Below are 55882 nucleotides of genomic sequence, written 5' to 3'. Positions count from 1 at the left end.
GGCCTACCTGTGCGTGTTCGGCTCCATCGTCGCGTTCACCGCCTACGTGTGGCTGCTGCAGAACGTGCGCCCGGCGCTGGCTGGCAGCTATGCATACGTCAATCCGGTCATTGCGGTGCTGCTGGGCGCGCTGCTCAACGGTGAGCGCTTCGGCTGGCGCGACCTGCTGGCGATGGCGGTGATTCTCCTGGGTGTGGTGGTACTGACGATGGCAAGGACGCGCAAGAAATGAGCATGGACGAGAAAGAACAGCGCCGTGGCCTGCTGGTCACGGCTTCCACCTTCGTCATCTGGGGTCTGGTGCCGGTGTACTGGCACCTGCTCAATGAGGTGCCATCGTTCCAGATCATCGCCCACCGCATCATCTGGAGCACCGTGCTGGTGCTGGGCTGGCTGCTGCTCAGCGCACGCCTGGGCTGGTGGCGGAAGATCGCTGCGCAGCCGCGCGCGCTGCCGATTCTGCTGGTCTCGAGCCTGACCATCGCCTTCAACTGGGGCCTGTACATCTGGGCGGTCAACGCCGGCCATGTGATCGAGACCAGCCTGGGCTATTTCATCAACCCGCTGGTGAACGTGCTGCTGGGCGTGCTGGTGCTGAAGGAGCGGCTGCGCCGCCTGCAATGGGTGGCGGTGGCGATGGCGGCAGTGGGCGTGGCCTGGCTGACCATCGATGCCGGCACACCACCATGGATCGCGCTGGGCCTGGCCTGTTCGTTCGGCCTGTACGGCCTGCTGCGCAAGCTGGTTTCGGTCGACCCGGTGGCGGGCCTTGGCGTGGAGAGCATGTACCTGTTCCTGCCGGCGCTGGGCTTCGCGATCTGGGCCGAAAATGGTCATGGTGGCGCGTTCTTCCACGGCTGGGGCTGGCGCAACGACCTGCTGCTGATCTTCGGCGGTGTGGTGACGGCGGTACCGTTGATTGGCTTTGCCTACGGCGTGAAGCGCATTCCGTTGTCACTGGTCGGCATCCTGCAGTACATCGCGCCGAGCCTGCAGCTGCTGCTGGGCGTGTTCTTCTTCCACGAAGCCTTCGACGCCGGCAAGGCGATTGGCTTTGCCGCGATCTGGGCCGGCCTGATCCTGTTCGTCGGCGACAACATCCGCACGATGCGCGCCAAGCGGTAGCACCGGGCCGGATCGACTGGCACGCATGAAAAAAAGAGCGGCGCCCCGGGGGGCGCCGCCCTGCTTCCATCCACCGCCAGGAGAGAGATGGCGGTGGCGGGAACGCGGGTGCAGGCTCAGAAGCGCTGCTGGTACTTCATGTACATGAAACGACCGATGTCGAAGCCGCCGTAGTAGACGAAGCTGCTGTTGGGCTGGCTGTACATGATCGGACCCTGGTGGTCGAACACGTTGTTCAGGCCCAGCGAGACGGTGCCGTCCCACGGCAGGGCGTAACGCACCTGCAGGTCGTGGAAGGTGTTCGAACCCACCTTGTTGGTCGGCGAGGCATCGGTGTAGGCCGAGCTGAAGCCCGGCATGTTGCACTCGTCCATGTAGGAGCACTTCTCCTTCATGCTGGAGTAGTAGCGTGCAGTCCAGCCGATGCCCAGGTTGCCGTACTGCCAGTCCAGGTTGAGGGTAGAGCGCACACGGAAGTTGCCACCCCAGCTGGTCAGCTGTTCCACCGGCGTGGTCGCGGCGTTGTCGTTGCGCTGCTCCAGATAGTCGGTGTAGGTGGTGTTCCAGGTAACTGCGAACTTGCCGAACGCGGTTTCCGGCAGGCGGTAGCGCGCGCTGATGTCATAGCCGGCGGTTTCGCGGTAGCCGGCGTTGACCAGCGAACGGTCCAGTGCGTTGACCTGGCCGTTGCTGCCACGAGTGAAGCGGCCGCAGGCGGCGTCCGAGCCCTGCACGTAGCACTGTTCCAGGATGTTGGTGGCCGACTCGCCAACGATGGCGTTGTCGATGCGGATCTTCCACCAGTCCAGGCTGACGTCCAGGCCCTGCACGAAGTCGGGGCTGTAGACCAGGCCCACGGTCCAGGTCTTGGCGGTTTCAGGCTTCAGGTTCGGGTTGGAACCGGAGTTGAAATCGGTGGTGGCCTGCTGGCCCGGCTTGCTGGCCACGCTGCCGTCGCTGTTGAGCTGGCGGAAGTTGGCCGGCACCTTCAGGGCCTTGCAGCGTGCGGCAACGGCGGCGCTGGTGGCGGCAGTGCCGAACGAGGTATCGCACGGGTCGGTGAACGAGTCACGGCTGCTGACAGTGCCGCCGTACAGGTCGTCCACGGTCGGCGCACGGAAGCCGGTGCCGTAGGTGGCGCGCACCAGCAGGCTGTCGATCGGCTTCCACTTCACGCCGAACTTGCTGTTGGTGGTGGAACCGAAATTGTTGTAGTCCGAGTAGCGACCGGCAACGTCCAGCGAAAGCTCGCGGGCGAAGGCCATGTCGGCCAGCAGCGGCACCTGCATTTCCAGGTAGACCTCGTTGAGCGAGTAGTCACCCTGGGTCGGCTTGCCGCTGGTGCCGGCGATCTGGCCGTTCTGCACCATCAGGTCCGGGGTGTAGCGTGCTTCTTCGGTGCGGTGCTCGAAGCCCATCGCAGCCATGATGTCGCCGGCCGGCAGCGAGAACAGCGAACCGGAGATGTTGGCGCTGGCCACCTTGGTGGTGGTCTGGCTCTTGTCCACGTAGCGGGCGAACAGGTAGTCCTGCACGTCCTGGTTGCTCAGCGAGCCCGGGCCGGTGTAGCCCATCGGCGCGGCCGGGTTCCACGGCACGCAGCCGGCGATCACCGCATCGCGGGTACCGCAGTAGGCCACGCCGTTCTCGATGAAGGACGGGCCGACGGCCAGGTTGACGTTCGGCTGGTACATGCTGCCGGTGCCGACGCGCTCGCCTTCATTGCGGTTGTAGGTGTAGCTGACGTTCCAGTCCCAGTAGCGCGAGCCGGTTTCGAAGCTGCCTTCCAGGCCCAGGCTGCCGCGCTTGGTTTCCAGGGTGTTCTCGGTGCCGCGCAGCATCTCTTCGGTGCGATGCGAGAACAGCACGTCCTGGCCCCACAGGTTGAATGCGCTGTCCTTGGACAGGGCGGCGCGGCTGCCGTTGCGCGCCTGCGTGGCGGTGACCGAGTACGGGTAGCCAGCCAGGTGCTTGGTCGATTCGCGCTTGCTGTACATGGCATCGGCAACGATGCGCAGGTCATCGGTGATCGAGAAGCCGCCGTTGGCGAACACCGAGGTGCGCTCCAGGCCGGTCAGCAGGCTCATGTTGGTCTTGGTGTTGGCACCATCGGCCGGGTTCGGCGCGTGGAAGTTGCCGGCGCTGGTCGGGTCGCCGCCCGGACCGACGGTCAGCGGCTTGCCGCCGACGGTGACGCTGCCCCACGGCGTGGTGCCGTTGAGGCCATCGTTCGGATGGCGCGGACCGTTGACGTAGCGGCTGAACTCGCGCGCGCCGCCCATCACTTCGTCTTCCTTGGTGCGCTCGGCGCCAACGCTGAACCAACCGCGGTCGAAGGTCTTGCCGAAAGTGGCACTGTAGGAGCGCTTCTGCCCATCGCCTTCACCGTACTGGCCGACGTAGACGCTGGCTTCGCCACCATCGAAGTTCTTGCGGGTGATGATGTTGACCACACCGGCGATGGCATCGGAGCCGTACAACGCCGATGCGCCATCGGTCAGCACTTCAACGCGCTCCACGATGGCCGAGGGGATGGAGGCCAGGTCGGAGTAGCCGCCGGCGCTGACGCCCATGCGGCGGCCGTCGATCAGCACCAGGCTGCGCTCGGGGCCCAGGTTGCGCAGGCTGACATACATTCCGCCGAAATCGCGCGATGAGGTCAGCGACGACGCGCGGCTCATGCTTGGCGAGCCGGCAGCGGTCACATCCTGCAGGATGTCGGCGACGTTGACGTAGCCCTTCTTCTCGATCTCCGCGCGGTTGAGCGCGACCACCGGCTGAGCGGTTTCGACACTGGCCTGGCGGATGCGCGAGCCGGTGATTTCGATGCGGTCGAGGTTGGTGGTGTTGTCGCCCGCATCCTGTGCGAAGGCGGGGGTAGTGCAGCTGGCGGCCAGCGCGATGATGATCGCGTTGCGCAGCGGGGTGGTCTTCAGGGACATCCGTGAAATCTCGTGTTTCAGAAAAAACAAGCGTCCATTCTGTGGACGCGTGGGGTGCTGCAAACCAACGTGGGGGGCCGGATTCTAGAGTGTTTTCATTCGCAACTGTTTGTCGCGATGCTGCGGAACGTGCGTGAACATGAATCGCAACCAACAATCCACAGATGCGCTGTGCGCGGCGTCACGCGCGCTGCGTTTGCGATGGGCAGAGGCATCGATAGCGGCACGAAGCTGGCACGCTTGAGTAGTTGCGACAACGCGTCGCAGTACGCGCTTGTATGCAGGCGCGCAGTCGTTGTGATGCATCTGCCCGCATGAAATGCTCTTCGCCTCGTCATCGAAGGCAGGAGATGAAGGAATGATCCAGCTTGAAGAAGCACGCCGTCGCGTGGAGGCTGCACTTGCCAGCGACGATGAGCCGGTTGCCATCACGCATGAGCACGAAGTGGTCGAAGGCTGGCTGTTCTGCTTCCAGTCGCTGCGCTACCTGCAATCCGGCGAAATCTCGGATGCATTGGCCGGCAATGGGCCGATCTTCGTCGACCGGCACACAGGCGAGCAGCACGCTCTGGGCACGGCGTATCCGCCCGAGGAAGTCCTTCGCCAGCATCTGGCCGCGCGCGGCCCCGCCGTTTGATGCTGCGGCGGCGGATGTCTGAGTTCGGCAACCTGAAAGGGACGGAGCCTTCGCTCCGTCCCTGCAGGATGCGCGAAATGCCGCTGCGTGATGCTCAGGTTTCGCGCAGCGCCGTGGTGATCGGCAAACGTGCCGCGCGCAGCGCCGGGAACAGGCCGCCGACCAGGCCGATGCCCAGCGCCCATTTCAGTCCGGTCCACAGCAGTTCCGGCGATACATGGAACTTGAACACCACTGCGCTGAAGTTGCTGCCGATGGTGGACACGCTGTAGCCGTTGAACAGCAGCCACGCCACCGCACAGCCGAGCAGGCCACCCAGCAGCGCCAGCAGCATGGTTTCCAGCATCACCGCCGTCACCACCGGCAGGCCGCGGAAACCGATCGCGCGCATGGTGGCGATCTCGCGCGCACGGGTGGCCACTGCCGCATACATGGTGTTGAGTGCGCCGAACACTGCACCCACCGCCATGATCGTGCCGATCACCTTGCCGAGGATGTCGATCAGCTTGGTCAGCCCACCGCCCTGCTTGCTGTAGTAGACACGGGTGGTTTCCACGTCAAGCTTCAGGCGTGGGTCGGCGGCGACTGCTGCCTTGAACTGCTCGAAGCCGGCCTTGCCCTCGGTACGCACGCTGATCGACTGCCAGGCGCTGCGCTGGTAGGTGGTCGCCAGTGTATCGGCGTCGGTCCACAGCTCCGAATCGTGCGCATCGCCGGTGGCGAACACACCCACCACGGTCCAGGTCTGGTTGCCCAGGGTCAGCGTCCTGCCCACGTCCATGTCGCGGAACTGGCCCTTGGCACCCTGGCCGACCACGATCTCGCGCAGGCCGGTTGCGAACCTGCGGCCTTCGATGATCTTGACCTTGTCATGCACGGCCCAGGCCTGCGGACCGACGCCGCGGAACTGCGCGTTGACGTCGGTGCCGTCGGACTTGGACACCAGGTTGACCACCTGCGACAGTTCCGGTGACAGCAATGGCCGGCCCTGCGCATCGCGGCTGATGCCGGGCAGGGTGGACAGCATCGGTACCTGCTCGCGGGTGATCACCGAGTTGGTCTCGGCCTGCGAGCCACCGCGCAGCACGATGGCGGTGGTGTCATCGCCGGTGTTGTTGAGCGTGGCCTGGAAGCCTTCGCCCATCGCCAGCATCGCCACCAGCACGCCGACCACGCCGGCAATGCCGACCACGATCACCGACGATGCGCCCCAGCGTTGCGGCAGGCTGGCCACGCCGATGCGGGTGGCGGCCAACGCCAGCCGTCCGCCGCGGGTCAGCAGCAGCCACAGCGCCACCAGCACGGCCACGGTCAGCACGCCGATCCACGGCAGGCTGATCCACAGCACCAGGCCGATCGCAAGCAGCAGCACGGTTATGCCGTTGCCCAGCAACTTCTTGAGCTTGTTCATCTGCAATCCTCCTCAGCGGCCGGCCAGTGCATCGACGATTTTCAGGCGCTTGGCACGCAGCGCGGGCAGCAGCCCCACGATGATGCCGATCACCACGATCAGGCCCAGCCCCATCAGCCAGGTTGGCGTCGGCACGTGCGGCGGCAGCATGCCCATGCTCTTCGGGCCGATCGCCGGCAGGATCAGGGCGGCCAGGCCCATGCCGATCAGGCCGCCCAGGCCGATCAGCAGCACCGACTCCACCATCACCAGGGTCAGCACGGTGCCGTCCTTGAAGCCGAGTGTCTTCAGCGTGGCCAGCTCCGGCACGCGCTCGCGCACCGCCTGCGCCATGGTGTTGCCGGTCAACAGCAGCAGGGTGAAGAACACCGCACCCATGATCGAGGTGACGATCATGCCGATATCCGCGAATTGCTTGACGAAGGCCTGCTGGAACGCCGATTCGGTCTGGGTCTTGGTCTCGTGGTCGGAGTTGGCCGAGATCGCGTCGATCGCCTGCGCCACCCGCGAAGAGTGGTCCGGGTTGTCCAGCGTCACCGTGTACCAGCTCACCTGGTTCTTGATGTAGTCGTTGGATTCATCGAAGTACTTCCAGTTCATCATCAACTGGCGTTCTTCGTTGGCGGCCAGCGCACGGTCCTTGGAACGGTAGATGCCCTTGAGCACCAGCGGCCAGTCGTTGCTGCCGCCACGCGGGAAGATCGTGGCCTGCAGCGGGATGGTGTCGCCGATCTTCCAGCCGAACTGCTTGGCCAGGGTTTCGCCGACGATGGCGCCGGTACGGGTCTGCTTCCAGTCCTCCAGCTGTGCCGGGTCGATCTGCAGCTCGCGGTAGACATCGAAGTAGTTGGGGGACACCGAGAAGTTCGGGAAGAAGTTCTTCGGGTCCTGGTAGATGCCGCCGAACCACATGCCGTAGGCCACGTCGCGCACGCCGGCCACCTGGCGGACCTGGGTTTCCAGGCGGATCGGCAGCGACTGGGTGATCGACAGCCGCGATGCGACCACCAGGCGGTTGGCGCCTTCCACGCTGCCGCCGGAGGTGAATGCCACGCGCACCGAATCGAGCATGCCGAACAGCAGGAACGCGGCCACCACGGAGAGCAGGGTCAGCAACGTGCGGGTACGGCTGCGGAACAGCTGCGCCCACACCAACGAGAAGTATTTCATCGCCGTGGCCTCCGTCAGTGGGCCAGCGGCGCGTCGGCCAGCTCGCCTTTGTCCAGGTGCACCGTGTGCGTGGCGTACTCGGCGGCCTTCGGGTCATGGGTGACCATGATGATGGTCTTGCCGTGTTCGCGGTTGAGCTGCTGCAGCAGGCCGAGGATCTCCTCGGCCGACTGGCGGTCGAGGTCGCCGGTGGGTTCGTCGCAGATCAGGAAGGTCGGGTCGGAGACGATCGCCCGCGCGATCGCCACGCGCTGCTGCTGGCCGCCGGACAGTTCATTGGGGCGATGGCTGCGGCGGTCAGCCAGGCCGACCAGGGTCAGCGCGATCTCGGCATTGCGGCGGCGCTGCGCGGCATTGAGATGGGTCAGCAGCAGCGGCAGCTCCACGTTCTTCTGCGCGGTCAGCATCGGCATCAGGTTGTAGAACTGGAACACGAAGCCGACGTGGTGGCTGCGCCAGGTCGACAGCTGGCCGCCGCTCATCTGGTCGATGCGCTCGCCTTCGATGCTGATCTCGCCGCCGCTGGGGTTGTCCAGGCCGCCGATCAGGTTGAGCAGGGTGGTCTTGCCCGAGCCGGACGGGCCCATCAGTGCGACGAAATCGCCGCGGGCGATGTCCAGGTCGATGCCGTGCAGCACCTGCACTTTCTCGGGGCCACGCTGGTAGGTCTTGGTGATGTTGCGCAGTGAAACCAGGGTCGACATGGGTGGTTCTCCACGGAAGGCGGGAAACGGGGAAGCGCACCTGCGGTGACCGCAGGCGTGCGTCGAGCGGTGTTGCCGGCGGCGCCCATGGGCGCCAGGCCGTTACTGCGCTTGTTTCTGTTGCACCTTGGCGCCATCGCGCAGGGTGTCCGGCGGGTTCACCACCACCGATTCACCGGCGCTCACGCCCTTGAGGATCTGGCGGTCCTTGCCCATCGCCTGTCCGGCCTCGACCGTGCGCTGCTGCACGCGGTTCTCGTCACCCAGTACGAAGGCCACCGGGGCGCCCTCGCGCTGGACCACGGCGCCAGCCGGTACGCGCACGCCCTGCGGTTTGGTTGTGGCCTGCGGCTGTGCCTGTTCCAGGAAGCTGACCCGCACGCCCATTTCCGGCACGATGCGCGGGTCCTTCACCTTCAGCGCCACGCGCACCTTCACCGTGGCCTTGCCGCGGTCGGCGGTGGGGATGATGGCGATCACCTCGCCGGGAATCTTCCATTCGGGGTAGGCGTTGAGCGTGGCTTCCACCGGCATTTTCGGCTGCACGCGGCCGATGAAGGCCTCGCCGACCTCGACTTCGATCTCCAGCGAGTCCATGTCCACGATGGTGCCGATGCCGGTACGGGTGAAGCCACCACCGGCCGACAGCGGCGAGACGATCTCACCGGGCTGCGCGGCCTTGGCGGTGACCACGCCGGAGAAGGGCGCGCGCACGATGTTGTTGTCCACACCCAGGTCGGCAATCGCCAACTGGTCGTGGGCGACCTTGACGTTGCGCTGAGCCGTTTCCAGCTGCGCACGCAGGCTGTCGCGCTGGGCCACGGCCTGGTCGTACTGCGAACGTGACACCAGCTGCTGGCCGACCAGTGCCTGCAGGCGGCTGGCTTCGGCGGCGGCCTGCTTCTGCTGCGCCTCCAGCCCGGCCACCTGGCTGCGTGCGGCCTGCAGCTGCGAGGCATACAGGCTGCGCTGCGCATCGGCATCGATCGGGTCCAGCGTGGCCATCACCTGGCCGGCCTCGACCCGCATGCCTTCTTCGATCATCACCTCGCGCACCTTGCCGGTGATCTTGGCCGAGACCGTGGCCATGCGCCGGGCGACCACGTAGCCACTGGCGTCGAGCACCGAACTGCTGGCGCTACCCTGCTGGATGGCCACGGCCGGCGCGGTTTCCACCTCCACGGCCGGCGCACGGCCGAACAGGAACGCCACGGCAGCGGCGATCAGCAGCACGACCACGATGGTCGCGATCCACAACCAACGGCGACCACCGCCGTTGCTGCCACCACCGGAGGCGGGCGGCGGCGACTTGCGGTCGATACGGAGTTCCTTCAACAGCTCGGCAGAAGCGTTCATTCGTTCCATCACAGGCGTTCGGGCGGGTGTGGCCGGAAGCGCGGACGGCGGCGGTTCCGGCGGTGGAGCGTGCGGCACAGCATGAAGGCAGGCACAGCGATGACGGCAGTGACAGCTGTCACCCGATGACACTGACGGCGGCAACTGCGAAATGTGACCGCGGCGGCACAGGATGGCAACGTCCCCGCTGCCGGTACCGCTCATGGATCCGACCACCCCATCGCTGGCCCGCTGCAGCGGTACCGCCAAGCGTACCGTGATCTGCGGCGGGTTGCGCCGGTGCCGCCTTGCCGGCGGTGGCGCCTGCGCGCAGCCAGCCGAACTGGCATGATCGGCGGCGATCATCCCCGCCTGGAACCGCCTGTGCCGTCCACCTGGCTTGCCTCCCTGCTGCGCCCCGCGCCGGACTCGGCGGTGGCCGAGACGCTGCGCCGGGGAAAATCACCCTGGAGCGAGGCGATCCACCTGCTGTGGTCGGTGTGGATCTTCCTGACGCCCTTGCTCGGCCATGGCTTCACCTTGCGCTGGCTGCTGCTTACAGTGGCCAGCTATCCGGTGTTCCTGCTGCTGTACGCCAAGGTGATGGTGGCGCCACGCCATCACGCGCCGCGCTATGCCCTGGGCCTGATCGGGATGTCGCTGGTGCTGCTGCCGTGGTACCCGTCCGGGTTGACCTACTTCGTGTTCGGCTGCGTGCTGCTGCGGGTGAGCGGACGCGGCGGCTGGTGGCAGTACCTGCTGCAGCTCACTGGCCTGAACCTCCTGTTCTGCGGCCTCGCACTGCTGTTCCAGTACCCGTGGCAGAGCCTGGTCTGGATCCCCGCCGTGTCCTATATCGTCGGGCTGGTCGTGAACGTGGAGGCACTCAACCAGCAGAAGGATGCGGCACTGCAGCTGTCGCAGGACGAGGTGCGGCGGCTCGCAGCCACCGCCGAGCGCGAACGCATCGGCCGCGACCTGCACGACCTGCTCGGCCACACCCTGTCGTTGATCACGTTGAAGCTGGAACTGGCCCGCAAGCTGCACGATCGTGGCGACGCGCGGGCGCGGCAGGAAATCGGCGAAGCCGAGGACATTGCCCGCGAAGCGCTGGCGCAGGTGCGCAGCGCGGTCACCGGTATCCGCGCCAGTGACCTGGCCGGTGAGCTGGCGTCGGCGCGGCTGCTGCTGGAGTGCCAGCAGGTCCACCTTCAATACGCACCACCACCGGCGATGCCGGTGGATGTCGAACGCGGTCTGGCGCTGGTGCTGCGCGAGGCCGCGACCAACATCGTGCGCCATGCACAGGCGACACAGGCACGGGTGGAATTCATGCTGGAAGGACGCATGCTGGCGATGCAGATCCGCGATGATGGTCGTGGCGGCGTGCAGGCCGAGGGCAACGGGCTGAGCGGCATGCGCGAACGCGTGGCCGCCCTGGGGGGCAACCTTCAGGTTCAGTCCGCAAAGGGCGAGGGCACGCTGCTGACCGTGCGCGTGCCACTGGCCGCCGCGACCACACCGTTGCCGCCAGGCACGCCGTCGTCGCTGGTGCAGGACGGTGCCGCATGATCCGCATCCTGCTGGCCGAGGACCAGGCGATGGTGCGCGGCGCACTGTCGGCGCTGCTGGGCCTGGAACCGGATATCGAGGTGCTGGGCAGCGCCGCCGACGGCGAAACCGCGTGGCGCATGCTGCAGCAGCTGCAGCCTGACATCCTGGTCACCGACATCGAGATGCCGGGCCTGTCCGGGCTCGAGCTGGCGCAGCGCATCGCCCGCCATGAGCTGCCGATCAAGGTGGTGATCGTGACCACCTTCGCCCGCGCCGGTTTCCTGCGCCGCGCGCTGGAGGCGGGCGTGCTGGGCTACCTGCTGAAGGACGCACCGGCCGAGAACCTGGCCGATGCACTGCGCAAGGTGAAACAGGGCATCCGTGCGATCGACCCGCAGCTGGCGCTGGATGCGTGGTCGCAGGCCGATCCGCTGACCGACCGCGAGCGCCGCGTGCTGCGGCTGGCGGGCGAGGGCCGCACGGCCAGCGAGATCGCCGAGCAGCTGGGGTTGTCGCACGGTACGGTGCGCAATTACCTGTCCGAGTGCATCGGCAAGCTGGGCGTGGCCAACCGGATCGAGGCGTACCGGCTGGCGCGGCAGAAGGGGTGGTTGTAAGGGCGTCCTGCTGTTCCCGGTGATGTCGTTTCCGCGACCGCGGGTGGGTGTCACTTTCTTTGCTCGTGCACCACGCTGCAGGAGCAGCGTGGAACGGCGTAGCCGGCCCGTAGGGTGGCGCACATGGATGTGGGCCATCAAGAAAGTAACCAAAGAAACACGCTGCCAGAGCGCGAGCCGTCGCTACGCGACGATTCCCTGCGCTTCTCGGCGAATCAGGGGACGGCGCCGAACTCGCTGCGCTCAGACACCAGCGCCTCTGCGCCCCTGATTCCCCTGCGATGCTCGGCTCGCTCAAGGCGGACCCAAGGTCAAGAACCACAGCTGCACGACGATATTTGGTAGCGCCGGGCCGTGTCCGACGAGTGAAGCGGCCGCTTTCGCCTTTGATCTTGAGTCCGCCTTCAAGCGAGCCGAGCACCGCAGGACCGGCGAGGGCGAAGAGGCGCGGGTGTCTGAGCGTAGCGAGTTCCGCGCCGTCCCTCGGCGGGCCGAGGAGCGCAGGGCACCGGCGTGCGCAGCACGTCGGCTCGCGGCCGGCGGAGCGTTTCTTTGGTTACTTTCTTTGCGCGCAAAGAAAGTGACACCCCCAACGCGGTCGCGGAAACGATCCGCCGGGAATTCCCGGCGAACCGATCAATCCTTCCCGCGCGCCATCGCCTGGAACACCCCATCGCGCCGCACCCACAGGTGGAACAGCGCCGCACCCACGTGCATCAGCACCGTTGCGAACAGCACGTAGGCCAGCAGACTGTGCGCATTACGCAACGCGGCGTACAGCGCCGGTGTGTGTGGCACGATCGGCGGCAGGTGCAGGCCGCCCCACAGCACGATCGGGTAACCGCCTGCCGACAGCATCGCCCAGCCGATCAACGGCATCGCCAGCATCAGCGCATACAACATCCAGTGCGAGGCCTTCGCCGCCAGCACCTGCCAGGCGGGCAGGTCGGAAGGCAGCGGCGGCGGGCGATGGCGCAGCCGGTTGTACAGGCGCAGCAGCACCAGCACCAGGATGGCGATGCCCAGCGGGCGGTGCAGGTCGATCAGCATTGGCCGCAGGTGCAGTGAGGCGACCATGGTCACGCCGATGAACAGCATGGCGATGATCATCAGTGCCATGGACCAGTGCAGCACCCGCGCCAGCAGGTTGAAGTGGCCGTTGCCGATGCTCATCGTGCGGCCTCCTTCGGTTGTTCGACGTTGCCGGTGGCGCGCTCGCGTTCGCGGCGGTTGAAGGACTGCGAATACACCGCCGAGCGGGCGGCCAGGATCGGATCGTCACTGCCGCGCACGCCGCTGGGCAGGATCAGCGGATCGAAGTTGATCTGACCGCAGGCACCCTGTTCCTGCGACTGCATGCGGTCCACGCTGAGTACGCCCGCCACTACCTGGTCACGCGACTCGGGCCATGGCACCGACGGATCATCGATGGCATCGCCGGGCTCGGCGGTGGTCACGACCAGGTTCCAGCGCACCGGGCCGTTGGCCAGGCGCTGCTGCAGTTCCTGGCTGAGGAAATCGACGCTGGCCTGCTTGCGCGTTTCCGCATCCATCTCCACCACCGGCGCCTGCGGCTGCCAGCGCCAGCGCACCGCGCGCTTCTGGCCCTGCGCATTGGTGAACCAGAAGCTGTTGACGCTGTTGAAGGTGGTGTCGGCCCAGCTGCTGGTCCACGGCGCCGTCTTGGCCCACTGCTGGAAGGCCTGCGCACTGGGGTACTTCGCCAGCACCGCAGCCATCTTCTGCGGGTCGGGCTTGCCGGTGGCCGGGTCGGGAATGGAAGCGCGGGTCTGCTCGTAGAACGCCTCGGCGCTGGGCACCGCGAAGAACGGGAAGCTGTTCATCGCCATGCGCCATTCCTGCCCATCATCGCTGACCATCTGCACCGCGAGGCTGCGCACGCGTGCAGTGTTGTCGGCGCCGTACGGGTCGCCGCCGCCGATCGACAGGCGGCCCATCACCGGCACGCGGCGCTGCGAGAACACCCGTGCACTGGACAGGGTGCGGGCCTGCGCACTGGGTTCGAACCAGCCGCTCACGCAGATGCCCTTGCTGTGCGCGCGGCGGAAGCCCGGGTGGGCCGGGCCGGCGGCCTCGATGGTATCGGTGAAGCGCTGCGCGGTGAGGCGGTCGCCCATCCAGCCGGCCAGCCAGGCAAAGGCCAGCGCCACGGTACCCAGGATGAGCGCGATCAGCGCGATCCAGAGCAGGGGGGAATGCTTGCGCGGTGTGCCCGGCGTCTGGCCGGCACGGGTGTAGCCGAAGAGCGACATGGTCGGAGTCCTGCCTTCACGGAGCGTGTGGGTGGTCGACCCACACATCCTCGCAGAACCCTTCCAGGCCCGGTATTCAAATTTTCGTCAAGTTTGCCGGGGACGGCGTGCCGACCAAGGTCGGCACCCACCCGATCAGCTGTAGCGCGCCTTCAGCATCGCCCACGCCGAGCGCAACGCCAGCGCTTCGCCACCGGCCGGACGGCCCGGGCGTTCGCCGTCGTTCCAGGCGTACACGTCCAGATGCGCCCAGCGCTGGCCGTCTTCCAGGAAGCGCTCCAGGTACAGCGCGGCGGTCACCGAGCCGGCCATGCGCGAACCGGCGTTGGCCAGGTCGGCAATGCCGCTGCTCAGGTAGCGCAGGTAAGGGCGCCACAGCGGCATGCGCCAGACCGGGTCGCGGGTCGCGTCACCGGCCTGCAGCCACTGCTGGGCCACCGTGTCATCGTTGCTGAAGAGCGCTGGCAGATCCGGGCCCAGTGCGATGCGCGCGGCACCGGTGAGGGTGGCGAAGTCCAGCACCAGGTCCGGCTTCTGCTCACCGGCGAAGGTCAATGCGTCGCACAGGATCACGCGGCCTTCGGCGTCGGTGTTGTCGATCTCCACGCTCAGGCCCTTGCGGGTGGCGATCACTTCACCCGGGCGGAACGCCTCCGGACCGATCGCGTTTTCCACCGCCGGCACCAGCAGGGTCAAACGTACCGGCAGCCCGCGTGCCATCACCAGGCCGGCCAGGGCCAGCGCATGCGCGGCGCCGCCCATGTCCTTCTTCATGTTGCGCATGCCGTCGGCCGGCTTGATGTCCAGGCCGCCGGTGTCGAAGCAGACGCCCTTGCCGACCAGCACCAGCGACGGATCGGTGTCCTTGCCCCAGCGCAGCACCACCAGACGCGGCGCGCGGTGCGATGCGCGGCCCACGGCGTGGATGGCCGGGAAGTTCTGCTTCAGCAGTTCGTCACCGGTGATCGCCTCGACCTGCGCGCCGTGCGCAGCGGCCAGGGCGCGGGCAGCGTCTTCCAGCTGCTGCGGGCCCATATCTTCGGTGGGAGTGTTGACCCAGTCGCGCACGCGCAGGCTGGCGGTGATCAGGTCGGCCACCTCGCCGGTCGGCGCGGCTACCAGTTGCGCCGGTGCGCGGTGGCGCTTGCGGTAGCGGTCGAAGCGGTAGCTGCCCAAGCCCCAGCCCAGCTGCAGCAGCGCCTGTTCGGCGGCCGGCAGTTCGTTGGCCAGCTGCCACACGCTGCCTTCCGGCAGGGCATGCGGGGCATGCGAATAGCTGTAGGCATCGGCGCGATCACCCACACCGATCACCGCTCCGGACAGGCCATCGGCGCCGGGCAGCAACGCCGTGGTGAAGGCACCGGCGGTGAAGCCCTGCGATGCCAGCCAGGCCTGGGTGGCGGCCGGTTGGCCGTCCTTCCAGGCGGCGAACTGCTCGCGGTCCAGCACGTACAGCGGCAGCGCTGCGGCGGTGTCGGCAGTGAAACCAGTGATCTCGCTCATGCGTCAGGTACTCCGGAGTGCGGCGGCGTCGAGGTTGGCATCCAACCAGTCGGCCAGGCCGGTGAGGGTGTCGAACTGCAGGTCCGGCTGCAGCTGCGGATGGGTCCAGGTGGCTGCCTCGCGGTTGATCCAGCACCCGCGCAGGCCGGCGGCGATCGCCCCGGCCACGTCCATGTCGGCATGATCGCCGACGTGCAGTACCTGTGCCGGCGCGACACCCAGTCGGGTGCAGGCAGCGTGGAAGATGCTGGCTTCGGGCTTGGCCGCGCCGTGTTCGCGCGCACCCAGCTGGAAGGCGAAATGATGGGCCAGGCCGACCCGTTCCAGGTCGGCATTGCCGTTGCTCAGCGCCGCCACCGGAACCCGCGCGGCAACCCGTGCCAGTGCATCGATCGCATCGGGATAGCACTCCACCTGGTTGCGTGCGGCGTAGAACACTTCATACGCAGGCTCCAGCAGATCGAGGCTGGCACCGCTGGTGTGCAGTGCTTCGTGCAGGGTCAGCCGGCGCAGCGCACTCAGGTCGTGGTGGAGGTGCGGATGGGCGTGGTACAGCCGCTCGCGCAGTTCGCGCATCGCCTCCACCGGATACATCGCGGCGGTAGCGGGGCTGTGTTCGCACATCCAGGCGTGCAGGACCTGTTCGATGCGGGCGCCGATCGGAGCGAACGGCCACAGCGTGTCGTCAAGGTCGAGGGTGATGGCTTGGACGGGGAAATTCACCCCGCCATTCTACCCCTGCCCGCGCGGGCTTTCATGCGACGTGGCGGGCGGGGGCACTGTGGCTGGGCCGGGTCAGCGCAGGTTGTACGAGCAGGCGATGGTGGTCTGGCCGTCGAACTGCTGCACGTCCAGGTTGTGCCGGCCAACTTCCTTCGTGTAGGTGCCTGCTACCGGGTCGGACATCTTCGCCAGTGCCGCGACCTGTTCCACACTGGCCGAGCTGAAGTACGCGGTGAAACTGTCGATGCCATCCTCGCCGCTGTCGCCGTCATAGGACTGCAGCCGGTTCACGGGCTGGCCCAGTACCATCAAGGGCGTGGTCAGCCGGAACTCGCCGCTGGATTCGCCGTCCTGCGCCCTTGCCGGGGCCAGTGCCAGCATCCGGGCCATGGCGTCGAACTGCATGGGCGTGAGGTGCCGCTTGCAGGTAACCGCCTCAGCAAGCTGGGTGCGCGCCTGATCGGCAGTCGGCGGTGTCGCGGCGAACGCGGGAGCGGCAATGCAGGCCAAGGCAAGGCAACGCGTGGCGAGAGAGTTCATCCGAGCGGATCCATCCGGGTAGGGCGCCATAGTCTGCCACTTCGTCCCTGTTTCTGGTTCCGCCACCTGCGTCCATCCGTTGTTGATGCCCTCACTCCAGCAGCCGTGCCCAGCCCTGCATGCCGTCCAGGCGTGCCAGCACCAGCTTGATGCATACCAGCAGCGGCACCGCCAGCAGCAGCCCGATCATGCCCCAGGCCCAGCCGAACACCATCAGCGCCAGGATCAGTACCAGTGGCGACAGCTTCATGCGACGGCCCAGCACGATCGGGGTCACCATCTGCCCTTCCAAGGTGTGCAGGCCCAGGTAGGCGGCGGCCGGCAGCAGGGCCTGCAGTGGATCGCGGAACTCGACGAAGCCCATCAACAGCATCAGCGCCACGCCGATCAGCGGACCCACATACGGCGCAAAATTCAGCAGCGCGGCCACCGTGCCCCACAGCAGCGCTTCCTGCAGGCCGATACCGAGCAGCATCAGCACGCCGGCGAACACCAGCCCGACCAAGGTGTTGATCACGCTGATGGTCAGCACGTAACGCGAGACCTCGCGTTCGATCGAACGCAGGATGTCCGTAGTGAAGCGCTGCTGCTGGCGGTTGGGGAACAGGGCGATCGCCGCGCGCTGCAGGCTCTGCCCGTAGATCATGAAGAACAGCGTCAGCAGCACCACGGCCAACACCGAGGCAGCCAGCCGCGGTGCACGGGTCAGCATGCGGTAGGGGTCGTCGAGCTGGGTGCGGATCACCTGCACCTTGTGGTTGCTGTCACCGCCGGCCACACGGGCGAAGTTTTCCGCCGCCTGGTTGGCCTGCTGCACCGGCTTGGTCAGGTTCTGCACCTGGCGGGCGACCTTGCGCAGCTGCTGCGGTGCTTCCTGCGCCCATTCCATCGCCGGTCCGATCAGCTGCACGGCCAGCGAACCGGTCACGCCCAGGCCCGCACCGAGGATCAACAGCGCGCCCAGCGCGCGCGGGATCCACAGCTTCTGCAGCAGGCGCAGGATGGGATTGCCGACCAGCGCGAAGAACATCGCAAGCAGCACCGGCAGGATGATGTCCTGCGCCGCCCATAGCGTATAGCCCACGGCCAGGGTCGCCAGCACCACCAGCGACATCGGTCCGCGTGGGCGCGACGGGGGCGGCAGCGGTGCCTCGGATGCGTCGTGGCCGGCCGGTGACGGGGACAGGGAGGACTCGCTCATCGACGCATCAGCCGGAAAGGGGAGCGCATTATCCGCCGGCCGCGACCGGCGCGGCGGATTCCAGGGATCAACGTTCGGACAGCTCGGTGGCCGCCTCGGCCGGGCGCGGTTCGCGCAGGTCCGGTTCCGGCTCCGGCTCCGGCTCCGGCACAGCTCGCGCTGCCGCTGCGGGCCGTGCTTCAGCGGCGGAGGCCGCTGCGTGTGCCTGTTCGCTGGCATCGCCGGCTTCTTCGGCCGCATCGTCGGCGGTGGCCGCCGCCTGCGCCGCCATCGCCGTGGCGAACGCCGCCTGCGCGCTGGCGAACAGGTTCGAGACCGAACCCACCATCTGCAGCCAGCGCGCACCGTTGACCTTGCCCGGCATTTCCAGCTTGCCGGCAATGAAGCCACCGGCCAGGCCCACTACCACGATGCGTAGTGGCGACCAGCCCTGGCGCCAGACCTGGCCGAGCGTGGACCAGTGGTCCTGGGTCTCGACCAGACGCACGGTTACCACCTGTTCGCAGCGCTTCACCCGACGCTGCAGCGCACCGAACTTCATGGCTTGCCCTCTGGCAGCTCCACATCGGCATCGGGGTCGTCTTCGCTGGGCTCGTCGAACAGGCCCAGGCGGGACAGCTGGCGCCGGGTGGCGTGCATGCCGGTGTGGTGGAAGAAGTAGGACACCCGCCAGATCGCATAACCGGTGACGGCCAGGCTCAGCAGCGAGGTGATCAGCAGTGCCTGCAGCCAGCTCAGGCCCCAGCTTTGCAGCAGCGCGATAAGGGTGGCGGCCATCAGCAGCCAGGCCGACGCACCAAATACGATCGCTACGCCGGCCCAGGCCAGCGCGCGGCCGAAGGCACTGCGTGCCAGCGCGAAGTCGGCCGAGGCCAACCGGCGCAGCGAACGCAGCGAGTGCTTGGCCGAGTCGGCAGCGGCACGACCGGCCGCGCCGACCTGGCGGATGCTCTCATCCAGCGGCGGGGTAGCCGCCGGATCAGGGGCTTGTGCGTTGTCTTCGCTCACGCCGCGGCTTACTTGTCGCTGCTGCCGCGGGCCAGCTTGGCGATGATCCAGCCGGCCGCGAAGGCAACACCGAACGAGGCCAGCGGACGCTCACGGATCAATTCGGCGGCGCTGTCGATCAGGTCCTTGCCCTTGTCCATCAGCGCATCGACCTGCTCCTTGGCGGCGGCACCACCAAACTCGGCAGCGGCCAGGCCGGACAGTGCGCTGTCGGACAGTTCAGCCTTGACGTTGGCCTTGCCGATGCGCAGTTCGTCGGTCGCGGCACCGGTGGCGCCCTTGATCGCACCGCCGGCGGCGCTGGCGGCCTGCTTCAGGTGGGAACCGGCTTCACCCAGGTGTTCCTTCAGGTTCTCGGTATTGGTGGGGCTCATCGAATCACTCCTGTTGCGATGGGGGAACGGCGTCGGCGGTGCCGACCTGGACTGACAGCAATAGCATTGCCGGGGTATAGGGGGTGTTACGGCAGGGCGATCAGCGCATCACGAGCTGGCCCTGCTGCTGGCCGTTGTTGCGCAGCACGCGCACCACCAGGGTCGGCGGGCGTTGCTGGAAGTTGGCGCGCCAACTGGCCAGGTCGGCGAATTCGCCCACGGTGGCGTCGGTGATGATGTCGCCCTGCTGCAGGCCGTTGCTGGCAGCGCGGCTGCCGCGCTTGACCTCGCTGACCAGCACGCCGCCGACACCGGATTGGCGCAGTGACTCGGGCAGGTCGACGAAGGTCGCACCGGTCAGGCGCGGGTCCAAGCTCTCACCGGTGACCGCGCGCGCCTGTTCCTTCAGTGTCGCCTTGATCTGCAGTGGCTTGCCTTCGCGGCGTACGTCCAGCGTCATCGCGCTGCCGACGGCCGCCAGGCCTTCCACGTTGTGCAGGGCCTCGGCGCTGTCCACGCGCTGGCCGTTGGCCGACACCACCACGTCGCCCGGCTTCAGCCCGGCTGCGGCGGCGGCCGAGCCGGCCAGCACGCGGGTGATCAGCGCACCGCGGGTTTCGCCCAGGCCCAGGCCCTGCGCGATCTGCGCGGTCAGGTTCTGGCTTTCCACGCCCAGCGTGCCGCGCACCACCACGCCGTGCTTGACCAGCTGGTCGACCACGCTGCGCGCCAGGTTGGAAGGAATCGCCAGGCCCAGGCCGATGTTGCCGGCCATGCTGCCCTGCGGGTTGAAGCTGGCGGTATTGATGCCGACCAGCTGGCCCTGCAGGTCGACCAGCGCGCCACCGGAGTTGCCCGGATTGATCGACGCATCGGTCTGGATGAAGTTCTGGTAGCCCAGCCCGCGGATGCCGCTGCGGCCCACCGCCGAAACGATACCCGAGGTAACGGTCTGGCTGAAGCCGAACGGGTTGCCGATGGCCACCACGAAGTCGCCTACGCGCAGCTGGTCGCTGTTGCCGAGCTTGATGTCGGTCAGGTTCTGCGCCGGGATGCGGATCAGCGCGATGTCGGTGTCGCGGTCCGAGCCGAGGAACTCGGCCTTGACCGTGCGCCCGTCCGCCAGTGTCACCTGTACGTCATCGGCGTTGTCGATGACATGGTGGTTGGTCAGCACCAGCCCCTCCTTGGCGTCGATGATCACGCCCGAGCCCAGCGATTCGTTGATGCGTTCCTGTGGGATATCCGGGAACAGGCGGCGGAAGAATGGGTCGTTGAAGAAGGGGTTGCGCACGCGCACCACCTGCTTGGTGTTGACACTGACCACCGCCGGCATTGCCTTTTCCAGCATCGGTGCCAGCGACGGCACCGCCTGACCGGCCACCGAAGCCGGCAAGGCCGCCGTGGTCGGCAACACCGCCGGCAGCGGCGCGGCGTCGGCACGGTTGTCCATGTGGGCATTGATGCCGGTGGCAACGAAGCCACCGAAGGCGGCGGCGATTGCGAGCGTGAGCAGGGTAGGAAGCGGTCGCATGGGAGTCGGTTCGCTGGCGTGGGTGGGGGCGGTACGGCCCTACGGTAGAACAAGCTGAATGAGTGTGTCGCGATATGGATAAATGCGCCATGAAAACGCCATGCCCGGAACCCGGTCCAGCATCGCTACCGTGGGCCGCAGGCGGCAACGCCGGAGGTTCCTCGCACTGTGCCGACGTCTGCCCAAGCGTGTGGGTATGCAGGCCGATGCTTGCGCAGTTCTGCGCATCCCGATGCCGCGATGCGCCATATCGCATGCCTTTCGCTACGTCCGGGCGGGTGTGCGCACGCAGCCCCTGCCGCTGCCCGCATCGTGCGGCGCAGCACTGAAAAAAAGGGGTTTCCCGTCAACACATCGTACTCGCGAGGGTACCCGACTACACCATTGCCGTCGCATCAGATGCGATTGCTCGTGCGTGCCCCGTTCCACGATCGTCAATGTCGGTATAGCATCGCCCCGTTTTGATACTTAAGGCCCCCAGGAGGGCAACATGAGCAACGGTAATGGTGTGTCGGTCGTGACCGACGCCGTCGAGAACGTCAAAGAAACCGCCACCAACGTTGGCGAGACCATCGCCCACGCTGCCGAAGACGCAGTGCAGTCGGTCAAGAAGACCGTCAAGCGCGCCACCAAGGCTGCCGGTACCCGCGTTGCCAAGGCCAAGAAGGCCGTGGCCAAGGTCGAGAAGACCGTTGCCAAGAAGGCCGAGAAGGCTGCCAAGTCGGTCGGCAAGACTGTTGCCAACGCCAAGAAGAAGCTGGAAGCCGCCAAGAAGAACGCCAAGGCCGAAGCCGCTGCGCTGAAGAATGAAGTGGCCAAGAAGAAGGCGGCTGCAGGCAAGGCTGTGACCAAGAAGGCCGCCGCTGCCAAGAAGACCACCAAGGCCGCCACCAAGGCTGCCGGCAAGAAGGTCGCCACCGTGAAGAAGGCCGCCACCAAGAAGGCTGCCGTCGCCAAGAAGGCCGTCGGCAAGAAGACCGCTGTTGCCAAGAAGGCAGTTGGCAAGAAGGTCGCTACCGCCAAGAAGGTTGCTGGCAAGAAGGCCGTGGCTGCGAAGAAGGTCGTCGGCAAGAAGGTTGCCGCCACCAGGAAGGTCGCCACCAGGAAGACCACGGCCGCCAAGAAGGCTGTCGGCAAGAAGGCTGCCGTCGCCAAGAAGGCCGTCGGCAAGAAGACCGCCGCTGCCAAGAAGGTTGTCGGCAAGAAGACCGCCGTTGCCAAGAAGGCAGTGGGCAAGAAGGTTGCCGCCACCCGCAAGACGGTTGCCAAGAAGGCTGCGCCGCTGAAGAAGGTCGCCGCCAAGAAGGCTCCGGCCAAGAAGGCCGTGCGCAAGGTCGCCAAGCGCAAGTAATCGCGCCGTGACCGAAGGCCCTGCCACCCCCGGGTGGTGGGGCCTTTCGCGTTTCAGGGACGCGGTCTGGAGCAAGATGCAGGTTCTTCCTGCCGGAGCCCGGGGCATGCGCGGTATTGACTTCAGTTCCTGGCAGGGCGTGCTGTCCACCTTGGCCGGCCTGGTCCTGATCACCCTGCTGGGCGTGGGCATCCGCCTGCTGGTGATGCAGACCCTGCAGCAGCGCCGCGAGCGCGCGAACCGGCAGATCAACGAACGGCTGCGCACGCTGATGGCGGCCTACAAGACCCTGGGCGGTTCGTTCACCGGCGAACTGGGTGTGGACCCCAGCCATCGCCGTGACCTTCGCCAGCGCGAGGATGCAGAGGGCATTGCCGAGCCCCGCTCGGATCGCGCGCGCCGCATCCGTGATGCCGTGGAAGCGGCGTTGTCGGACATCCTGCTGCTGGGCACCGACGAACAGGTGCGGCTGGCCGCGCGTGCCGCCAATGAACTGGCACAGGGGCGGCCGGTACATACCCATGAACTGGTGGTCTCGCTGCGCGACTTCGTGCGCGAAGCGCTGGATCTGGCGCCGATTCCGACCGACCTGCAGATACCGCCGCAGGGGCCGACCCGGCCGGGTGGCGCCAGTGTCGGCGGCAAGGGCCGCAACGACGGCGACGCCAAGGGCGGTCGTGCGGGTGGAGGAGGTGGCGGTGGCGGAATGGGCGCTGGGATGGGCGGTGTGGGCCTCGGCGCCGGCGCCGCATTGGGCGCCGGCCATGCCGCTGCCAGCGATGAAACGGACGCGCGCTGAGCACGTCCGCCCGGTTCAGCGCGTCAGTTCGTAGATCGGCACGAAGCCGCCGTAGATCATCCGCGCGCCGTCGAACGGCATCGGATTCGTCGCCGGATCAAACCTTGGGTCTTCCATCATCTTCTTCATGCCGGCGTCGCGGGTCGGCTTGTCCGGCCATTCGATCCAGGAAAACACCACCGTCTCATCCGGCGTGGCTTTCACCGCGCCGAAGAAGTCGGTGGTCTTGCCGTGCGGCACGTCATCGCCCCAGCACTCGACCACGCGCAGCGCGCCGTATTCGATGAAAACGGGATCTCCTGTGCGTGCGTGGGCGAGGAACTTCTCCTTGTTGGCGGTGGGCACCGCCAGGACGAAACCATCGATGTAGCTCATTGCCTGCCTCCGGATGGACCGTGCCGCATGCACGGCCTTCAAGTACCCGACGAACCAGGGCGTCGTGGATCGACATCCTGCAACCGGCAGTCGTTGTGCCGATGAAATGCACGCGCGCCGCGCGCGTATGCCAGAAACAGCCTGAATCAAGCCAGAAAATTCAGCAATGCGAAGACCGCTGTTTTCAGGGAGCGTTGTGGCGAATAACGGAGAATTTACATTCCCGATGCGATGGCGCCTTGGCGCTGCTGCACACCATAAGAAAGTAAAGGTGTACCCCCATGAAGAATTCGCTGATTGCTCTGGCCCTGGCCGCTGCCCTGCCGTTCACCGCCTCGGCTGCTGAGAACCTGTCGTACAACTATGCCGAAGCCGACTACGCCAAGACCGACATCGATGCGTTCAAGGCCGACGGCTGGGGCGTGAAGGGCTCGTACGGCTTCCTGCCGAACTTCCACGCTTTCGGTGATTACAGCCGCCAGGAAATCTCCCACACCAACATCAAGCTGGACCAGTGGAAGATTGGCGCCGGCTACAACGTTGAAATCGCCCCGACCACCGACTTCGTTGCTCGCGTTGCCTACCAGAAGCGCGACCAGAAGCACGGCCTGGACTTCAACGGCTACAGCGCTGAAGCCGGTATCCGCACCGCCTTCGGTGCCCACGCCGAAGTCTACGGCATGGTCGGCTACGAAGATTTCTCGAAGAAGCACGGCATCAATCCGGAAGGCCAGTGGTACGGCCGCCTGGGTGGCCAGGTCAAACTGAACCAGAACTGGGGCCTGAACGGCGAGCTGAAGATGAACCGCGACGGCGACAAGGAATACACCGTCGGCCCGCGCTTCAGCTGGTAATTGCTTCCTCGGCGCGCCTGCGCGCTGAAGATGCCTCGACAGGCGCGGCGAATGCCGGGCCTGTTGCGTTGTGACGACCCGAAACCGCAGCTGAGCATGTTCCGAGGCCGCTGCTGCGTTGCAATAAATTGGATTCCGCTGCTCCCGGCGCGGCCCTACGGTGGGCACTTCGTATCGTCGGATCCATGTGATGCCGCCTGCCGTTCCCGCTCTGCCCCTCGATCGGCCCCGCCGCCTGGCAATGCTGGCGCCGCATCCCGTGCTGCGTCTGGGGGTGGAGGTGGTGCTTTGCCAGCACGGTGGCGTGCAGGTCTGTGGCAGCTTCACCCGCGAAGCTGATCTGCTCGATCTGCTGCAGCGCCAGCCGGATGGCATCGACCTGCTGCTGATCGACCTGCTGGCGCCCTATGGTCCCGAACAGGGCCTGTCCCTGTTGCGGCTGTTGTCGCGGCGCTGGCCGCTGCTGCCGGTGCTGGTGCTGTCTGCGCACTGCAATGCCAGCATGGTGAGCATGGCGATGCAGGCCGGCGCGCGCGGCTTCCTGTCAAAGGGAACCACGCCGGAGATGCTGCGGCGCGCGGTGGAGGTACTGGCCCGTGGCGGCCGCTTCGTGCCCCCGGAGCTGCGCACGCAGTTGAACCGATCACGCATGCGGCGCACACCGGCGCCGGTGCTGACGCCCTTGAGCCGACGTGAGCGCGAGGTGCTCCGGCTGGTCCTGCAGGGCTGCACCACCGGGGAGGTGGCGCGGCGCTTCGGGCGAACGGCCAGTACGGTCAGCACGCAGAAGCGGACGGCCTACGAGAAGCTGGGCATCCACAGCGATGGTGAGCTGTTCCGCATCCGGCACCTGCTCGAATGCGGATGAGCGGGCTTACTCGCCCTGGTACTGCTTCTCTTCCACCAGGGCCGAACCGGCCACGCGGTTGATCTCGTTCTTCACCTGCACGCGCTCGCCATTGGTGCCATAGACACCGCGTGCCAGCTGGATGAAGGCATCGTCGAACACCTGGGCCGCTTCCTTGTCGCGCAGCTGGTCCTGGATGTCCCACATGCGCTCGTTGATTGCCTTCAACTGCTGCTTCAGCACGGCCAGCGCCGGCTGAGCCTGCAGTTGCTGCTGCAGCAACGGCAGCAGGCCGTCCAGCTCGGTGCGCACGTTGCTCAGCTTGGCCGCATCGTCGATGCGTTCGGCCTTGATCTCGAGAATGGTGATCTTGTCGATCAGCTCGCCGATCGATACCGGCGTCAGGATGGCGTCCACGCGGTTGGTTCTCTGGAAACAGGGCACCATGATACCGCGCTGCCGGCATGTGGCCCCGGTTCACGGGATTTACGCCGAATTTGCGCCACGGCCCCGGCAGCACCCTCGATCCGTTACGGCCACCGCCTCGACACTGCGTTCCCGGCGGCATAACCGCCTTCGACGAGGAACACAGTGCAGTGAACAGCAAGGGGATGATGGCGGCGGTGGTGGCCGCCCTGGCAGGGCTGCTCGGGATCGGCAGCGCGCAGGCACAGTTACAGGTCAGTGGCAGTGCGGCGTTGACCAGTGACTACGTGTGGCGTGGCAGCTCGCAGAGCGACGGCGACCCGGCGGTGCAGGCGGGTGCGAAGGTTTCGATCCCATCGGGTTGGTACACCAGCGTGTGGGGCTCCAACGTTTCGTTCAAGCCGGACAATGGCGCGCGCAGCGAGTTCGACTTGGTGGCCGGCTGGTCCGGTGCGCTGGCCCCGGACTGGACACTGGATGCCAACCTGACCCGCTACATGTACCCGGGCACCGGCCGCGCGCTGGACTGGACCGAACTCAACACCACAGTGAGCTGGAAGCAGCGCGCCTGGTTGCAGGTCGCCCGTTCCAACGATGCGTTGGCCGGTGGCCATCGCGGCACCTATGCCCAGTTGGGCGTGCGGGTACCGCTGCACGAGCGGTTCCGCCTGGAGGCGGCGGTGGGCCAGTATTGGCTGGCCACCGCGCAGGGTCCGGATTACCTGCATGGCCAGCTCAGTGCCATCGCCACGCTGGCCCAGGCATGGGAGCTGCGTGCCACCGTGCATGACACCGACAGTGCGGCCAAGCGCCTGTTCCCGGGCAATGCCGGTGGACGATGGGAGCTGGCGCTGCAGGGCAGTTTCTAGTCGGCCACCGAGGCCTGGCGCGCATGCAGCGCGCCGGGCAGCCACAGCAGCAGGGCCAGCACCGCCACCGCAGCACCGGCTACGCAGACGCCGGTCCAGCCGAAGCGCTGGTAGACCTGCGCCGACAGCAGCGAACCCAGCGAACCGCCGATGAAGTAGCCGGTCATGTAGCCGGCATTGAGGCGGTTGCGCGCTGCCGGTTGCAGTGCATAGATCAGGTTCTGGTTACTGACGTGCAGCAGCTGCGCGGCCAGGTCCAGCACCACCACGCCGACCAGCAGCGCCAGCAACGAGTGGGCCGACAGCCCCAGTGGCAGCCACGAGAGCAGCAGCAGCGCCAGCGCGATGGCGGTAGCACGCCCGGTCTGGCCACGGTCGGACATGCGGCCGGCCAGGCCGGCCGCCAGCGTGCCGGCCGCGCCGACCAGCCCGAACAGGCCGATGGTGGCGTCGCTGTAGGCATACGGCGGCTGTGCCAGCAGGAACGCCAGTGGCGTCCAGAAGATCGCGAACATGGCGAAGCTGCAGGCGCCCAGCAGCGTGCGCTGGCGCAGCACCGGTTCCTGCACGAACAGCACGCCGATCGAGCGCAGCAATGCGAAGTAGCCAAGGCCGGCGCTGTGGTGGAAGCGCGGCAGGCCGCGCTGCAATGCCAGTGCGGTCAGCACCAGGGTGGCAGCGGCGATCGCGTACACCAGGCGCCAGTCGCCCAGGCTGGAAAGCAGGCCGGCCACGGTGCGCGCCAGCAGGATGCCCAGCAGCAGGCCGCTCATCAACGTGCCGACCACGCGACCGCGATGTTCCGGCGCGGCCAGCGTGGCCGCGAACGGCACCAGCACCTGGGCGACCACGGAGAACAGGCCGGTGATCGCGGTGCCCGCCAGCAGCCAGGCCAGCGACGGCGCACAGGCACTGATCACCAGCCCGCCGGCGGACAACAGGCTCATCACCACGATCAGGCGCCGGCGTTCGAACAGGTCTCCCAGCGGCACCAGCAGGATCAGTCCGGCCGCATAGCTCAGCTGCGCGGCGGTGACCACCATGCCGACCTGGCCGAACGGCACATCGAAGGCATCGGCAATGGTATGCAGCAGTGGCTGCGCATAGTAGTTGCTGGCCACGGCCACGCCGGTGGCGACCGACATCAGCAGCACCTGCCAGCGGTGCAGGGGGGGGAGGGACGGACTCACGCGGTATTCCACAAAGCGGGGTGCACAGTGTCCGCCTGCTGCGACCATGATGGAAATGAATCATCATCATCCATGCCATCTGGAAACGAGATAGCTGGATGAATCTAAAGCAGCTCGAATTTGCCGTCGCCCTGGCCGAAGAGGGCAATTTCACCCGTGCCGCCGAACGCTGCCACGTGGTGCAGTCCGCGTTGAGCCACCAGATTGCCTACCTGGAGCAGGAACTGGGCACGCCGCTGTTTGAACGCCTGCCGCGCCAGGTACGGGTGACGGCGGCCGGTGAGGCGCTGCTGGTGCACGCACGCCAAGTGCTGGCCAGCCTGCGCCACCTGCGCGCCGACGTGGCCGCGGTGAGTGGCGAGGTGCGTGGCCTGCTGGCGATCGGGCAGATTTCCTCGCTGACCGGCATCGACGTGGTGGCGATGCTGGCAGCCTTCCAGCAGGCGCACCCGCAGGTGGAGTTCCAGCTGCGGGTGGACAAGAGCGAGGATCTGATCGCGCAGGTGCAATCGCGTGAATTGGACCTGGCACTGGTGGGGTTGGCGCCCTCGGCCGGCCTGGACGGGGTCTGCCACCAGATGCTGCAGGAAGAAGACCTGGTGGCGGTGCTGGCGCCGTCGCACCGCTTGGCCCGGCGCAAGCGGATGCCCTTGACCGAACTGCAGGATGAAGCGCTGGTCGACTTCCCGCGCGGCACCGGTGCGCGGCGGCAGACCGACGATGCCTTCGCCGCCGCCGGCCTGCCGCACACGGTCCGCTTCGAGGTCAACCTGATGGAACTGGTCGAGCGCTTCGTCCGCCATGGGCTGGCGGTCGGCATCGTGCCGGCGTTGATCGCCGAAGGCTTTGAAGGCGTGGTGCGGATTCCGCTGCAGCCGACCCCGACCCGCCGCGTGCACCTGGTCTGGCAGCGGCTGCCGACACCGGCGGCGCGGGCGTTCGTCGAGGCCGTGCTCAGCCGCGCAGGCGCAGGCTCAGGCCCTTGAGGAAGTTGCGCAGCATCTGGTCCAGGCAACGCCGGTAGTTGGCGTGCCCGGGTTGGCGGAACAGTGCGCCCACTTCCGACTTGGAGACATTGAAACCGGCGCTGGCGAAGATCTCCATCAGATCGACGTCGCGCAGCTGGAACGCCACGCGCAGCTTCTTCAGCACCAGGTTGTTGTCGATGCGGGTCTCCACCGCGCGCTGCGGCTGGTTCTCGTCGCGACCGCGCAGGTGCACGATCAGGCCATCGAGGAAGTGCGCCAGCGCGCTGTCGCTCATCGCCTCGAAACCGGCTTCGTCCTCGCGGCGCAACCAGGCCTTCACCTGCTCGGTCTCCACGGCGAAGGCCGGGTCGGCCATCTGGCACAGGGCCACCACGTGGTGGTCGCCCAGGTCCAGGGAGTAGCGCACGCTGCGCAGGACATCATTGTTGATCATGGTCCAATTGTAGCGGCCCCTGGCGTGTCACCGGAGTGTCACCGAACTGCAGCATCGTGGGCACTCGTTCGCTGAGACCCTTGCATGCGCCGGTATCTGTTTTCCGCACTGCTGCTCGCCAGCAGCTTCGCTGCCTTCGCCCAGGACCGCTTCGTACCCGTCGAGCGGCGCCTCAGTGCATCCCAACTGGCCGAGGTCGGGCTCAGTCCAGCGCAGTTGCAGGCACTGAACCGGGTACTGCGCGAGGCAGAGCGCGCGGCCACCGGGCCGACGGCAGCGGTGGCCCCCGCCGCTGCGCCGCTGCCTGCCAATGTGCCGGCACCGGCAGCAATGCATCTGGGCCTGGAAGAAGGACCGGTCAATGCACGCCTGGTCGGAGAGGTCGCAGGCTGGCAGCCCGGCACGCTGTTCACCCTTGATAACGGCCAGCAATGGCAGGTGATGAAGGGGCAGATGAAGCTGCGCAAGGTGCTGCAGTCGCCGCAGATCGCCGTTGTTCCAGGAATTGCCGGGCGCTGGTTCCTGCAGGTCGACGAAGACCTGCCCAAGGCCCGGGTATTCCGCGTGCGCTGAGCCGCGCACGCCCCGGGCGTGGTCAGCCGGCATCGGCAACGCAGGGGCGGGCCGACGGTGCCAGAATGGGCGTCCGGTTTTTCCCCCTGGAGTTGCCTGATGACCCGCACTGTCCTGATTACCGGCGCCACGTCCGGCTTCGGCGCCGCCGCCGTCCACCGCTTCGCCCAGGCCGGGTGGAAGGTGATCGCCACCGGCCGCCGCAGCGAACGCCTGCAGCCGCTGGTCGAGCGCTACGGCAGGGACGTGGTTCACGCCGCCGCCTTCGACATCCGCGATCCGGTGGCGATGGAGGCGGCCCTGCTGGCACTGCCGCCTGCGTTCGGCCAGATCGATCTGCTGGTCAACAACGCGGGCCTGGCACAGGGCACCGCGCCGGCACAGAGCGCCAAGCTGTCGGACTGGACCACGATGATCGACACCAACATCACCGCGCTGGTGACCTTGACCCATCGCCTGCTGCCGCAGCTGGTGGAGCGCAAGGGCGCGATCATCAACATCTCGTCGGTGGCCGGCGTCTACCCGTACCCGGGTGGCAACGCCTACGGTGGCACCAAGGCCTTCGTCAGCCAGTTCTCGCTGGGCCTGCGTTCGGACCTGCACGGCACCGGCGTGCGCGTGACCACGATCGAGCCGGGTATGGCTGAAACCGAGTTCACCGTGGTGCGTACCCATGGCGACCAGGCGGCATCGGACAAGCTCTATACCGGCGCCAACCCGATGACCGCTGAAGACATCGCCGAACAGATCTTCTGGGTGGCCAGCCTGCCGCCGCACCTGAACATCAATCGCCTGGAGCTGATGCCGGTCAGCCAGTCCTTCGCCGGTTTCCAGGTCGCCCGCGAAGGCTGACCTGCTTCGCGGGTCCTGTAGAGCCGAGCCTATGCTCGGCTTCGTCTGGATTCAGCCGAGCATGGCTCGGCTCTACAGAAACGAAAAAGCCGGGCAATGCCCGGCTTTTTCGTTCACAGCGGCAGGCTTACTGCGCCTTGATCGCCATCGCCTGCAGGCCGGTGCCATCCAGCTTCTGCTTGGCCTCGGACAGTTCGCCGGCGCTCCCATACGGTCCCATACGCACGCGGTACACGGTCTTGCCGTTGATCTGCGCCGATTCCACGCGTGCCGCCAGGCCCATCATCGCCAGCTTGGCCTTGGTCGCCTCGGCATCGCCGGAGGCACCGAACGCACCGGCCTGCAGGATGTAGCGGGCGTTGTCGGCGGCAGCCGGTGCAGCAGCTGCCGGAGTACCGGTCGCTGCCGGTGCGGCTTCCGCACGTGCTGCAGGCGTGGCCGCGGCGCTGCTGGTCGACGCCGTTGGGGTGCCGGCTGCAGGCGTTGCCGCCGCCGGGCGTTCGCTCAGCGGTGCCGGCAGCGGACGGCTGGTCGCGGTCACCGGGGCGGTGCTGGCCACGCTGGCCGTGGCTGGGGGTGCTGGCGCCGCGGGCGGCGGAACCGGCTTGCCTTCCAGTGCAGCCTGCGCGCGCTGCGCTTCGGCCCTGGCCCGGCGCTGGTCTTCGGCACGCGCGCTGGCGGCCAGTTCGGCGTCGGACATTTCAACTTCCTTGCCCGGTAGCAGGGTGTAGAAGTCGTACTGGGTCGCGGCCGGCTTTTCCGGCTCGGCCGGCTTCGGCGTAGCCGGCTGTGCGGCCGGCTGGGTGCCGACATCGCTGTCGGCGTCAGCGACCGGGGCCGGTTGCGCGTTCGGGTTCGGCTGCGGTCCGGCGCGAAGGAAGCCATCGCCTTCGCCCTTGAACAGGTTCGGCGCCGCCAGGAACACCACGGCCGCAATCGCCACGCCAGCGACCAGCCACACCCATCCGGGTGTGCCCTGGCTGCTGCTGTTGCGTCGTGCCTGGTTTTTGCCGCGTCGTGCTGCCATGGGTACTGCGTCTCCTGATGCTTACATTTTTTCCGGGGCGCTGACGCCCAGGAGGTCGAGGCCGTTGGCCAGCACCTGGCGGGCAGCGCAGGCCAGGGTCAGCTTGGCGTTGCGATCGGCGGCATCTTCCACCAGTACCGGCGTCCCGTGATACCACGTGTGGAACGCGTGCGCCAATTCACGCAGGTACTGCGCCACCAGATGCGGCTCCAGCGCCACGCCGGCCGCCTCCACCACTTCCGGGTACCGCGAGATCTCGTTCATCAGCAGCAGCGAAGCGTCGTCGGCCAGGCGGCCGAGGTTGGCCAGGCCATCAGCCTGTTCATACACCAGCCCCTTCTCCTGCGCCTGGCGCAGCAGGCTGCAGACGCGGGCATGCGCGTACTGCACGTAGAACACCGGGTTGTCGTTGCTCTGCTGGCGGGCCAGGTCGATGTCGAAGGTCAGCTGCGAATCGGGCTTGCGCGCGATCAGGAACCAGCGGGTGGCATCGCGGCCGGCTTCCTCGATCAGGTCACGCAGGGTGAAGTAGCTGCCGGCACGCTTGGACAGCTTCACTTCCTCGCCGCCACGCATGACGGTGACCATCTGGTGCAGCACGTACTCCGGCCAGCCCTGCGGAATGCCCACTTCCATCGCCTGCAGGCCGGCGCGCACACGCGCCAGCGAGCCGTGGTGGTCGGCACCGAGTTCGGTGATCGCGCGCTCGTAGCCGCGCTGCCACTTGGACAGGTGGTAGGCCACGTCCGGCACGAAGTAGGTGAAGGTGCCGTCGGACTTGCGCATCACGCGGTCCTTGTCGTCACCGAAGTCGGTGCTGCGCAGCCACAGCGCGCCGCCCTCCTCGTAGGTATGCCCCGACGCCTGCAGCTTGGCCACCGCTTCTGCCACCTTGCCGTCGGCGTACAGCGAGCTTTCCAGGAAATAGATGTCGAAGTCGACGCCGAAAGCAGCCAGGTCCAGGTTCTGCTCGTTGCGCAGGTAAGCCACGGCGAAGCGACGGATTGCCTGCATGTCGTCCGGGTCCTTGGCGCCCACCACGGTGCTGCCTTCCAGATCAACGCTGGCACCGGCCATGTAGGCGCGGGCGACGTCGACGATGTATTCGCCGCGGTAGCCACCTTCCGGCCAGCCGTCCTGGTCCGGCGCGATGCCCTTGATCCGCGCCTGGGTGGACAGCGCCAGGTTCTCGATCTGCACGCCGGCGTCGTTGTAGTAGAACTCACGCTTGGCGTTCCAGCCGTTGGCATCGAGCACGCGCGCCACGCAGTCGCCGATCGCCGCCGCGCGGCCATGGCCGACATGCAGCGGGCCGGTCGGGTTGGCCGACACGTACTCCACGCCCACCGTGCGGCCATTGCCGGACAGGTTGCGGCCGTAGTCGTGGGCTTCCTTGATGACCGACGCGGCTTCACGCTGGTACGCGGCCGGGGCCAGGTGGAAGTTGATGAAGCCGGGGCCGGCGATCTCGACCTTGCTGACGTCCTCGCTGCGCGGCAGCGCCTCGACCAGCGCCTGCGCCAGTGCGCGCGGATTGCTGCGCGCGGCCTTGGCCAGCAGCATCGCGGCGTTGGTGGCGAAGTCGCCGTGGTCGCGGGTCTTCGGGCGCTCGACCACGAAGTCCGGCGGCAGGGAGTCGGCGGGCAGGGTGCCATTGGCGCGCAAGGCTTCGATGCCTTGGCTGATCAGGGCGCGGAGGAGATTTTTCACGAGGCCTGCTGTGAGAATGAGCGGCGGAATCGCCCATTTTAGCGCATGTACCCGCGCCCACGCTGACCAGAACATGCCTGCGGGGGCGGCCGGTGGCGCCTGAAGGGGGCGCGCTCAGCCGAACAGTCGAGGCTGGGGCGGGGACAGCAGGCCCCGTTCAGCAAATGAAACGGGACGGCCCTCGCCGACCACGAAGTGGTCCAGCAGGCGCACGTCCACCATCGCCAGCGCCTGCTGCAGTTCATCGGTGATGCGGGTATCGGCGCTGGACGGTTCAGGGTCGCCCGAAGGGTGGTTGTGGCTGAGGATCACCGCCGCCGCGTTGTGCAGCAGGGCACGCCGGACCACCTCGCGGGGGTAGACCGGCGCGGCGTTGATGGTGCCGTGGAACAGCTCTTCGCAGGCGATCAGGCGGTGGCGGTTGTCCAGGAACAGGGCCATGAAGATTTCCCGCGCCTGCCCTCGCAGGCGGTGCTGCAGATAGCGGCCGACCGCGGCCGGGTTGTTGCCCACCGCTTCGCCGTGCTCCAGCTCAGCCGCCAGGTAGCGGTGGGCCAGTTCCAGCCCGGCAGCCAGCGTACAGCTGCGCGCCGGGCCCAGCCCGGGCAAGCGGGCCAGTTCGCCCGCGGGACGGTCGAGCAGCACCCGCAAGGGGCCATGCGCCTGCAGCAGGTCGCGCGCGGTCTGCACGGCATCGCGGCCGCCGAAGCCGGAGCCGAGGAACAGGGCCAGCAGTTCGGCGTCGGAAAGTGCCGTGGGCCCGCGCGCGATCAGCTTCTCGCGGGGGCGTTCCTGTTCGGGCCAGTCGTGGATGGGCATGCCTGCATCATCGCCAGCTTCGGCGGCGTCTCCCATCGGGGCTTGCCGCGGTCCCGGGTCGGTCGATACCTCAGTCGCGCCGGGTCTGCAGGTAGTCGAACAGTTCCTGGTTGTTCTGCAGCCCCAGCTTGCGCTTGGCTTCGGCCTTCTGCCGGCTGATGGTCTTCGGGCTGCGCCCACAACGCTTGGCGACTTCGTTCACGTTGAGGCCGGTCGCCAGCAGATCCAGCACTTCCTTCTCGCGTGCCGACAGCGGTGCCGGTTCGCGCGGGAACAGCAGGTCGCGGGCCTGCAGGTGATGGCGCAGCTGCTGGGAGACGAATACGTGCCCGGCCAGTGCGGCGTTCAGCGCCTGGGGCAGCTCGGCAAAATCGGCGCACTTGTCGACCAGGCCACTGATGCCCTCCCGCAGCAGGCCGTCCAGCAGGCCGGGATGGCGGGCGCCGGTGAGCACCACCACCGGCAGGCCAGGGCGACGCATGCGCAGCGCGTCGATCAGCTCCGGACCGTCCGGGCCGGCACCCGGCATCGACAGGTCGGTCAGGACTGCATCGCAGTCGTGGCGGTCCACCAGGTCCAGCAGCTGGGCGCCGTCACGCGCACTGCCGACGATGTCCATCAGGTAGGTCTGCAGCACGATGGCGATGCCATGCAGGACCACGGGATGGTCGTCGGCAATGATGATGCGTGGACGCACGCGGTTCCTCGAAGATCGAACAGGCCACGGCGGGCGGCAGCCAATGCCTGATTCTGCAAAAGCGCAGGCCCCTGGAGGTATAGGAAAGGTCCGAAACCGATACCGGGTGAATGCCGGGTCAATGCAGGCGGGCTCCATCTGCTGATAGCCGCCCGCTATGTGCACCGGGCACCGGGACATTACCGACCTTCGGGTAAGCTAGCGCCCTCGTTTGCACAGGAATTCCAGGTGGCTGACTCCCCCAACGCTTCTCCCGCGCCGGCCCGCGCGCTGGAAGGTCAGAAACTGCTGTTGTGCGTCGGAGGCGGGATCGCGGCCTACAAGGCCCTGGAACTGGTGCGGCGCCTGCGCGACGCTGGTGCCCAGGTGCAGGTGGCGATGACTGCCGGTGCCCAGCAGTTCGTCACTCCGCTCAGCTTCCAGGCGCTGTCCGGGCAGCCGACCCGCACCACGCTGTGGGACAGCGCCGCCGAACAGGCCATGGGCCATATCGAACTGGCGCGCTGGGCCGATCGCATCGTGGTCGCCCCAGGTACCGCCGATCTGCTCGCGCGGCTGGCCCAGGGCCACGCCGATGACCTGGTCAGCACCCTGTGCCTGGCCAGCACCGCGCCGCTGACGATCTGCCCGGCGATGAACCACCGCATGTGGCTGCATCCGGCCACCCAGGCCAACATCGCCCTGCTGCGCCAGCGCGGCGCGCAGGTGATCGGCCCGGTCGACGGTCCGCTGGCGGAAGGCGAATCCGGTCCGGGTCGTCTGGCCGAGCCCGGCGACATCGTCGCCGCGCTGGCGGCCAATGGCAGTGCTGCAGCGGAGGTTGCCGCACCGGAAACCCACGCGCTGCAGGGCCTGCGCCTGCTGATCAGCGCTGGCCCGACCTATGAAGACATCGATCCGGTGCGCTACGTCGGCAACCGCAGCAGCGGCAAGATGGGCTTTGCCCTGGCTGCGGCCGCCGCGACGATGGGCGCCCAGGTGGTGCTGGTCAGCGGCCCGGTGCAGCTGCCGACGCCTCCCGGCGTGCAGCGTGTGGACGTGCGCTCGGCCGCGCAGATGCGTGATGCCGTGCTGAAGTCGTTGCCAGCCGACATCTATATCGGCGCCGCTGCGGTGTCCGACTACACGCCGCGCCAGGTTGCACCGCAGAAGCTGAAGAAGACCGCCGAGAGCCAGTCGCTGGTGATCGAGCTGGTGCGCACGCCGGACATCCTGGCCGAAGTTGCCGCGCAGACGCAGTCGCTGAAGCTGGTGGTCGGCTTTGCCGCCGAAACCCACGACGTGGAGAAGTATGCGCGTGGCAAGCTGGTCGACAAGCGCCTTGACCTGGTGATCGCCAACCAGGTCGGCATCAGCGGCGGTGGTTTCGAGAGCGACAACAATGCCGCCACTGCCTTCTGGCAGGACGGTGAACAGGTATTCCCGGCCACCTCCAAGCGCGAGCTGGCCGAACAACTGCTGGCGCTGATCGCGCGGAGACTCCAGGCATGACCCAGGCTTTCACTTCCCAACCCCTGCAGGTCAAGCTGCTCGATCCGCGCTTTGGCGACAGCTGGCCGCTGCCGGCCTACGCCACCGAAGCCAGCGCCGGCATGGACCTGCGCGCGGCGCTGGATACCGCGCTGACCCTGCAGCCGGGCGACACCGCGCTGGTGCCCAGTGGCCTGGCCATCCACATCGCCGACCCGCACCTGTGCGCGGTGATCCTGCCGCGTTCGGGGCTCGGCCACCGCCACGGCATCGTGCTCGGCAATGGCACCGGCCTGATCGACGCCGACTACCAGGGACCGCTGCTGATCAGCGTCTGGAACCGCGGCCGCGAGGCATTCACCATCGAGCCGGGTGATCGCATCGCGCAGCTGGTGGTGGTGCCGATTGCCCGCGTCAGCCTGCAGGTGGTGGATACTTTCACCGACAGCGTGCGCGGAACGGGTGGATTCGGCCATACCGGGGTGCGTTGACAGGGGACATCGATGAGCGGCATCGGGGAAGGACAGCGGGGACGGTCGTTGGGACGCAGTGCACCACTACTGGGGGTGCTGCTGGTCCTGCTGGCCGGCTGGTTCGGATGGAGCGCGGTGCAGCAATGGCGCCAGGAGGCCAACGGCCAGGCGCTGGAAGCTGCGCGCGACCAGGCTGTGCAGGGCCTGCAGGAGGCCGCCGCCGGCCAGCTGAAGCAGCTGCAGCAGCAGCTGAAGAACGAGCGCGTGCAGCAGGCGCTGCAGGCCGGCGATGCCGCTGCGGCGGCACTCGCGGTCCGCGAGAGCTGGACCGGCGTCGAGCATGCTGAAGTGCTGACCGCCGATCTGGCCAATGCCTACGCCGACCCGGCCACGTTCGGCTATGCCCGCCTGGCGTTGCTGGAAGGAGCGCTTGCCGAGGCCGGCCCCAGCCTGCGCGTGGTCCGCGATGGGGGTGGCAATCGTCTTGGCCTGGCGGCACCGGTGCCGCTGGGCAGCCTGGGCCCGGCAGTGCTCTACGTGCGCCAGCCATTGCTGCGCCTGACCTCGCCGCTGGACCAGGTGAGTGCGCCATCGGCCGGTTTCCTTGGCCTGCGCCAAGGCGCGCATGACCTCGTCGCCCTGGGCGATGCCAGCCTGGCCGAAAGTGCCGAAGTCCTGGCGCGGCCGATCCCGGGTACCCCGTTGCGGCTGGTGGCCGCGGTACCCAATATCGAACCCGGTCCGCTGGGCCTGGGTTCGCTGGCCAGCGCCATCGTTGCGCTGCTGCTGGCGTTCATCGCCGTACTGCTGGTGGTGGGTCGCGGCCGCCTGCCGAAGACGCTGCCGCTGCCGCGGCGTGCGGCCGTGGCGGAAGCGGATCATGGCCCGACCCTGAGCGAGAGCCTGCAGATGGCGCCGCCGCCGGTGGCCGGGGCCAGCACCACTGAAAGTGCACCGCCGCCCCCGCCGCCGGTTCCGGCCGAGGAACTGGCGGCCGGTATCTTCCGCGCCTACGACATCCGCGGCGTGGTGGGCAGCCAACTGACGCCGAAGACCGCCGCGCTGATCGGCCAGGCCATCGGTACCGTGGCACTGGAGCAGGGCCTGCGCGAGGTGGTGATCGGTCGCGATGGCCGCCTGTCCGGCCCGGAACTGGCCGCAGGATTGGCCGAGGGCCTGCGCCGCGCCGGTTGTGCGGTGATCGACATCGGCCTGGCGCCGACTCCGGTGGTGTACTACGCCGCCTTCCACCTGCGTACCGGCACCTGCGTGGCGGTGACCGGCAGTCATAACCCGCCCGAGTACAACGGTTTCAAGGTTGTCATCGGCGGCGAGACGCTGTCCGGCGATGCCATCACCGATCTCTACGCGCGCATCGTCGAGGGCCGCCTGGTACAGGCTGCGGAGCCGGGCGATTACCAGCAGCGCGATGTCAGTGCCGACTACATCCAGCGCATCGCCGACGACGTGCAGCTGGACCGTCCGCTGAAGGTCGTGGCCGATGCCGGCAACGGCGTGGCCGGCGCACTGGCACCGCAACTGCTGGAAGCCATCGGTGCTGAAGTCATTCCGCTTTACTGCGATGTCGACGGTACCTTCCCCAACCATCATCCCGACCCGAGCGAACCGGCCAACCTGGAAGACCTGGTGCAGACGGTCAAGCGCTTCGGGGCCGACCTCGGCGTCGCCTTCGATGGCGATGGCGACCGGTTGGGCGTGGTCAGTGCTGACGGCAAAATCATCTATGCCGACCGCCTGCTGATGCTGTTCGCCGCCGACGTGCTGATGCGCAACCCCGGCGCGATGGTGATCTACGACGTGAAGTGCACCGGCAAGCTGTCCGACCACGTGCTGCGCAATGGTGGCAGCCCGCTGATGTGGAAGACCGGGCATTCGCTGATGAAGGCGAAGATGCGCGAGACCGATGCCGAACTGGCTGGCGAGATGAGCGGCCACTTCTTCTTCAAGGAGCGCTGGTTCGGTTTCGACGATGGCCTGTATGCGGCGGCGCGCCTGCTGGAGATCCTGGCCCAGCGCGAGGAGACCCCGGACGAGGTACTGGCCGAGCTGCCGGAGATGGTGGCCACGCCGGAACTGAAGGTGCCGGTGGCCGACGGCACGCCGCATGCGCTGGTGGCAATGCTGGTGGCGGCGGCGCAGTCGCCGGACAACCCGTATGTCGGCGGCCGACTGTCGACCATCGACGGCCTGCGCGTGGACTTCCCCGATGGCTGGGGCCTGGTGCGGGCCTCCAACACCACGCCGGTGCTGGTGCTGCGCTTCGAGGGCAACGACGAGGCCGCACTGGAACGCATCCAGGCGCTGTTCCGCAGCCAGCTGCAGCCGGTGCTGGGCGACACCCCGCTGGGGTTCTGAGGTGGGGCCGGGCGGCGCCCGGCACCCGCCGAATCAACGTCAACGTCAAAGGCCGGCTATCCGTAGGATGCGGGGTGGGTCCGGTTACGGGGGACGCTGCAAGTACGTCCATGTAAGCTCGGTCGCCGCATCCATGCGGCTCACGCCCCCGCAACCGGGCCCACCCCGCCTTCGACAGATTCCCGCGATCTGTCCGAACCGCATGAACTGCTCTTGGTAGGTGTCGACCTTGGTCGACACAGCAGAGATCCACGCCATGCGTGGATGCTCTTCCGCATTTGCTTTGGTAGGTGCCGACCGTTGGTCGGCACACCCTCACCCCTTGAACCGCAATCCCACGCCCGGCTCGGTGAACAGGTAGCGCGAATCCAGCGCTGAATCACCCAGCTTGTGCCGCAATTTGCCGACCAGGATGCGCAGGTAGTGGGTGTCGTGCTGGTGGGTCGGCCCCCAGATCTCCTGCAGGATCTGCGGCTGGGTCACCACCCGGCCCGCGTTGCGCAGCAGCAGTGACAGCAGCGCGTATTCCTTGCGGGTCAGCGCCACCGGTTCACCCTCCAGGGCCACTTCGCGGCGCACCAGATCCACGTGCAGGTGGCCATCGTCAAAAATCGGTGGCGTGCCATCACTCGGCACGCTGCGCGTGCGCAGCAGCGCCCGCACCCGCGCCATCAGCTCCTGCGTACCGAACGGCTTGGTCACGTAGTCGTTGGCGCCGGTATCCAGCGCGCGTACCTTCTCGGCTTCGCCGGCGCGCACGGTCAGCATGATCACCGGCACCTGGCTCCACTGCCGCAGTTGCTCCAGCACCTCATGGCCTTCCATGTCCGGCAGGCCGATGTCCAGGATCACCAGGTCCATGTCCTCGCTGGCGGCCAGCTGCAGGCCTTCCTGGCCTGTGGCAGCCTGCCGCACCTGGTAGCCCTGCGCGCGCAGGCTGATGTCCAGGAACCGGCGGATCTGGGTTTCATCATCGATCACCAGCACGCGCGCGGCCGGCGCGCTGGCTTCAATCGGGGTCGGGCTCATCGTGGGAGGCTGGCTTGAGCAGGGGCAGGGTGATGCGGATCAGGGTACCGCGACCGTCGCGTCCGGGCAGCGCCTGCACGCTGCCGCCATGCGCACCGATCATGCCCTGGCAGATGGTCAGGCCCAGGCCGGTGCCGTGGCGGCCGCGGTCGCCGCGCTCGACGCTGTAGAACATGTCGAAGATGCGCGCGCGTTCGTCGTCGGGAATGCCGGGGCCGGCATCGATCACGTCGATGCGCAGCTGGCCGTCCAGTTCGCGCGCCTGCACCTGCACGGCGGCATCGGGCGGCGAGAACTTGGCCGCGTTCTCCATCACGTTGAACACCGCCTGCTCGACCAGCGCCGGGTGCACCCAGATCGGCGCCAGCGCGGCCGGGATGTCCAGTTCCAGCCGCACCTTCGGCTGGTAGCGCTGCAGGCGCCGCGCCGCCGAGCCGATCAGTTCGTCCACGCCGATCCAGTCGCGGTTGATTTTCAGCCCTTCGTGGCCGAGGCGGGTCATGTCCAGCAGGTTCTGGATGTAGCGATCCAGCCGTTCGCCTTCTATCAGTATGGTGTCCAGCAGAGCACGGCGATCGGCCGTATCCATCGCCGCGCCATAGCTGGCCAGGCTGTCGGCCGAACCGATCATCGCCGCCAGCGGCGAGCGCAGGTCGTGCGACACCGAAGAGAGCAGGGCCGAGCGCAGCCGCTCGGTTTCGTTGCTGACATGCGCCTGCTCCAGTTCGGCCACCAGGCGGGTGCGCAATGCGGCCTGCGCGATGTCATCCACCATCGCCTCGGCCAGCTGCCGTTGTTCGGGCAGCAGGCGCGCCTGCGCGCCGGGCAGGTACAGGCCAGCCACGCCGATGGCGCGGTCTTCGCCATCCAGCAGGGGCAGGAACCACCACTGCGCACCGGCCAGGGTGTCGGTGAAGCGGCCGCTGGGCTGGCCGTGGCGCAGGGCCCAGTCGGCGGCGGCCAGATCGGTATCGCCCGGCTGCGAACGGCCACCGGTTGCGGTATCGGCGCCGATCCGCAGCCACGCAGGTACGTCCATGGCCTGTTCCAGTGCGTGCCGACCCGCCTGTGCCACCTCGCCATTGCCGGCCGCACTGGCCAGCTGCCGCCCCAGCTGCTGGCGCGCACGCGCATGCCGGTTGGCCGCACGCAGCGCGATGACCTGCATGCGCAGGCGCGAGGCCAGGCGCCCGGCCACCAGTGCCGCGGCCAGGAACAGGAACACGGTGATCACACCCTGGCGTGCACCGATGGCGAAGGTGAAGCGGGGCGCGATGAACAGGAAGTTGTAGGCGAGGAAGCACAGGATCGCCGCCATCACCGCCACGCTGGCGCGTGTGCGTGCGGCCACCAGCACCACCGCCACGATGAACACCATCGACAGGTCGGCCATGCCCACCCAGTGTTCGGCCAGCCACGCCACCGCACAGGCCAGTGCGGTGGCGACCAGTGCCTGCACCGGTTCATGGCTGATGCCGCGCATCGGCGGCAGCAGGCCCTCGCGGCGCGAGCGCGCACGTGCCTGCGGGGTGCTGATGATGGTGATCTCGTAGTGCGCGCCGCGCTGGATCAGCTGCTGGGTCAGGGTGCGGTTGAACATCCGCGCCAGCGGCCGTTCGCGGGTCCGGCCCAGCACCAGGGTCGATACGCCATTGTGCGCGGCATGGTCGAGCAGGGCATCGGCGATGCTCGATCCGTGCAGCAGTTCGGCGTCGCCGCCCAGGCGCCGTGCCAGCGCGAAGGCAGCATCGATCTCGCGCCGGGTCGCCTCGTCCTGGCGTCGCCCTTGCACGGTCACCACCGTCCACGGTGCGTCGCGCCGCTCGGCGATGCGCCTCGCCACGCGCACCAGGTATTCACTCTGGCCGCCGCCATCAATGGCCACCAGCACGCCGCGACGCAGCGGCAGGTTGCTCTCGCCGCGTGCGGCGCGTGCTTCGCGCAGGCTGCTGTCGACGCGGTCGGCAGCTTCCTGCATGGCCAGTTCGCGCAGCGCGGTCAGGTTGGCCGGCGAGAAGAATGCCTGCAGTGCCTGCGCGGCCTGTTCGGGCACATAGACCTTGCCCTGCTGCAGGCGAGCGATCAGTTCGCGCGGCGGCAGATCGACCAGCACGATGTCGTGCAGGCGGTCGAGCACGCCATCCGGCACGGTCTCGCTGACGCGCACGCCGGTGATGCGCATCACCACATCGTTGAGGCTTTCCAGATGCTGGATGTTGACCGTGGTCCAGACGTCGATGCCGGCGTCCAGCAGCTCCATCACATCCTGCCAGCGCCGCTCATGGCGGCTGCCCGGCGCGTTGCGATGGGCCAGTTCATCCACCAGCACCAGCGCTGGATGCCGTGCCAGCACGGCATCCAGGTCCATCTCCTGCAGGGTGTGGCCGTGGTAGGCCACTTCCTTCAGCGGCAGCTGCGGCAGGCCCTCCAGCAGGGCCTGGGTGTCGGCGCGGCCATGGGTTTCCACCAGCCCCACCACCAGGTCCACGCCGCGGCGCAGCTGTTCCTGCGCGCGGGTCAGCATGGTGTAGGTCTTGCCTACGCCTGGCGCCGCGCCGAGGAACACGGTCAGCTTGCCGCCGGCTTCGCGTTGCAGGCCTTCAACCAGGGCATCAGCCTGGCGGGTACGTGCATCAGTCATGGGCGCCGCTGTCATGGCCAGCATTGTGCGCGCAGGCGGTGCAGGCCGGCATCACGGCGTCTTGGCCGCATGGTCCAGCGCGAAGTTCAGCGTCACCACATTCACCCGTGGCTGCCCGAACAGGCCCCACTGGCGCCCTTCGGTATGCGCCTGCACCAGTGCCTGCACGCGCTCCACCGGCAGGCCACGGGCACGCGCCACGCGTGCTACCTGCAGCTGCGCCGCCGCCGGCGACAGCTGCGGATCCAGTCCGCCGCCGGACTGGGTGACCAGGTCAGCCGGAACCTGCGCTGGCGCGACACCTTCCCGTGCAGCCACCGCCGCGGTGCTGGCTGCGACGCGCTCGGCCAGCGCGGGGTTGCTGCGCGCCATGTTGGAACCGGCCGCGGCCATCGGGTCGTAGTTGGCGGCCGACGGGCGCGCCTGGAAGTAGCCGTCACCGGTGAACCGCTGCGACAGCCATGCCGAGCCGCGTACCTGGCCGTTGCCATCGCGCAGCAGGCTGCCCTCGGCCTGGGTCGGGTAAGCCAGGCCGGCGAAACCGGTGGCGATACCGGCGTAGACCGCGCCGGCCAGCAGCAGCGTGGCCAGGCCCAGGCCGATCGCCGGGCGCCAGCTTGCGCCATCCTGCAGGCTGGCCACGCGGGCCTCGGCCTTCTGTTCGCGGGGAAGGGAAGACGAAGTGGAAACAGTACGGTTCATGCGCCGAATACCAGGACAAGAAGGAGGTCGATCGCCTTGATTGCCGCGAACGGCAGCAGCACGCCGCCGAGGCCGTACACCAGCATGTTCCGGCGCAGCAGCGCCGTTGCGGTGGCCGGGCGGAAGCGCACGCCACGCAGGGCGAGCGGAATCAGGGCGGGAATCACCAGGGCGTTGAAGATCAGCGCCGCCAGCACGGCGTTGCGCGGGCTCGACAGCTGCATCACGTTCAGTGCGGCCATGGTCGGAACGGCAGCGGCAAACAGCGCCGGCAGGATCGCGAAGTACTTGGACACGTCGTTGGCCAGCGAGAAGGTGGTCAGCGCACCGCGGGTGATCAGCTGCTGCTTGCCCACTTCCACGACCGCCAGCAGCTTGGCCGGGTCTGAATCGAGGTCGACCATGTTGCCGGCCTCCTTCGCCGCCTGCGTGCCGGAGTTCATCGCCAGGCCGATGTCGGCCTGGGCCAGCGCGGGAGCATCGTTGGTGCCATCGCCCACCATCGCCACCAGGCGGCCACCGGCCTGTTCCTGGCGGATGCGTGCCAGCTTGTCTTCCGGACGGGCCTCGGCGATGTAGTCGTCGACGCCGGCCTCGGCAGCGATCGCGGCGGCGGTCATCGGGTTGTCGCCGGTGATCATCACCGTGCGGATGCCCATCGCTCGCAGCTGCGCGAACTTCTCGCGCATGCCGTGCTTGACCACGTCCGACAGCTCGATCACGCCCAGCACGTGGCGACCCTCGGCCACCACCAGCGGGGTGGCGCCGTTGCGTGCCACCTGCTCGACGCGACCGGCCAGCTCGGCGGGCACGTTGCCGCCCAGCGCCTGCACGTGGGCGCGGATCGCATCGGCGGCGCCCTTGCGGATCTGCCGTCCATGTTCCAGGTCGACGCCGGACATCCGGGTCTGGGCAGTAAAGGCCAGGTACTCGGCACGGTCCGGCTCGGCGGTGGCGCAGCCCTGTTCGCGCGCCAGGCGCACGATCGACTTTCCTTCCGGGGTCGGGTCGGCCAGCGAAGACAGCAGCGCCGCTTCGCGCAGCTGGCTGGCGTCGATGCCGGCCAGCGGATGGAAATGGCTGGCCTGGCGGTCGCCGTAGGTGATGGTGCCGGTCTTGTCCAGCAGCAGCACATCCACGTCTCCAGCGACTTCCACCGCCTTGCCCGACTTGGCCAGCACGTTGGCGGCCAACGCACGGTTCATGCCGGCGATGCCGATGGCCGGCAGCAGCCCGCCGATGGTGGTCGGGATCAGGCAGACCAGCAGCGCGATCAGCAGCAGCGGATCGACCTGCACGCCTACCGCCGCGCCGATCGCCGGCAGCGTCGCCACCACCACCAGGAAGGTCAGCGTCATCGCCGCCAGCAGCAGGGTCAGCGCGATCTCGTTCGGCGTCTTCTGCCGGTTGGCACCCTCCACCAGGGCAATCATCCGGTCCAGGAAGCTGTGGCCCGGCTCGGCGGTCACCCGCACGATGATCTGGTCGGACAGCACCTTGGTGCCGCCGATCACGCCGGAACGGTCGGTACCGGCCTCGCGCAGCACCGGCGCGGACTCGCCGGTCACCGCCGCCTCGTTGATGGTGGCCAGGCCCTGCACGATCTCGCCATCGGCCGGCACCAGCTCACCGGCACTGACGATCACATGGTCGCCCGGGCGCAGCTCGGCGGCAGGTACTTGGGTTTCCGCAGCCCCCGGCTGCGGTGCGGCCAGGCGGCGCGCCACCAGGTCCTGGCGCGCGCGGCGCAGCGATGCTGCCTGGCCACGGCCACGTGCTTCGGCCACCGCTTCGGCGAAGTTGCCGAACAGCACGGTCACCAGCAGGATCGCGGTCACCGCCAGGCCAAAGCCCAGCGGCGCATTGCCGGTCAGGGTGACGATCGCGGCAACGATCGTACCGGCCATCACCACCGCCATTACCGGGCTGCGCACCAGGTGCATCGGCGACAGCTTGCGCACCGCCTCGATCAACGCACGGCGCAGGCCGGCGCCATCAAGCAGCGCAGGGCGCGGGGCAAGGGAACTACGGGTGGAACTTGCGTGGGTACTCATCGGGGTGTCCTCAGTGCAGTCCCAGGCTGAGGTGGTCGGCGATCGGGCCGAGTACCAGCGCCGGCATGAACTGCAGCACGGTCAGGATGACGATCACCGAGACCAGGGTCAGGGCGAAGGTCGGGGTTTCGATCTGCAGGCTGCCGGCAGACTCCGGCGCCTGGCGCTTGGCGGCCAGCTGTGCGGCCACCACCAGCGGGATGATCAGCAGCGGGAAGCGGCCCAGCAGCAGCACCAGCGAGCAGCTCAGGTTCCACCACAGCGTGGCGTCGCCCAGCCCCTCGAAGCCCGAGCCGTTGTTGGCGTAGGCCGAGACGTACTCGTAGAACACCTGGCTGATGCCATGGAAGCCAGGGTTGGAGGTACCGGCCAGCCCGGGCACGGCCAGGGTGATCGCGGTGAACACCAGCAGGGTGATCGGCTGCAGCAACACCAGCAGGGCCAGCAGGCGTACCTGTGGCGTTTCCAGTTTGCGGCCGAACAGTTCCGGCGTACGCCCGGTCATCAACCCGGCCAGGAACACGCCCAGCAGCAGGTACACGATGAACTGCTGCAGGCCACAGCCGATGCCACCCCAGATCGCGCTGACCAGCATGTTGACCATCGCGATGCCGCCACTCAGCGGCGCCAGCGAGTCATGCATGCCGTTGACCGAGCCGTTGGAAACCTGGGTGGTCACCGCGGCCCACAGCGCCGTGCCGTCGGCGCCGAAGCGCACCTCCTTGCCTTCCATCAGCAGCGGCGTGGCGGCGCTGGCGCCATGCCCTTCACTCCACATCATCGCGCCGGTGGACAGCAGCGACATGCCCAGCATGCAGCTGAACACCAGGGCGCCGAACCGGCGCCGGCCGGTGAACGCACCGATCATGAAGATCACCGCCATCGGCACCAGCAGGATGCCGACGATCTCCAGCGCGTTCGACAGCGGGGTGGGGTTCTCCAGCGGGAAGCTGCTGTTCGGGCCGTACCAGCCGCCACCGTTGGCGCCAAGCTGCTTTGCCGCGACCATCGCTGCCACCGGGCCCAGCGGCAGTTTCTGCTGGGCCATGCCGGCGCTGGCATCGATCGGCGAGGCCTGCGGGCCACCGGCCATCGTCGAGGGCACGCCCTGGCTGGTCAGCAGCAGCGTCCACACCAGGCACAGCGGCAACAGGAAGCGCACGCACAGGCGCACCACATCCACATAGTAGTTGCCCACCGCCACTTGGCGGTCGTCGCCGGCACCGGTGGCCGCCGCAGCCTGCGGCGCGCGCGAGAACAACGCGCGCAGCGTGGCCACCGCCAGCGCCAGGCCCATCATCGGCGTCACCACCTGCAGGCCGGTGATGCCGGTCATCTGCGAGAGGTAGGACAGCTGCGCCTGGCCCGAATAGTGCTGCTGGTTGGTGTTGGTCAGGAACGAGATCATCGTATGCAGCGCGGTGTCCCAGCGCATGTTCGGGATCTGGTCCGGATTCAGCGGCAGCCAGGCCTGGGTCATGAACACGGCCTGGGTCAGTACCGCGACCACCACGTTGCTCAGCACGAAGGCCAGCACGTAGCCGCGCCAGGACATCGAGCGCGATGGATCGACGCCGAACACCCCGTACAGCGGCTTCTCGATCCAGTGGAACAGCACGTCCACCCTCATCGGCGTGCCACGCATCACGCGGGCCAGGTACAGGCCCAGCGGCCACGCCAGCAGCAGGCTGGCGGCAATAATCACAAGCATCTCAGTCATGGCCGGCTCCGCTCAGAACGACTCGGGCCGCAGCACGACATAAAGAAGATAGGCGGCGGCGACCAGCACCAGCACGCCACACAACAACGACAGCCAGGGGGACATTGCAATAGCGTCCTGGTGGAACCCCTCCACCTCAGGCCGCCATCGTCGTCCTGCCGCCCATAAACGCACTACGCGCCGGACCGGGCCGACGCGTAAAGAGTGCATAAATTCCGTGGGCCAACCCGTAACCCGGCCACGGGTAGCGCCGGGCCATGCCCGGCGGCAGGAGCGTCGTCAGCCTGCCGGGGCAGCCGGCGCCACGCCCTTCAGCTCGCGATAGCGCTGCAGGGTGCTTTCAATTTCGGCCTTCAACGCCTGCTGCTGCTGCAGGAACCCGGCCTGCAGGCGCTGCTGCGCCTGCAGCTGCACATGCCGCTGGCGGATCGCCTCGGCCTGCTTGTCGGCCACCTTGCCACCGGCCAGTTCGCGGTCACCGGCGGCCGACAGCAGCGCCACCAGCGATTCGCGCAGGCTGGTGACGTTGTACTCGGCTGTCTTCAGGTTGTTGTCCAGCACTTCCTGGCGTTCGGCGAACACCCGGCGCAGGTCGTCCTCGCTGCCATAGGTGGTCAGCATCGCCTGCTCGGTGCGCTGGCGGGTCTGCGCAGCCATCAGGTCCAGCTGCTGCTGCGCGGCCACCGTGCTGGCGGCGGCACGCTCTTCGTCGGTCAACGCGCGCTGGACCTGCGCATTGCGCAGGCCGCTCTTCGCGTTGAACTCTTCGCGGGCGTGATTGACCGCATCGGCCGGCAGCGAATCACTGCAGATCCGCTCCTTGCCCTCGTTCCAGCAGTACAGCTTCTTCTCCACCTTGTCGACACCCCGCGACTGCGCCGGCAGCGTGAACGGCATGGCCAGCAGCAGGCCGGCAAGGAGAACAGCAGGAACTCGGGACATGACCTTTCCCCTGGTCGGTCAGCGGATCGAACGAACGCCGTACTGGGCCCGGTAGGCTTCCAGCGGCTGACGGTAACCCACAAGTTCCGGGTTGCCGGAGGCGAAATCAAGCAGATCGGCCAGCGATGCCACGGCAATCACCGGAATGCCGGCTTCCTCGGCCACCGACTGCGCCGCCGAACGGCGATCGGTTTCCGAAGCGATCTCCTGGCGGTCAAGCGCCACCACGATGCCGGCCGGGGTGCCACCGGCGGCGCGGATGATGCCCAGCGCTTCGCGGATCGCGGTACCGGCGGTGATCACGTCATCGACGATCAGCACGCGCTTGCCATTCATGTCCGCGCCGATCAGCTGGCCGCCTTCGCCATGGTCCTTGGCTTCCTTGCGGTTGAACGACAGCGGCAGGTCACGGCCACGCTGGGCCAGCTCGCAGGCCATCGCGGTGGCCAGCGGAATGCCCTTGTAGGCCGGGCCGAACACCACGTCGTACTTGATCCCGCTGGCATCGATGGCATCGGCGTAGCAGGCGCCGAGCTGCGACAGCAGCGAGCCGGAGTCGAAACGACCGGCATTGAAGAAATAGGGGCTCAGCCGGCCGGACTTGAGGGTGAACTGGCCGAAGCGCAGGGCATCGGCGGTCAGGGCCAGCTGCAGGAAACGGTGGCGGTGGTCGCTCATCAAAACTCGATTCATCTTCATTTGGAGCACAAATCCTAATCCAGCTGGGCGTTTCGCGCTCGTCCGGACCCGTGTGAAGGGCGTCGCGGCCTGGCCGGGCAGACTGCGCAGCCCCGTGGGCAACCGGTATGCTTGCCCGGTTTCCTGTCGTAGGTCCCTTGCATGCGCATCATCAGTTTCAACGCCAATGGCATCCGTTCCGCCGCGACCAAGGGCTTCCTCGACTGGTTCCGTGCCCAGGACGCCGACGTCCTGTGCATCCAGGAGACCAAGGCCCAGGAAGACCAGCTGACCGACCCGATGTTCCGTCCGGACGGGCACCACTGCTTCTATCGCGATGCCATCACCAAGAAGGGCTACAGCGGCGTGGCGATCTACAGCAAGCGCGAACCGGACCAGGTCATCACCTCGCTGGGCTGGGCCCCGTTCGACGACGAAGGCCGCTATATCGAGGCACGCTACGGCAACCTCAGCGTGGTCTCCTTCTACATCCCGTCCGGCAGCTCGGGCGACCTGCGCCAGGGCTTCAAGTTCGAAGTGATGGAATGGCTGCGGCCGATCCTGGAGGAGTGGGCGCGCAGCGGCCGCGACTACGTGCTGTGCGGCGACTGGAACATCGTGCGTTCGGCGCTGGACATCAAGAACTGGAAGTCCAACCAGAAGAATTCCGGCTGCCTGCCGGAGGAGCGCGACTGGCTCAACGCCCTGTGCGCCGACCATGGCCAGGCCACCGATGTCGCCGCCGGCCGTGGCTGGGCCGATGCCTACCGCCTGCTCAACCCCACCGGCGAGGATTACACTTGGTGGAGCAACCGCGGCGCCGCCCGTGCCAACAATGTCGGTTGGCGTATCGACTACCAGTTCATCACCCCGGGCCTGCGCGACAAACTGCGTAGCTGTTCGATCTACCGCGACGAGCGCTTCTCCGACCACGCCCCGTTCACCGTGGACTACGACCTGTGACCGAGGCCGCCAAGCCGCGCCGACCGTGGCAGCAGGTGTTGTCCAACCTGAGCCAGCGCAAGGTGCTGGCGATGCTGCTGCTCGGTTTCAGTTCGGGCCTGCCCATCTATCTGGTGGGCAACACGCTCGGCTTCTGGATGCGCAAGGAAGGCATCGAGCTGAGCACGATCGGTTTCCTGTCATGGGTCGGGTTGGCCTACACCATGAAGTTCCTGTGGGCGCCGATCGTCGACAAGACCGACGTGCCTCTGTTCGGTCGTTTCGGCCGCCGCCGCGGCTGGATGCTGCTGTCGCAGCTGGTCGTGGTGGTGGGGCTGGTCGGCATGGCACTGGTCCAGCCCAAGGGCGGCCAGATCCAGTTCCTGGGTGTCGACTGGCAGCACATCGTCGTATTCGGCGTGATGGCCGTGATCGTGGCGTTTGCTTCGGCCACCCAGGACATCGTCATCGATGCCTGGCGCATCGAAAGCGCTGACAACAGCGAGCAGCTCGGCCTGCTGACCTCATCCTCGGCGCTGGGCTACCGCACTGCCTTGCTGGTCACCGATGCGCTGATCCTGATCATCGCGGCCCGTGTCGGCTGGCAGGTCTCCTACGAGATCATGGCCGTGCTGATGGCGCTTGGCGTGGTGGCCGTGCTCATGGCCCGCGAGCCCGCGCGGGAAGTGGCTGCCGTGCAGGCACAGGCGACCTCGCTGTGGACGCCACGCGGTCTGTTCGACGCCGTGGCCGGGCCGTTCATCGCCTTCGTCCGCGAACACCGCAGCGGCGCGATCCTGATCCTGGTGGCCATCAGCATCTATCGCATGGCCGACTTCGTCATGGGGCCGATGGCCAACCCCTTCTATGTCGATCTCGGCCTGGACGAGGACACCGTGGGCGCCGTGCGTGGCTCGGTGGGCCTGGTCGCGACCTTCGTCGGCATTGCTGCGGCGGGCCTGGTTTCGGTGCGCTGGGGCGTGCTGGCGGCGCTGATGGTGGGCGCCGTGCTGGGGCCGGCCTCCAACCTGGCGTTTGCCTGGCTGGCCTATTCCGGCCCGGACACAACCCATTTCGCCGTGGCCATGGCCATCGACAACTTCGCCAGCGGTTTCGCCGGTACGGCGCTGATCGCCTATATGTCCAGCCTGACCAGCATCGGATACACGGCAACCCAGTACGCGCTGCTGAGCTCGTTCTACGCGATGCCCGGCAAGGCGCTCAAGGGGCTCTCGGGGTGGTCGGTACAGGCGCTCGCACAAGGCCGGACGCTGCTGGAAGGCTACGCGCTGTTCTTCGTCGGTACCGCGCTGGTGGCGATCCCGGTGGTGATCCTGTGCGCCCTGCTGATCCTGCAGCAGCGTCGTCGCCAGGCCGCCAGCTCGACCTGATTGCCTGCCCGTCCGGTCTGCGGGATCATCGCCCCGACGCGCCGAGGGGGCGGTGCCTTGCGAACGGGGAAGCGAGCATGGCCGACGTTGTGCTGCGGGACCTGGACCCGCTGCTGCTGGAACGCATCAAACGCGTCGCGGTCGCCCGCGGCTGGACTCACGAACAGACCTGCGCCGCCTTGCTGGAGCAGGGCCTGTTCAGCAGTGAACTGGAGGTCCGCTCCGGCTTCGGCGATCCCGAAGTGGACGCACTCTCCGACGCCATCGCCGCCCTGCAGGCCCTGCCGGCAGGGCAGGGCTTCGATTAGCGGCCGCGCCGCAATGCTGTAGAGCCGAGCCCACGCGCGGCTGCCCGGTAGAGCCACGCCATGCGTGTATGGCGCCACCTCACGCCAGGTGGATCGCCCCCAGGATCCGCGGCCCCTTGGCCCCGGTCACGCTCGGCAGGTTGCCGGCCAGTCCCTCCATGGTCCGCTGCGCCAGCCACGCAAAACCCATCGCCTCCACGTATTCCGGGTCCAGCCCGTGTACCGCGCTGGACTCCACCTGCACTCCCGGCAGCCGCGCCGCCAGGCGCGTCATCAGCTGCCGGTTGCGTACCCCGCCGCCACAGACCAGCAGGCGCCGGGTCTGCGGCTGCTGCGTCAGCAGCGCATCGGCCACGGTTGCCACGGTCAGCTCCAGCAGGGTGGCCTGCACATCGGCGGCGGCGTACTGGCCTTCCCCCATGTGCGCCTCGGCCCAGGTCAGGTGGAACTGCTCGCGCCCGGTGCTCTTCGGCGGCGGCAGCGCGAACCACGGGTCCGAACGCCAGCCGGCAAGCAGGCCCTCGTCCACCGCGCCGCTGGCGGCGTAGGCGCCGTCGGCATCAAAGGTGCGGCCGGTATGGCGCTGGCACCAGGCATCCATCAACGCGTTGGCCGGGCCGGTATCGAAGCCACGCACCGCACCTTCGCGCGGGATCAGGGTCAGGTTGGCGATGCCGCCCAGGTTGAGCACCGCGCGGTCCTCATCGGCGGTGCCCAGCATGCCCAGGTGAAAGGCCGGCATCAGCGGTGCGCCATGGCCACCGGCTGCCAGGTCGCGGCGGCGGAAGTCGGACACCGTGGTGATTCCGGTCAGCTCGGCGATGCGGTTGCCGTCGCCCAGCTGCACGGTGAACGCCGGATCGGCCAGCGGGCGGTGGCGCACGGTCTGGCCGTGCGAGCCGATCGCGCGCACCTGGCTGCGGTCCACGCCGGCTTCGGCCAGCAGCTGGTTGGCCGACTCGGCGAAGTTGATCGCGATGCGCGCATCCAGCTCGCCGAGCTCCTCCAGCGAGTCCAGCGGGCCGCCTTCACCCAGCGCCACCAGCCGCGCACGCAGCACCTGCTCCCAGCGGGCGGTCAGCCCGTGCACGAAGCGGCAGCCTCCGCCAGCGGGGAACTGCACCAGCGCGGCATCGATGCCGTCGGCGCTGGTGCCCGACATCAGGCCAAGGTACAGGGGGGCGTCAGCGTCGGCAGTCGTGTTCATGGCGGGCATAAAAAAAGGACGCGGCAAGCTTGGGCTGCCGCGTCCTTCTTCGTCAACGCAGGGGTTCAGCCGCGCTTGCGGCCGGTCGCCTGCTTGTCCTTGGCGCTGGCCACCTCGGGGGCGGCCTCGTCGCGGCTGGTCGGTGCCGGGCTGGCGTCGGCGTAGATCAGCTTCTCCATGCCCTGGATGCGGGCCATCGCCGGTGCGGTCTGCGCGCGGAAGGCGACCAGCTCGGCGCCCTTCAGCGGCTCCGGCGGCGGCATGGTCACGGTCAGCGGATTGCGGTGCTCGCCGTTGACGCGGAATTCGTAGTGCAGATGCGGGCCGGTGGCCAGGCCGGTCGAGCCGACATAGCCGATCACCGTGCCCTGGGCCACGCGCTGGCCGGTCTTGATGTTCGCAAAGCGCGACATGTGCCCGTACAGGGTGGTATGGCCGCGGCCGTGATCGAGGATCACCACGTTGCCATAGCCGCGCTGCACGCCGGCGAACTGCACGCGGGCGTCGCCGGCGGCCATGATCGGGGTGCCGGTGCGCGCGGCGTAGTCCACCCCCTTGTGCATGCGCATCTTGCCCAGCACCGGGTGCTTGCGCGCGCCGAAGGTCGAGCTCAGCCGCGCGAACGGAATCGGCATGCGGATGAAGCTCTTCTTCAACGAACGGCCGTTGATGTCGTAGTACTCGGCCTTGCCGTTGCGGTCGAAACGGAAGCCGGAATAGGTCTTGCCGCCGGTGGTGAAGGTCGCCGCCAGGATCTTGCTGGTGTCCACCTTCTCGCCTTCGCGCCAGGTTTCATCCATCACCACGCTGAAGCGGTCGCCCGGCTGCAGGTCCTTGGAGAAGTCGATGTCGTACTTGAAGATCTCGTCGGTCATCGTCGCGATCGCCGAGGGCGACAGCCCGGCCCGCCGGGCCGCGGCATACAGCGAACTGGTGATCTCGCCGCTGGTGACCACGGTGCGCGTGGAGGTCTCGCGTCGGGTCACCTTCTCCTTGATGTCATCGCCAACCAGGCTCAGTTCCACCCGGTTGTCGGCATCGCGGTCGAAACGGATGCTGCGCAGGTCGCCGGACAGCGGCATGTCGAAGGCTATCTCGGCACCGGGGCGCAGCTTGGTCAGCGCCTCGCGCGCCCCCGGGTGGTCCAGTACCCGGTGCAGGGTGGTGGCCGGAATGCCGGCCTTGTCGAACAGGTCGCTCAGGGTCTGGCCACGCTGCACGCGCAGCACCTGCCAGCTGTCGCCCGGCACCTGCTGCTGGCGGGCCATGGTCAGCGGCGGCAACGGCAGTGCCAGGCTGGTATGGCTGTCGGCAAAGGGGGCGTCGATGGTGTGCGAGAAGCCCGGCACGATCGTCGCCACCAGGGCGCCGATGGTGGCAAACAGGCTGGCATGCACCCAGTGGCGGCGGGTCCAGCGCTCATTGAAGGCCGCGGGAAGGTGTTGCCTGAGCTTCCGATGCAGGACGTTGTCGTGCAGGACGTGGAGGCGTTCCTGGAAGCGCTGCTTGCGTGCGCGCCCTTGTTCGGAGTTGTGCATCGGCGGTTCTTTCCTTGCAGCCCGGGAGCGCGGGCCTGATCGCCGGTTACCATAGACACCTGATAAAAGCGCGTCAAACCCTTGTGCCCATTGGCTTTTGTGAAGCCAATCGGGTTAACTTTGCTTTAACACCCCACACAAGAATCGGCGTTGCCGGGAGTAGTCACGTGTCCTCGATTGAAGAAGCCCTTGCCCTGATCGGCCGCGGTGCCGACGAGATCCTCAAGCTCGAGGATCTGCGTGCGCGCCTGCAGGAAGGCCGCCCGCTACGGATCAAGGCCGGCTTCGACCCCACCGCCCCCGACCTGCACCTGGGCCATACGGTGCTGCTGAACAAGATGCGCCAGTTCCAGGACCTCGGCCACCAGGTCATTTTCCTGATCGGCGACTTCACCGGCATGATCGGCGACCCTTCCGGCAAGAGCCTGACCCGCAAGCCGCTCAGCCGCGACGATGTGCTGGCCAACGCCCGCACCTACGAGGAGCAGGTCTTCAAGGTGCTGGACCGCAGCCGTACCGAAGTCCGCTTCAACTCGGAGTGGTTCGGCAAGATGGGCGCGGCCGACATGATCCGTCTGGCCGGCCAGCACACCGTGGCGCGCATGCTCGAGCGCGACGATTTCGCCAAGCGCTATGCCGCCCAGCAGTCCATCGCCATCCATGAGTTCCTGTACCCGCTGGTGCAGGGCTACGACTCGGTGGCCCTGGAGGCCGACGTCGAACTCGGCGGCACCGACCAGAAGTTCAACCTGCTGATGGGCCGTGGCCTGCAGGAACACCACGGCCAGAAGCCGCAGGTGGTGCTGACCATGCCGCTGCTGGAAGGCCTGGACGGCGTCAACAAGATGTCCAAGTCGCTGGGCAACTACATTGGCATCAGCGAGCCGGCCATCGACATCGTCACCAAGACAATGAAGGTGGACGACGCCCTGATGTGGCGCTGGATCGAGCTGCTGTCCTTCGACATCAGCCAGGCCGAGGCCGTGCAGCTGCGCGAGCAGGTGGCCAATGGCGGCCTGAACCCGCGCGTGGTCAAGCTGCGCCTGGCGCGTGAACTGGCCACCCGCTTCCATGACGCCGCGGCGGCCGAACAGGCGATCGCCGGTTGGGAAGCGGCGGTGACCGGGCAGGGCGACATCACCCAGCTGCCGCTGCAGGAGGTGGCGATTCCGGCCGATGGCCTGCGCATCGCCGCGTTGCTGACCGCGGCCGGCCTGACTCCGAGCAACTCCGAAGCGAACCGCAAGCTCAAGGAGCGTGCGGTGAAGGTGGATGGCGAAGTGGTCGAAGACGGCCAGCAGGTGCTGCAGCCGGGCTTCGAAGGCCTGCTGCAGGTAGGCAAGCGCACCTTCGCCCGCGTACGCCTGATCGCTGCCTGACATCAAGGAAGGGCCGGCGCCAGCCGGCCCTTCCTTATGCTCTTGTAGAGCCAAGCCCACGCTCGGCTGCTCTTCACGGGTTCGTACCGCAGCGCGGCGCATGAACAGATGCAACATCCGGTGAAAAAAATCGCCACACCCCCTTCACAAATGATGGGAATGGGGACATACTTCTCCTCCCCCGTCGCAGGGGTCGCCACCAAGGGGCTTCAGCGACAACAGGGCGCCCACCACCGCCGAACGAGATGATCGAACGAAGGTGTTGACGGACTGAAAAAGTCTGGCATAATGGGCGGCTCGCTACGAAGGAAACTTCGCAGCACACGGGAACGGCGCTGAGGCCACTTCCCCGGATCTTTGAAAGTATGCGCAGGTATCTTGTGAAGGCGCCTGCAGGAAGGATGATTGTCCATCTTGCAGACGTTTGATCAAGCAACTATTAATTGTTTTAAAGCAAGCGATACGTTGCCAGCATCAATCATCTGCAGCTTTAAATTTTGATCTTCGGATCATGTAGTTTTAAGTGAAGAGTTTGATCCTGGCTCAGAGTGAACGCTGGCGGTAGGCCTA

At 67.4% G+C, this 55882-nt stretch carries 53 protein-coding genes (1 of these 53 cut by a window edge); 20 read left to right on the top strand and 33 right to left on the bottom strand.

Features of this window, described 5'->3' with window-relative positions:
- Together yedA and rarD are read left to right on the top strand one after the other, a co-directional pair.
- Window positions 1-232 carry the 3' portion of a drug/metabolite exporter YedA gene (yedA, locus tag G370_RS0117925; RefSeq protein WP_019661823.1) on the top strand. It extends 674 nt beyond the left edge of the window, so the window shows 232 of its 906 coding nt (coding positions 675-906); the start codon falls outside the window, past its left edge; it ends in the stop codon at window positions 230-232.
- Window positions 229-1125, top strand: a complete 897-nt coding sequence (gene rarD / locus G370_RS0117920) for an EamA family transporter RarD (protein ID WP_019661822.1) — start codon at window positions 229-231, stop codon at window positions 1123-1125. Before yedA ends, rarD begins: the two co-directional genes overlap by 4 nt.
- Before the next feature lie 116 nt (window positions 1126-1241).
- Here the strand turns inward: rarD and G370_RS0117915 are convergent, their stop codons facing one another.
- Complete coding sequence (locus tag G370_RS0117915; protein ID WP_019661821.1) at window positions 1242-4067, bottom strand: TonB-dependent receptor plug domain-containing protein; 2826 nt, start codon at window positions 4065-4067, stop codon at window positions 1242-1244.
- A 358-nt stretch (window positions 4068-4425) separates the two neighbouring features.
- On the opposite strand from G370_RS0117915, the gene G370_RS0117910 reads away from it, so the two are divergent.
- Window positions 4426-4704 carry a YrhB domain-containing protein gene (locus tag G370_RS0117910; RefSeq protein WP_019661820.1) on the top strand — a complete coding sequence of 93 codons (279 nt, stop codon included), beginning with the start codon at window positions 4426-4428 and terminating at the stop codon, window positions 4702-4704.
- 94 nt (window positions 4705-4798) lie between these two features.
- On the opposite strand, the gene G370_RS0117905 is transcribed toward G370_RS0117910, so the two are convergent.
- From G370_RS0117905 to G370_RS0117890, 4 genes are all read right to left on the bottom strand, one after another.
- Window positions 4799-6115 carry an ABC transporter permease gene (locus tag G370_RS0117905; RefSeq protein WP_019661819.1) on the bottom strand — a complete coding sequence of 439 codons (1317 nt, stop codon included), beginning with the start codon at window positions 6113-6115 and terminating at the stop codon, window positions 4799-4801.
- A 12-nt stretch (window positions 6116-6127) separates the two neighbouring features.
- On the bottom strand, window positions 6128-7285 hold the full coding sequence (locus G370_RS0117900; RefSeq protein ID WP_019661818.1) for an ABC transporter permease: 1158 nt from the start codon (window positions 7283-7285) through the stop codon (window positions 6128-6130).
- 14 nt (window positions 7286-7299) lie between these two features.
- On the bottom strand, window positions 7300-7989 hold the full coding sequence (locus G370_RS0117895) for an ABC transporter ATP-binding protein (protein ID WP_019661817.1): 690 nt from the start codon (window positions 7987-7989) through the stop codon (window positions 7300-7302).
- A 102-nt stretch (window positions 7990-8091) separates the two neighbouring features.
- A complete protein-coding gene (locus G370_RS0117890; protein ID WP_019661816.1) occupies window positions 8092-9345 on the bottom strand; it encodes an efflux RND transporter periplasmic adaptor subunit in 1254 nt (417 codons plus the stop codon).
- Between the two features lie 327 nt (window positions 9346-9672).
- Between G370_RS0117890 and G370_RS0117880 the strand changes: the two genes are divergently transcribed.
- Both G370_RS0117880 and G370_RS0117875 read left to right on the top strand, forming a co-directional pair.
- Window positions 9673-10896 carry a sensor histidine kinase gene (locus G370_RS0117880; RefSeq protein WP_019661814.1) on the top strand — a complete coding sequence of 408 codons (1224 nt, stop codon included), beginning with the start codon at window positions 9673-9675 and terminating at the stop codon, window positions 10894-10896.
- Window positions 10893-11495, top strand: coding sequence for a response regulator transcription factor (locus tag G370_RS0117875; RefSeq protein ID WP_014645643.1), 603 nt, complete (start codon window positions 10893-10895; stop codon window positions 11493-11495). The genes G370_RS0117880 and G370_RS0117875 overlap by 4 nt, the downstream gene beginning before the upstream one ends.
- A 636-nt stretch (window positions 11496-12131) precedes the next feature.
- Here the strand turns inward: G370_RS0117875 and G370_RS0117870 are convergent.
- The 10 genes from G370_RS0117870 to G370_RS0117825 form a co-directional block, all read right to left on the bottom strand.
- Complete coding sequence (locus tag G370_RS0117870; RefSeq protein ID WP_019661813.1) at window positions 12132-12668, bottom strand: cytochrome b; 537 nt, start codon at window positions 12666-12668, stop codon at window positions 12132-12134.
- Entirely contained in the window at window positions 12665-13768 is a 1104-nt protein-coding gene (locus tag G370_RS0117865; protein WP_019661812.1) for a catalase family peroxidase, read from the bottom strand. The genes G370_RS0117870 and G370_RS0117865 overlap by 4 nt, the downstream gene beginning before the upstream one ends.
- A gap of 135 nt (window positions 13769-13903) precedes the next feature.
- Entirely contained in the window at window positions 13904-15271 is a 1368-nt protein-coding gene (locus tag G370_RS0117860) for a leucyl aminopeptidase family protein (protein ID WP_019661811.1), read from the bottom strand.
- A gap of 3 nt (window positions 15272-15274) precedes the next feature.
- Window positions 15275-15994: an HAD family hydrolase gene (locus G370_RS0117855; protein WP_019661810.1), complete on the bottom strand. Its 720-nt coding sequence runs from the start codon at window positions 15992-15994 to the stop codon at window positions 15275-15277.
- A gap of 72 nt (window positions 15995-16066) precedes the next feature.
- Window positions 16067-16534, bottom strand: coding sequence for a hypothetical protein (locus tag G370_RS0117850; RefSeq protein WP_026347235.1), 468 nt, complete (start codon window positions 16532-16534; stop codon window positions 16067-16069).
- A gap of 91 nt (window positions 16535-16625) precedes the next feature.
- Window positions 16626-17735: an AI-2E family transporter gene (locus tag G370_RS0117845; protein WP_019661808.1), complete on the bottom strand. Its 1110-nt coding sequence runs from the start codon at window positions 17733-17735 to the stop codon at window positions 16626-16628.
- Window positions 17736-17802: 67 nt separating this feature from the next.
- Window positions 17803-18276 carry a hypothetical protein gene (locus G370_RS0117840; RefSeq protein ID WP_019661807.1) on the bottom strand — a complete coding sequence of 158 codons (474 nt, stop codon included), beginning with the start codon at window positions 18274-18276 and terminating at the stop codon, window positions 17803-17805.
- Window positions 18273-18743, bottom strand: a complete 471-nt coding sequence (locus G370_RS0117835) for a phage holin family protein (RefSeq protein WP_019661806.1) — start codon at window positions 18741-18743, stop codon at window positions 18273-18275. The genes G370_RS0117840 and G370_RS0117835 overlap by 4 nt, the downstream gene beginning before the upstream one ends.
- Before the next feature lie 8 nt (window positions 18744-18751).
- Window positions 18752-19117, bottom strand: coding sequence for a hypothetical protein (locus G370_RS0117830; protein ID WP_010486932.1), 366 nt, complete (start codon window positions 19115-19117; stop codon window positions 18752-18754).
- 100 nt (window positions 19118-19217) lie between these two features.
- Window positions 19218-20651, bottom strand: coding sequence for a Do family serine endopeptidase (locus G370_RS0117825; protein ID WP_019661805.1), 1434 nt, complete (start codon window positions 20649-20651; stop codon window positions 19218-19220).
- A gap of 490 nt (window positions 20652-21141) precedes the next feature.
- Between G370_RS0117825 and G370_RS0117820 the strand changes: the two genes are divergently transcribed.
- Together G370_RS0117820 and G370_RS0117815 are read left to right on the top strand one after the other, a co-directional pair.
- Window positions 21142-22002 (top strand): hypothetical protein, encoded by an 861-nt coding sequence (locus tag G370_RS0117820; protein ID WP_019661804.1) that lies wholly within the window; start codon window positions 21142-21144, stop codon window positions 22000-22002.
- 106 nt (window positions 22003-22108) lie between these two features.
- On the top strand, window positions 22109-22801 hold the full coding sequence (locus G370_RS0117815) for a hypothetical protein (RefSeq protein ID WP_019661803.1): 693 nt from the start codon (window positions 22109-22111) through the stop codon (window positions 22799-22801).
- Window positions 22802-22816: 15 nt separating this feature from the next.
- On the opposite strand, the gene G370_RS0117810 is transcribed toward G370_RS0117815, so the two are convergent.
- On the bottom strand, window positions 22817-23176 hold the full coding sequence (locus G370_RS0117810) for a DUF1428 domain-containing protein (protein ID WP_005407745.1): 360 nt from the start codon (window positions 23174-23176) through the stop codon (window positions 22817-22819).
- 281 nt (window positions 23177-23457) lie between these two features.
- Here G370_RS0117810 and G370_RS0117805 point away from each other — a divergent pair, with 281 nt between their 5' ends.
- Window positions 23458-24030, top strand: coding sequence for an OmpO family porin (locus tag G370_RS0117805; protein WP_019661802.1), 573 nt, complete (start codon window positions 23458-23460; stop codon window positions 24028-24030).
- A 190-nt stretch (window positions 24031-24220) separates the two neighbouring features.
- Window positions 24221-24898, top strand: coding sequence for a response regulator transcription factor (locus tag G370_RS0117800; RefSeq protein WP_019661801.1), 678 nt, complete (start codon window positions 24221-24223; stop codon window positions 24896-24898).
- 6 nt (window positions 24899-24904) lie between these two features.
- Here the strand turns inward: G370_RS0117800 and G370_RS0117795 are convergent, their stop codons facing one another.
- Window positions 24905-25294, bottom strand: a complete 390-nt coding sequence (locus G370_RS0117795; RefSeq protein WP_026347234.1) for a DUF6165 family protein — start codon at window positions 25292-25294, stop codon at window positions 24905-24907.
- Between the two features lie 179 nt (window positions 25295-25473).
- Between G370_RS0117795 and G370_RS0117790 the strand changes: the two genes are divergently transcribed.
- On the top strand, window positions 25474-26172 hold the full coding sequence (locus tag G370_RS0117790; RefSeq protein WP_019661799.1) for a TorF family putative porin: 699 nt from the start codon (window positions 25474-25476) through the stop codon (window positions 26170-26172).
- Here the strand turns inward: G370_RS0117790 and G370_RS0117785 are convergent.
- Window positions 26169-27317: an MFS transporter gene (locus G370_RS0117785; protein ID WP_425423349.1), complete on the bottom strand. Its 1149-nt coding sequence runs from the start codon at window positions 27315-27317 to the stop codon at window positions 26169-26171. The two genes, G370_RS0117790 and G370_RS0117785, sit on opposite strands and share 4 nt — an antisense overlap.
- Window positions 27318-27460: 143 nt before the next feature.
- Between G370_RS0117785 and G370_RS0117780 the strand changes: the two genes are divergently transcribed.
- The gene (locus G370_RS0117780) at window positions 27461-28348 is read left to right on the top strand and encodes a LysR substrate-binding domain-containing protein (RefSeq protein ID WP_019661797.1); all 888 of its coding nucleotides are present in this window, start codon (window positions 27461-27463) and stop codon (window positions 28346-28348) included.
- Here G370_RS0117780 and G370_RS0117775 read toward each other — a convergent pair.
- Window positions 28317-28784, bottom strand: coding sequence for a YehS family protein (locus tag G370_RS0117775; protein ID WP_019661796.1), 468 nt, complete (start codon window positions 28782-28784; stop codon window positions 28317-28319). The two genes, G370_RS0117780 and G370_RS0117775, sit on opposite strands and share 32 nt — an antisense overlap.
- Window positions 28785-28868: 84 nt before the next feature.
- Between G370_RS0117775 and G370_RS0117770 the strand changes: the two genes are divergently transcribed.
- Together G370_RS0117770 and G370_RS0117765 are read left to right on the top strand one after the other, a co-directional pair.
- The gene (locus tag G370_RS0117770; protein WP_019661795.1) at window positions 28869-29357 is read left to right on the top strand and encodes a hypothetical protein; all 489 of its coding nucleotides are present in this window, start codon (window positions 28869-28871) and stop codon (window positions 29355-29357) included.
- 99 nt (window positions 29358-29456) lie between these two features.
- Window positions 29457-30209 carry an SDR family NAD(P)-dependent oxidoreductase gene (locus tag G370_RS0117765; protein WP_019661794.1) on the top strand — a complete coding sequence of 251 codons (753 nt, stop codon included), beginning with the start codon at window positions 29457-29459 and terminating at the stop codon, window positions 30207-30209.
- Window positions 30210-30336: 127 nt separating this feature from the next.
- Here the strand turns inward: G370_RS0117765 and G370_RS0117760 are convergent, their stop codons facing one another.
- The 4 genes from G370_RS0117760 to G370_RS0117745 form a co-directional block, all read right to left on the bottom strand.
- Window positions 30337-31236: an SPOR domain-containing protein gene (locus G370_RS0117760; RefSeq protein WP_019661793.1), complete on the bottom strand. Its 900-nt coding sequence runs from the start codon at window positions 31234-31236 to the stop codon at window positions 30337-30339.
- A gap of 21 nt (window positions 31237-31257) precedes the next feature.
- Window positions 31258-32946 carry an arginine--tRNA ligase gene (gene argS / locus G370_RS0117755; protein ID WP_019661792.1) on the bottom strand — a complete coding sequence of 563 codons (1689 nt, stop codon included), beginning with the start codon at window positions 32944-32946 and terminating at the stop codon, window positions 31258-31260.
- A gap of 114 nt (window positions 32947-33060) precedes the next feature.
- Window positions 33061-33765: a RadC family protein gene (gene radC / locus G370_RS0117750; RefSeq protein WP_026347232.1), complete on the bottom strand. Its 705-nt coding sequence runs from the start codon at window positions 33763-33765 to the stop codon at window positions 33061-33063.
- Window positions 33766-33835: 70 nt separating this feature from the next.
- The gene (locus G370_RS0117745; RefSeq protein ID WP_019661790.1) at window positions 33836-34462 is read right to left on the bottom strand and encodes a response regulator; all 627 of its coding nucleotides are present in this window, start codon (window positions 34460-34462) and stop codon (window positions 33836-33838) included.
- Window positions 34463-34690: 228 nt separating this feature from the next.
- Between G370_RS0117745 and coaBC the strand changes: the two genes are divergently transcribed.
- From coaBC to G370_RS0117730, 3 genes are read left to right on the top strand one after another with little or no spacing between them, the layout of a single operon-like run.
- The gene (coaBC, locus tag G370_RS0117740; RefSeq protein WP_026347231.1) at window positions 34691-35953 is read left to right on the top strand and encodes a bifunctional phosphopantothenoylcysteine decarboxylase/phosphopantothenate--cysteine ligase CoaBC; all 1263 of its coding nucleotides are present in this window, start codon (window positions 34691-34693) and stop codon (window positions 35951-35953) included.
- Window positions 35950-36423 carry a dUTP diphosphatase gene (gene dut / locus G370_RS0117735; protein WP_005411999.1) on the top strand — a complete coding sequence of 158 codons (474 nt, stop codon included), beginning with the start codon at window positions 35950-35952 and terminating at the stop codon, window positions 36421-36423. The genes coaBC and dut overlap by 4 nt, the downstream gene beginning before the upstream one ends.
- Before the next feature lie 12 nt (window positions 36424-36435).
- Complete coding sequence (locus G370_RS0117730) at window positions 36436-38781, top strand: phosphomannomutase/phosphoglucomutase (protein WP_032955505.1); 2346 nt, start codon at window positions 36436-36438, stop codon at window positions 38779-38781.
- A gap of 315 nt (window positions 38782-39096) precedes the next feature.
- Here the strand turns inward: G370_RS0117730 and G370_RS0117720 are convergent, their stop codons facing one another.
- The 8 genes from G370_RS0117720 to pyrE form a co-directional block, all read right to left on the bottom strand.
- Entirely contained in the window at window positions 39097-39810 is a 714-nt protein-coding gene (locus G370_RS0117720) for a response regulator transcription factor (protein WP_019661786.1), read from the bottom strand.
- A complete protein-coding gene (locus G370_RS0117715; protein ID WP_019661785.1) occupies window positions 39791-42451 on the bottom strand; it encodes a sensor histidine kinase in 2661 nt (886 codons plus the stop codon). The genes G370_RS0117720 and G370_RS0117715 overlap by 20 nt, the downstream gene beginning before the upstream one ends.
- A 51-nt stretch (window positions 42452-42502) precedes the next feature.
- Entirely contained in the window at window positions 42503-43153 is a 651-nt protein-coding gene (gene kdpC, locus G370_RS0117710; protein WP_019661784.1) for a potassium-transporting ATPase subunit KdpC, read from the bottom strand.
- The gene (gene kdpB / locus G370_RS0117705) at window positions 43150-45207 is read right to left on the bottom strand and encodes a potassium-transporting ATPase subunit KdpB (RefSeq protein ID WP_019661783.1); all 2058 of its coding nucleotides are present in this window, start codon (window positions 45205-45207) and stop codon (window positions 43150-43152) included. The genes kdpC and kdpB overlap by 4 nt, the downstream gene beginning before the upstream one ends.
- Window positions 45208-45217: 10 nt before the next feature.
- A complete protein-coding gene (gene kdpA / locus G370_RS0117700) occupies window positions 45218-46927 on the bottom strand; it encodes a potassium-transporting ATPase subunit KdpA (RefSeq protein WP_019661782.1) in 1710 nt (569 codons plus the stop codon).
- A 12-nt stretch (window positions 46928-46939) separates the two neighbouring features.
- Window positions 46940-47032 carry a potassium-transporting ATPase subunit F gene (locus G370_RS0117695; protein ID WP_005407770.1) on the bottom strand — a complete coding sequence of 31 codons (93 nt, stop codon included), beginning with the start codon at window positions 47030-47032 and terminating at the stop codon, window positions 46940-46942.
- Window positions 47033-47206: 174 nt separating this feature from the next.
- A complete protein-coding gene (locus G370_RS0117690) occupies window positions 47207-47869 on the bottom strand; it encodes a hypothetical protein (RefSeq protein ID WP_019661781.1) in 663 nt (220 codons plus the stop codon).
- 18 nt (window positions 47870-47887) lie between these two features.
- Entirely contained in the window at window positions 47888-48547 is a 660-nt protein-coding gene (gene pyrE / locus G370_RS0117685) for an orotate phosphoribosyltransferase (RefSeq protein WP_005420471.1), read from the bottom strand.
- 162 nt (window positions 48548-48709) lie between these two features.
- Here pyrE and G370_RS0117680 point away from each other — a divergent pair, with 162 nt between their 5' ends.
- The 3 genes from G370_RS0117680 to G370_RS0117670 all read left to right on the top strand — a co-directional run bounded on the left by G370_RS0117680 (window position 48710) and on the right by G370_RS0117670 (window position 51188).
- Window positions 48710-49510 (top strand): exodeoxyribonuclease III, encoded by an 801-nt coding sequence (locus G370_RS0117680; RefSeq protein WP_005420469.1) that lies wholly within the window; start codon window positions 48710-48712, stop codon window positions 49508-49510.
- Window positions 49507-50880 carry an AmpG family muropeptide MFS transporter gene (locus G370_RS0117675; RefSeq protein WP_019661780.1) on the top strand — a complete coding sequence of 458 codons (1374 nt, stop codon included), beginning with the start codon at window positions 49507-49509 and terminating at the stop codon, window positions 50878-50880. Before G370_RS0117680 ends, G370_RS0117675 begins: the two co-directional genes overlap by 4 nt.
- Before the next feature lie 77 nt (window positions 50881-50957).
- Window positions 50958-51188, top strand: coding sequence for a hypothetical protein (locus tag G370_RS0117670; protein ID WP_005407775.1), 231 nt, complete (start codon window positions 50958-50960; stop codon window positions 51186-51188).
- A 79-nt stretch (window positions 51189-51267) separates the two neighbouring features.
- Here G370_RS0117670 and G370_RS0117665 read toward each other — a convergent pair whose 3' ends face one another.
- The gene (locus G370_RS0117665; RefSeq protein WP_026347230.1) at window positions 51268-52395 is read right to left on the bottom strand and encodes an anhydro-N-acetylmuramic acid kinase; all 1128 of its coding nucleotides are present in this window, start codon (window positions 52393-52395) and stop codon (window positions 51268-51270) included.
- 65 nt (window positions 52396-52460) lie between these two features.
- Window positions 52461-53933, bottom strand: coding sequence for a M23 family metallopeptidase (locus G370_RS0117660; protein WP_019661778.1), 1473 nt, complete (start codon window positions 53931-53933; stop codon window positions 52461-52463).
- Window positions 53934-54100: 167 nt separating this feature from the next.
- Between G370_RS0117660 and tyrS the strand changes: the two genes are divergently transcribed.
- Entirely contained in the window at window positions 54101-55312 is a 1212-nt protein-coding gene (gene tyrS, locus G370_RS0117655; protein WP_019661777.1) for a tyrosine--tRNA ligase, read from the top strand.
- The last annotated feature ends 570 nt before the right edge of the window (window positions 55313-55882 follow it).

This window comes from Stenotrophomonas hibiscicola ATCC 19867, assembly GCF_000382065.1.
GTDB lineage: Bacteria > Pseudomonadota > Gammaproteobacteria > Xanthomonadales > Xanthomonadaceae > Stenotrophomonas > Stenotrophomonas hibiscicola.
The sequence above is the reverse complement of the archived record's forward strand: the minus strand, read 5'-3'. Positions and strand labels throughout refer to the sequence as shown.

Excerpts from the sequence above, each read along its gene's own strand:
- rarD (WP_019661822.1), top strand. The coding sequence starts at position 229 with ATGAGCATGGACGAGAAAGAACAGCGCCGTGGCCTGCTGGTCACGGCT.
- G370_RS0117915 (WP_019661821.1), bottom strand. The coding sequence starts at position 4,067 with ATGTCCCTGAAGACCACCCCGCTGCGCAACGCGATCATCATCGCGCTG.
- G370_RS0117910 (WP_019661820.1), top strand. The coding sequence starts at position 4,426 with ATGATCCAGCTTGAAGAAGCACGCCGTCGCGTGGAGGCTGCACTTGCC.
- G370_RS0117905 (WP_019661819.1), bottom strand. The coding sequence starts at position 6,115 with ATGAACAAGCTCAAGAAGTTGCTGGGCAACGGCATAACCGTGCTGCTG.
- G370_RS0117900 (WP_019661818.1), bottom strand. The coding sequence starts at position 7,285 with ATGAAATACTTCTCGTTGGTGTGGGCGCAGCTGTTCCGCAGCCGTACC.
- G370_RS0117895 (WP_019661817.1), bottom strand. The coding sequence starts at position 7,989 with ATGTCGACCCTGGTTTCACTGCGCAACATCACCAAGACCTACCAGCGT.
- G370_RS0117890 (WP_019661816.1), bottom strand. The coding sequence starts at position 9,345 with ATGAACGCTTCTGCCGAGCTGTTGAAGGAACTCCGTATCGACCGCAAG.
- G370_RS0117880 (WP_019661814.1), top strand. The coding sequence starts at position 9,673 with ATGATCGGCGGCGATCATCCCCGCCTGGAACCGCCTGTGCCGTCCACC.
- G370_RS0117875 (WP_014645643.1), top strand. The coding sequence starts at position 10,893 with ATGATCCGCATCCTGCTGGCCGAGGACCAGGCGATGGTGCGCGGCGCA.
- G370_RS0117870 (WP_019661813.1), bottom strand. The coding sequence starts at position 12,668 with ATGAGCATCGGCAACGGCCACTTCAACCTGCTGGCGCGGGTGCTGCAC.
- G370_RS0117865 (WP_019661812.1), bottom strand. The coding sequence starts at position 13,768 with ATGTCGCTCTTCGGCTACACCCGTGCCGGCCAGACGCCGGGCACACCG.
- G370_RS0117860 (WP_019661811.1), bottom strand. The coding sequence starts at position 15,271 with ATGAGCGAGATCACTGGTTTCACTGCCGACACCGCCGCAGCGCTGCCG.
- G370_RS0117850 (WP_026347235.1), bottom strand. The coding sequence starts at position 16,534 with ATGAACTCTCTCGCCACGCGTTGCCTTGCCTTGGCCTGCATTGCCGCT.
- G370_RS0117845 (WP_019661808.1), bottom strand. The coding sequence starts at position 17,735 with ATGAGCGAGTCCTCCCTGTCCCCGTCACCGGCCGGCCACGACGCATCC.
- G370_RS0117840 (WP_019661807.1), bottom strand. The coding sequence starts at position 18,276 with ATGAAGTTCGGTGCGCTGCAGCGTCGGGTGAAGCGCTGCGAACAGGTG.
- G370_RS0117830 (WP_010486932.1), bottom strand. The coding sequence starts at position 19,117 with ATGAGCCCCACCAATACCGAGAACCTGAAGGAACACCTGGGTGAAGCC.
- G370_RS0117825 (WP_019661805.1), bottom strand. The coding sequence starts at position 20,651 with ATGCGACCGCTTCCTACCCTGCTCACGCTCGCAATCGCCGCCGCCTTC.
- G370_RS0117820 (WP_019661804.1), top strand. The coding sequence starts at position 21,142 with ATGAGCAACGGTAATGGTGTGTCGGTCGTGACCGACGCCGTCGAGAAC.
- G370_RS0117815 (WP_019661803.1), top strand. The coding sequence starts at position 22,109 with ATGCGCGGTATTGACTTCAGTTCCTGGCAGGGCGTGCTGTCCACCTTG.
- G370_RS0117810 (WP_005407745.1), bottom strand. The coding sequence starts at position 23,176 with ATGAGCTACATCGATGGTTTCGTCCTGGCGGTGCCCACCGCCAACAAG.
- G370_RS0117805 (WP_019661802.1), top strand. The coding sequence starts at position 23,458 with ATGAAGAATTCGCTGATTGCTCTGGCCCTGGCCGCTGCCCTGCCGTTC.
- G370_RS0117800 (WP_019661801.1), top strand. The coding sequence starts at position 24,221 with ATGCCGCCTGCCGTTCCCGCTCTGCCCCTCGATCGGCCCCGCCGCCTG.
- G370_RS0117785 (WP_425423349.1), bottom strand. The coding sequence starts at position 27,317 with ATGTCGGTCGCCACCGGCGTGGCCGTGGCCAGCAACTACTATGCGCAG.
- G370_RS0117780 (WP_019661797.1), top strand. The coding sequence starts at position 27,461 with ATGAATCTAAAGCAGCTCGAATTTGCCGTCGCCCTGGCCGAAGAGGGC.
- G370_RS0117775 (WP_019661796.1), bottom strand. The coding sequence starts at position 28,784 with ATGATCAACAATGATGTCCTGCGCAGCGTGCGCTACTCCCTGGACCTG.
- G370_RS0117770 (WP_019661795.1), top strand. The coding sequence starts at position 28,869 with ATGCGCCGGTATCTGTTTTCCGCACTGCTGCTCGCCAGCAGCTTCGCT.
- G370_RS0117765 (WP_019661794.1), top strand. The coding sequence starts at position 29,457 with ATGACCCGCACTGTCCTGATTACCGGCGCCACGTCCGGCTTCGGCGCC.
- G370_RS0117760 (WP_019661793.1), bottom strand. The coding sequence starts at position 31,236 with ATGGCAGCACGACGCGGCAAAAACCAGGCACGACGCAACAGCAGCAGC.
- radC (WP_026347232.1), bottom strand. The coding sequence starts at position 33,765 with ATGCCCATCCACGACTGGCCCGAACAGGAACGCCCCCGCGAGAAGCTG.
- dut (WP_005411999.1), top strand. The coding sequence starts at position 35,950 with ATGACCCAGGCTTTCACTTCCCAACCCCTGCAGGTCAAGCTGCTCGAT.
- G370_RS0117730 (WP_032955505.1), top strand. The coding sequence starts at position 36,436 with ATGAGCGGCATCGGGGAAGGACAGCGGGGACGGTCGTTGGGACGCAGT.
- G370_RS0117720 (WP_019661786.1), bottom strand. The coding sequence starts at position 39,810 with ATGAGCCCGACCCCGATTGAAGCCAGCGCGCCGGCCGCGCGCGTGCTG.
- G370_RS0117715 (WP_019661785.1), bottom strand. The coding sequence starts at position 42,451 with ATGACTGATGCACGTACCCGCCAGGCTGATGCCCTGGTTGAAGGCCTG.
- kdpC (WP_019661784.1), bottom strand. The coding sequence starts at position 43,153 with ATGAACCGTACTGTTTCCACTTCGTCTTCCCTTCCCCGCGAACAGAAG.
- kdpB (WP_019661783.1), bottom strand. The coding sequence starts at position 45,207 with ATGAGTACCCACGCAAGTTCCACCCGTAGTTCCCTTGCCCCGCGCCCT.
- kdpA (WP_019661782.1), bottom strand. The coding sequence starts at position 46,927 with ATGACTGAGATGCTTGTGATTATTGCCGCCAGCCTGCTGCTGGCGTGG.
- G370_RS0117695 (WP_005407770.1), bottom strand. The coding sequence starts at position 47,032 with ATGTCCCCCTGGCTGTCGTTGTTGTGTGGCGTGCTGGTGCTGGTCGCC.
- G370_RS0117690 (WP_019661781.1), bottom strand. The coding sequence starts at position 47,869 with ATGTCCCGAGTTCCTGCTGTTCTCCTTGCCGGCCTGCTGCTGGCCATG.
- pyrE (WP_005420471.1), bottom strand. The coding sequence starts at position 48,547 with ATGAGCGACCACCGCCACCGTTTCCTGCAGCTGGCCCTGACCGCCGAT.
- G370_RS0117680 (WP_005420469.1), top strand. The coding sequence starts at position 48,710 with ATGCGCATCATCAGTTTCAACGCCAATGGCATCCGTTCCGCCGCGACC.
- G370_RS0117670 (WP_005407775.1), top strand. The coding sequence starts at position 50,958 with ATGGCCGACGTTGTGCTGCGGGACCTGGACCCGCTGCTGCTGGAACGC.
- G370_RS0117665 (WP_026347230.1), bottom strand. The coding sequence starts at position 52,395 with ATGAACACGACTGCCGACGCTGACGCCCCCCTGTACCTTGGCCTGATG.
- G370_RS0117660 (WP_019661778.1), bottom strand. The coding sequence starts at position 53,933 with ATGCACAACTCCGAACAAGGGCGCGCACGCAAGCAGCGCTTCCAGGAA.